This window comes from Mangrovimonas sp. sgz306409, from assembly GCF_059735265.1.
Genome location: NZ_JCAPEU010000002.1, coordinates 461,371 through 519,041 on the forward strand (window position 1 = coordinate 461,371; position 57,671 = coordinate 519,041).

General features: G+C 39.3%; 53 protein-coding genes and 1 tRNA gene (2 of these 54 only partly in view). 13 read left to right on the top strand and 41 right to left on the bottom strand.

Annotated features, from left to right (window positions below; genetic code table 11):
* Positions 1 to 396, bottom strand: the 5' portion of a protein-coding gene (locus tag AC6I5C_RS05420; protein WP_076662217.1) for a BT0820 family HAD-type phosphatase. Its footprint begins 18 nt before the window's first position; only the first 396 of its 414 coding nucleotides appear in the window; it begins with the start codon at positions 394 to 396; its stop codon lies off the left edge, out of view.
* A gap of 48 nt (positions 397 to 444) precedes the next feature.
* The gene (gpmI, locus tag AC6I5C_RS05425; protein ID WP_497904276.1) at positions 445 to 1,965 is read right to left on the bottom strand and encodes a 2,3-bisphosphoglycerate-independent phosphoglycerate mutase; all 1,521 of its coding nucleotides are present in this window, start codon (positions 1,963 to 1,965) and stop codon (positions 445 to 447) included.
* Positions 1,966 to 2,222: 257 nt separating this feature from the next.
* Here gpmI and AC6I5C_RS05430 point away from each other — a divergent pair, with 257 nt between their 5' ends.
* Positions 2,223 to 2,612, top strand: coding sequence for an ankyrin repeat domain-containing protein (locus tag AC6I5C_RS05430; RefSeq protein WP_497904277.1), 390 nt, complete (start codon positions 2,223 to 2,225; stop codon positions 2,610 to 2,612).
* A 77-nt stretch (positions 2,613 to 2,689) separates the two neighbouring features.
* On the opposite strand, the gene AC6I5C_RS05435 is transcribed toward AC6I5C_RS05430, so the two are convergent.
* Genes AC6I5C_RS05435 through AC6I5C_RS05445 form a run of 3 tightly spaced genes read right to left on the bottom strand, consistent with a single transcriptional unit; the run spans position 2,690 to position 4,689 of the window.
* Positions 2,690 to 3,463 carry a M48 family metalloprotease gene (locus AC6I5C_RS05435; RefSeq protein WP_497904278.1) on the bottom strand — a complete coding sequence of 258 codons (774 nt, stop codon included), beginning with the start codon at positions 3,461 to 3,463 and terminating at the stop codon, positions 2,690 to 2,692.
* Between the two features lie 36 nt (positions 3,464 to 3,499).
* Positions 3,500 to 4,234 carry a M15 family metallopeptidase gene (locus tag AC6I5C_RS05440; RefSeq protein ID WP_497904279.1) on the bottom strand — a complete coding sequence of 245 codons (735 nt, stop codon included), beginning with the start codon at positions 4,232 to 4,234 and terminating at the stop codon, positions 3,500 to 3,502.
* Entirely contained in the window at positions 4,231 to 4,689 is a 459-nt protein-coding gene (locus tag AC6I5C_RS05445) for a GNAT family N-acetyltransferase (protein WP_497904280.1), read from the bottom strand. Before AC6I5C_RS05445 ends, AC6I5C_RS05440 begins: the two co-directional genes overlap by 4 nt.
* 118 nt (positions 4,690 to 4,807) lie before the next feature.
* Here AC6I5C_RS05445 and AC6I5C_RS05450 point away from each other — a divergent pair.
* A tRNA-Gly gene (locus AC6I5C_RS05450) sits at positions 4,808 to 4,880 on the top strand.
* 103 nt (positions 4,881 to 4,983) lie between these two features.
* Here the strand turns inward: AC6I5C_RS05450 and pepE are convergent.
* Positions 4,984 to 5,691: a dipeptidase PepE gene (pepE, locus tag AC6I5C_RS05455; RefSeq protein ID WP_497904356.1), complete on the bottom strand. Its 708-nt coding sequence runs from the start codon at positions 5,689 to 5,691 to the stop codon at positions 4,984 to 4,986.
* A 115-nt stretch (positions 5,692 to 5,806) separates the two neighbouring features.
* Between pepE and AC6I5C_RS05460 the strand changes: the two genes are divergently transcribed.
* From AC6I5C_RS05460 to AC6I5C_RS05470, 3 genes are read left to right on the top strand one after another with little or no spacing between them, the layout of a single operon-like run.
* Positions 5,807 to 6,622, top strand: coding sequence for a carboxypeptidase-like regulatory domain-containing protein (locus AC6I5C_RS05460; protein ID WP_497904281.1), 816 nt, complete (start codon positions 5,807 to 5,809; stop codon positions 6,620 to 6,622).
* The gene (locus AC6I5C_RS05465; protein WP_497904282.1) at positions 6,609 to 7,382 is read left to right on the top strand and encodes a carboxypeptidase-like regulatory domain-containing protein; all 774 of its coding nucleotides are present in this window, start codon (positions 6,609 to 6,611) and stop codon (positions 7,380 to 7,382) included. Before AC6I5C_RS05460 ends, AC6I5C_RS05465 begins: the two co-directional genes overlap by 14 nt.
* A 58-nt stretch (positions 7,383 to 7,440) precedes the next feature.
* Positions 7,441 to 7,728: a Sec-independent protein translocase subunit TatA/TatB gene (locus tag AC6I5C_RS05470; RefSeq protein WP_497904283.1), complete on the top strand. Its 288-nt coding sequence runs from the start codon at positions 7,441 to 7,443 to the stop codon at positions 7,726 to 7,728.
* Positions 7,729 to 7,758: 30 nt separating this feature from the next.
* On the opposite strand, the gene AC6I5C_RS05475 is transcribed toward AC6I5C_RS05470, so the two are convergent.
* The 10 genes from AC6I5C_RS05475 to kynU all read right to left on the bottom strand — a co-directional run bounded on the left by AC6I5C_RS05475 (position 7,759) and on the right by kynU (position 17,927).
* Positions 7,759 to 8,214: a hypothetical protein gene (locus AC6I5C_RS05475; RefSeq protein WP_497904284.1), complete on the bottom strand. Its 456-nt coding sequence runs from the start codon at positions 8,212 to 8,214 to the stop codon at positions 7,759 to 7,761.
* An 86-nt stretch (positions 8,215 to 8,300) separates the two neighbouring features.
* Positions 8,301 to 8,942, bottom strand: a complete 642-nt coding sequence (locus AC6I5C_RS05480; protein ID WP_497904285.1) for an O-methyltransferase — start codon at positions 8,940 to 8,942, stop codon at positions 8,301 to 8,303.
* The gene (locus tag AC6I5C_RS05485; protein WP_076662206.1) at positions 8,942 to 10,027 is read right to left on the bottom strand and encodes an amidohydrolase family protein; all 1,086 of its coding nucleotides are present in this window, start codon (positions 10,025 to 10,027) and stop codon (positions 8,942 to 8,944) included. The genes AC6I5C_RS05480 and AC6I5C_RS05485 overlap by 1 nt, the downstream gene beginning before the upstream one ends.
* 33 nt (positions 10,028 to 10,060) lie before the next feature.
* Positions 10,061 to 10,597: a 3-hydroxyanthranilate 3,4-dioxygenase gene (locus tag AC6I5C_RS05490; RefSeq protein WP_497904286.1), complete on the bottom strand. Its 537-nt coding sequence runs from the start codon at positions 10,595 to 10,597 to the stop codon at positions 10,061 to 10,063.
* Positions 10,598 to 10,687: 90 nt separating this feature from the next.
* On the bottom strand, positions 10,688 to 11,470 hold the full coding sequence (locus tag AC6I5C_RS05495; RefSeq protein WP_497904287.1) for an SDR family oxidoreductase: 783 nt from the start codon (positions 11,468 to 11,470) through the stop codon (positions 10,688 to 10,690).
* Between the two features lie 31 nt (positions 11,471 to 11,501).
* Positions 11,502 to 13,265 (bottom strand): amidohydrolase, encoded by a 1,764-nt coding sequence (locus tag AC6I5C_RS05500; protein ID WP_497904288.1) that lies wholly within the window; start codon positions 13,263 to 13,265, stop codon positions 11,502 to 11,504.
* Positions 13,266 to 13,297: 32 nt separating this feature from the next.
* The gene (locus tag AC6I5C_RS05505; protein WP_497904357.1) at positions 13,298 to 14,737 is read right to left on the bottom strand and encodes an aldehyde dehydrogenase; all 1,440 of its coding nucleotides are present in this window, start codon (positions 14,735 to 14,737) and stop codon (positions 13,298 to 13,300) included.
* A 60-nt stretch (positions 14,738 to 14,797) separates the two neighbouring features.
* Positions 14,798 to 15,211 (bottom strand): RidA family protein, encoded by a 414-nt coding sequence (locus AC6I5C_RS05510; protein ID WP_497904289.1) that lies wholly within the window; start codon positions 15,209 to 15,211, stop codon positions 14,798 to 14,800.
* Between the two features lie 2 nt (positions 15,212 to 15,213).
* On the bottom strand, positions 15,214 to 16,629 hold the full coding sequence (locus AC6I5C_RS05515) for an FAD-dependent oxidoreductase (RefSeq protein ID WP_497904290.1): 1,416 nt from the start codon (positions 16,627 to 16,629) through the stop codon (positions 15,214 to 15,216).
* Between the two features lie 29 nt (positions 16,630 to 16,658).
* A complete protein-coding gene (gene kynU / locus AC6I5C_RS05520) occupies positions 16,659 to 17,927 on the bottom strand; it encodes a kynureninase (RefSeq protein WP_497904291.1) in 1,269 nt (422 codons plus the stop codon).
* 114 nt (positions 17,928 to 18,041) lie between these two features.
* Between kynU and AC6I5C_RS05525 the strand changes: the two genes are divergently transcribed.
* Together AC6I5C_RS05525 and AC6I5C_RS05530 are read left to right on the top strand one after the other, a co-directional pair.
* On the top strand, positions 18,042 to 18,461 hold the full coding sequence (locus AC6I5C_RS05525) for a (4Fe-4S)-binding protein (RefSeq protein WP_497904292.1): 420 nt from the start codon (positions 18,042 to 18,044) through the stop codon (positions 18,459 to 18,461).
* Between the two features lie 520 nt (positions 18,462 to 18,981).
* Positions 18,982 to 22,056: a T9SS type A sorting domain-containing protein gene (locus tag AC6I5C_RS05530; protein ID WP_497904293.1), complete on the top strand. Its 3,075-nt coding sequence runs from the start codon at positions 18,982 to 18,984 to the stop codon at positions 22,054 to 22,056.
* Positions 22,057 to 22,132: 76 nt separating this feature from the next.
* Here the strand turns inward: AC6I5C_RS05530 and msrA are convergent, their stop codons facing one another.
* From msrA to AC6I5C_RS05545, 3 genes are all read right to left on the bottom strand, one after another.
* Positions 22,133 to 22,792, bottom strand: a complete 660-nt coding sequence (gene msrA / locus AC6I5C_RS05535) for a peptide-methionine (S)-S-oxide reductase MsrA (RefSeq protein WP_497904294.1) — start codon at positions 22,790 to 22,792, stop codon at positions 22,133 to 22,135.
* Positions 22,793 to 22,914: 122 nt separating this feature from the next.
* Entirely contained in the window at positions 22,915 to 23,694 is a 780-nt protein-coding gene (locus AC6I5C_RS05540) for a zinc ribbon domain-containing protein (protein ID WP_497904295.1), read from the bottom strand.
* 2 nt (positions 23,695 to 23,696) lie between these two features.
* Entirely contained in the window at positions 23,697 to 24,791 is a 1,095-nt protein-coding gene (locus AC6I5C_RS05545) for a Nif3-like dinuclear metal center hexameric protein (protein ID WP_497904296.1), read from the bottom strand.
* 137 nt (positions 24,792 to 24,928) lie between these two features.
* Between AC6I5C_RS05545 and lpxK the strand changes: the two genes are divergently transcribed.
* Complete coding sequence (lpxK, locus tag AC6I5C_RS05550; protein ID WP_497904297.1) at positions 24,929 to 25,939, top strand: tetraacyldisaccharide 4'-kinase; 1,011 nt, start codon at positions 24,929 to 24,931, stop codon at positions 25,937 to 25,939.
* A 2-nt stretch (positions 25,940 to 25,941) separates the two neighbouring features.
* On the opposite strand, the gene AC6I5C_RS05555 is transcribed toward lpxK, so the two are convergent.
* From AC6I5C_RS05555 to AC6I5C_RS05585, 7 genes are read right to left on the bottom strand one after another with little or no spacing between them, the layout of a single operon-like run.
* Positions 25,942 to 28,167 carry an ATP-binding protein gene (locus AC6I5C_RS05555; protein WP_053975990.1) on the bottom strand — a complete coding sequence of 742 codons (2,226 nt, stop codon included), beginning with the start codon at positions 28,165 to 28,167 and terminating at the stop codon, positions 25,942 to 25,944.
* Positions 28,168 to 28,216: 49 nt separating this feature from the next.
* Positions 28,217 to 29,215, bottom strand: coding sequence for a type I glyceraldehyde-3-phosphate dehydrogenase (gene gap / locus AC6I5C_RS05560; protein WP_497904298.1), 999 nt, complete (start codon positions 29,213 to 29,215; stop codon positions 28,217 to 28,219).
* Between the two features lie 2 nt (positions 29,216 to 29,217).
* Entirely contained in the window at positions 29,218 to 30,096 is an 879-nt protein-coding gene (gene lipA / locus AC6I5C_RS05565; RefSeq protein WP_053975988.1) for a lipoyl synthase, read from the bottom strand.
* Positions 30,097 to 30,148: 52 nt separating this feature from the next.
* On the bottom strand, positions 30,149 to 31,363 hold the full coding sequence (locus tag AC6I5C_RS05570; RefSeq protein WP_497904299.1) for an Nramp family divalent metal transporter: 1,215 nt from the start codon (positions 31,361 to 31,363) through the stop codon (positions 30,149 to 30,151).
* Positions 31,363 to 31,911 carry an RNA polymerase sigma factor gene (locus tag AC6I5C_RS05575; RefSeq protein WP_083702057.1) on the bottom strand — a complete coding sequence of 183 codons (549 nt, stop codon included), beginning with the start codon at positions 31,909 to 31,911 and terminating at the stop codon, positions 31,363 to 31,365. Before AC6I5C_RS05575 ends, AC6I5C_RS05570 begins: the two co-directional genes overlap by 1 nt.
* Positions 31,902 to 33,014, bottom strand: a complete 1,113-nt coding sequence (locus tag AC6I5C_RS05580) for a glycosyltransferase (RefSeq protein ID WP_497904300.1) — start codon at positions 33,012 to 33,014, stop codon at positions 31,902 to 31,904. The genes AC6I5C_RS05575 and AC6I5C_RS05580 overlap by 10 nt, the downstream gene beginning before the upstream one ends.
* A 6-nt stretch (positions 33,015 to 33,020) precedes the next feature.
* Complete coding sequence (locus AC6I5C_RS05585) at positions 33,021 to 33,224, bottom strand: membrane or secreted protein (protein ID WP_053975984.1); 204 nt, start codon at positions 33,222 to 33,224, stop codon at positions 33,021 to 33,023.
* A gap of 165 nt (positions 33,225 to 33,389) precedes the next feature.
* Between AC6I5C_RS05585 and aqpZ the strand changes: the two genes are divergently transcribed.
* Positions 33,390 to 34,085 carry an aquaporin Z gene (gene aqpZ, locus AC6I5C_RS05590; protein WP_497904301.1) on the top strand — a complete coding sequence of 232 codons (696 nt, stop codon included), beginning with the start codon at positions 33,390 to 33,392 and terminating at the stop codon, positions 34,083 to 34,085.
* A 52-nt stretch (positions 34,086 to 34,137) separates the two neighbouring features.
* Here aqpZ and AC6I5C_RS05595 read toward each other — a convergent pair whose 3' ends face one another.
* The 4 genes from AC6I5C_RS05595 to AC6I5C_RS05610 all read right to left on the bottom strand — a co-directional run bounded on the left by AC6I5C_RS05595 (position 34,138) and on the right by AC6I5C_RS05610 (position 37,936).
* Positions 34,138 to 34,959, bottom strand: a complete 822-nt coding sequence (locus tag AC6I5C_RS05595; protein ID WP_497904302.1) for an anti-sigma factor — start codon at positions 34,957 to 34,959, stop codon at positions 34,138 to 34,140.
* Positions 34,960 to 34,969: 10 nt separating this feature from the next.
* Positions 34,970 to 35,500 carry an RNA polymerase sigma factor gene (locus tag AC6I5C_RS05600; RefSeq protein ID WP_053975982.1) on the bottom strand — a complete coding sequence of 177 codons (531 nt, stop codon included), beginning with the start codon at positions 35,498 to 35,500 and terminating at the stop codon, positions 34,970 to 34,972.
* Between the two features lie 231 nt (positions 35,501 to 35,731).
* On the bottom strand, positions 35,732 to 36,745 hold the full coding sequence (gene murB, locus AC6I5C_RS05605; RefSeq protein ID WP_497904303.1) for a UDP-N-acetylmuramate dehydrogenase: 1,014 nt from the start codon (positions 36,743 to 36,745) through the stop codon (positions 35,732 to 35,734).
* Positions 36,746 to 37,936, bottom strand: a complete 1,191-nt coding sequence (locus tag AC6I5C_RS05610) for a pyridoxal phosphate-dependent aminotransferase (RefSeq protein WP_497904304.1) — start codon at positions 37,934 to 37,936, stop codon at positions 36,746 to 36,748.
* A gap of 195 nt (positions 37,937 to 38,131) precedes the next feature.
* On the opposite strand from AC6I5C_RS05610, the gene AC6I5C_RS05615 reads away from it, so the two are divergent.
* Positions 38,132 to 39,388 carry an aspartyl protease family protein gene (locus AC6I5C_RS05615; protein ID WP_497904305.1) on the top strand — a complete coding sequence of 419 codons (1,257 nt, stop codon included), beginning with the start codon at positions 38,132 to 38,134 and terminating at the stop codon, positions 39,386 to 39,388.
* A gap of 49 nt (positions 39,389 to 39,437) precedes the next feature.
* Here AC6I5C_RS05615 and AC6I5C_RS05620 read toward each other — a convergent pair whose 3' ends face one another.
* Positions 39,438 to 39,863: a DUF1573 domain-containing protein gene (locus tag AC6I5C_RS05620; RefSeq protein WP_053975978.1), complete on the bottom strand. Its 426-nt coding sequence runs from the start codon at positions 39,861 to 39,863 to the stop codon at positions 39,438 to 39,440.
* Positions 39,864 to 40,135: 272 nt separating this feature from the next.
* Between AC6I5C_RS05620 and AC6I5C_RS05625 the strand changes: the two genes are divergently transcribed.
* The gene (locus tag AC6I5C_RS05625) at positions 40,136 to 42,772 is read left to right on the top strand and encodes a valine--tRNA ligase (RefSeq protein ID WP_497904306.1); all 2,637 of its coding nucleotides are present in this window, start codon (positions 40,136 to 40,138) and stop codon (positions 42,770 to 42,772) included.
* A 175-nt stretch (positions 42,773 to 42,947) separates the two neighbouring features.
* On the top strand, positions 42,948 to 43,538 hold the full coding sequence (locus tag AC6I5C_RS05630; protein WP_497904307.1) for a hypothetical protein: 591 nt from the start codon (positions 42,948 to 42,950) through the stop codon (positions 43,536 to 43,538).
* Between the two features lie 198 nt (positions 43,539 to 43,736).
* Here AC6I5C_RS05630 and AC6I5C_RS05635 read toward each other — a convergent pair whose 3' ends face one another.
* From AC6I5C_RS05635 to AC6I5C_RS05680, 10 genes are all read right to left on the bottom strand, one after another.
* A complete protein-coding gene (locus AC6I5C_RS05635; protein ID WP_497904308.1) occupies positions 43,737 to 44,996 on the bottom strand; it encodes an OprO/OprP family phosphate-selective porin in 1,260 nt (419 codons plus the stop codon).
* Positions 44,997 to 45,031: 35 nt separating this feature from the next.
* Entirely contained in the window at positions 45,032 to 45,919 is an 888-nt protein-coding gene (locus AC6I5C_RS05640) for a hypothetical protein (RefSeq protein ID WP_497904309.1), read from the bottom strand.
* Between the two features lie 13 nt (positions 45,920 to 45,932).
* Entirely contained in the window at positions 45,933 to 46,751 is an 819-nt protein-coding gene (locus tag AC6I5C_RS05645; protein WP_497904310.1) for a hypothetical protein, read from the bottom strand.
* A 61-nt stretch (positions 46,752 to 46,812) separates the two neighbouring features.
* Positions 46,813 to 48,363, bottom strand: a complete 1,551-nt coding sequence (locus AC6I5C_RS05650) for an arylsulfatase (protein ID WP_497904311.1) — start codon at positions 48,361 to 48,363, stop codon at positions 46,813 to 46,815.
* Positions 48,364 to 48,461: 98 nt separating this feature from the next.
* Entirely contained in the window at positions 48,462 to 50,042 is a 1,581-nt protein-coding gene (locus AC6I5C_RS05655) for an arylsulfatase (RefSeq protein ID WP_497904312.1), read from the bottom strand.
* 60 nt (positions 50,043 to 50,102) lie between these two features.
* The gene (locus AC6I5C_RS05660) at positions 50,103 to 51,128 is read right to left on the bottom strand and encodes an HAD family hydrolase (protein WP_497904313.1); all 1,026 of its coding nucleotides are present in this window, start codon (positions 51,126 to 51,128) and stop codon (positions 50,103 to 50,105) included.
* Positions 51,129 to 51,209: 81 nt separating this feature from the next.
* Positions 51,210 to 52,739 carry an arylsulfatase gene (locus AC6I5C_RS05665; protein WP_497904314.1) on the bottom strand — a complete coding sequence of 510 codons (1,530 nt, stop codon included), beginning with the start codon at positions 52,737 to 52,739 and terminating at the stop codon, positions 51,210 to 51,212.
* Between the two features lie 514 nt (positions 52,740 to 53,253).
* Positions 53,254 to 53,649, bottom strand: coding sequence for a DUF1801 domain-containing protein (locus tag AC6I5C_RS05670; RefSeq protein WP_497904315.1), 396 nt, complete (start codon positions 53,647 to 53,649; stop codon positions 53,254 to 53,256).
* Positions 53,650 to 54,488: 839 nt separating this feature from the next.
* Complete coding sequence (locus AC6I5C_RS05675) at positions 54,489 to 55,580, bottom strand: FUSC family protein (RefSeq protein WP_497904316.1); 1,092 nt, start codon at positions 55,578 to 55,580, stop codon at positions 54,489 to 54,491.
* Positions 55,581 to 55,682: 102 nt separating this feature from the next.
* Positions 55,683 to 56,192, bottom strand: coding sequence for a DUF3124 domain-containing protein (locus AC6I5C_RS05680; RefSeq protein ID WP_497904317.1), 510 nt, complete (start codon positions 56,190 to 56,192; stop codon positions 55,683 to 55,685).
* 485 nt (positions 56,193 to 56,677) lie between these two features.
* Here AC6I5C_RS05680 and AC6I5C_RS05685 point away from each other — a divergent pair, with 485 nt between their 5' ends.
* A protein-coding gene (locus tag AC6I5C_RS05685; RefSeq protein WP_076662175.1) for a zinc-dependent alcohol dehydrogenase crosses the window boundary here: on the top strand, positions 56,678 to 57,671 show its 5' portion. The gene runs 23 nt beyond the window's last position; 994 of the gene's 1,017 nt are visible here — the first part of the coding sequence; it begins with the start codon at positions 56,678 to 56,680; its stop codon lies off the right edge, out of view.

A 57,671-nucleotide genomic window follows, 5' to 3' on the forward strand; every position in this document is an offset into this window, starting at 1 on the left:
AAAAATACCCTTTTTTTGCTTTTCTTTTAACTGTTGGGGCATTTCGTTGGTGATGAGCTGATAGACTTCACCCCATCCTAAAACACCACCAATATTGCGGTCGTCTATAAAGATGTCCGCATAAATTTTTCGACTCTTGGTATAATCAAATTGTTCCTCGGGAAAACTTTTGTTTACGGCATAGAAATGAATGCCGTTTTCTTCACAAAACTCTACAGCTTCTTCCAACCTCACGCCACTGCGGTAGGTCCACAAGATTAAGCGGTGGCCATCGTTTTGGAGGCGCTTAAGAGTTTCAAAAGCGAAAATCCGAGGTTTCCCAATTTTTGGGTAGGCGTCCTCAACGATGGTACCGTCAAAATCAACTGCAATAATTAGCTTTTCCTGAAAATTCATCCGTCAATATTTAGGTCGCTAAAATATACAAAATATATTTCATCAGCCTTATTCAACAAGAGAATGGCGCGTCATAGCTTCAGGTTGTGGCACTCCCATCAGTTTTAAAATGGTAGGTGCAATATCTCCTAAAATACCATCGGTAATTTTGGTTTTATCTTTATCTATTAAAATAATAGGCACTGGGTTTGTAGTATGAGAGGTGTTTGGAGAACCATCTGGATTGATCATGGTTTCACAGTTTCCGTGATCGGCAATTAAAATGGTAGTATAGTCATTTTCCAAAGCCGCTTCAACTACTTGTTTTACGCATTTGTCCACAGCTTCACAAGCCTTAATGGCAGCTTCCATCACTCCTGTGTGTCCAACCATATCCCCATTGGCAAAGTTAAGACAAACAAAATCTGCTGATTTTTGTTGCAATTCGGGAACCAAAGCATCCGTAAGTTCGTAGGCGCTCATTTCTGGCTGAAGGTCGTAAGTGGCCACTTTTGGTGAATTTTTAAGAATTCTCTTTTCGCCTTCAAACGGTGTTTCCCTTCCTCCAGAAAAGAAAAAGGTTACGTGAGGATACTTTTCGGTTTCAGCAATTCTAATTTGTGTTTTGTGGTGTTTTTCCAAAACTTCACCCAAAGTTTCACTTAAATTATCCTTGTCGAATACTACGTGGATTCCTTCAAACGAATCATCATAGTTAGTCATCGTTACATAGTGTAACTTCAGTTTGTGCATATTTTGTTCGTGGAAGTCGGTTTGAGTCAAAGCTTCGGTAAGCTGTCTTCCACGGTCTGTTCTAAAATTGAAAAAGATGATGACATCCCCGTCTTGGATTTTAGCTATAGGCTCTCCAGCCTCGTCAACGGCAATGATAGGTTTGATAAACTCATCGGTTACGTCATTTTCGTAACTATGATCAATAGATTTCAAGATATTTTTGGAGTGTTCTCCTGTACCGTGTACCAAGGCGTCATAGGCCAATTTTACACGTTCCCAACGCTTGTCTCTGTCCATGGCATAGTAACGCCCTGTAACGGTGGCAAGTTTGGTGTTGGTGTTTTCAATATGCTCTTCAAGTTCGGTAACAAATCCAAAACCAGATTTAGGATCTACATCCCTTCCATCGGTGAAGGCATGTACATATGAATGTTCAACGCCATAATCGTTGGCTGCATCTACAAGTCCCAATAAATGATTGATGTGGGAGTGTACGCCACCGTCGCTCAACAATCCAAGGAAATGGATAGGCTTGTTGTTGGTTTTTGCATATTCAAAAGCTTCTACAAGCGCAGGTTCGTTACGAAGGGTCTTATTTTGGATGGCTAGGTTGATCTTTACCAAATCTTGGTATACAATTCTTCCAGCTCCTAAATTCATGTGCCCAACTTCGCTGTTTCCCATTTGGCCTTCAGGAAGTCCGACATGGAGACCATCGGTCCTCAAACTTGCATTAGAGTAGGTGTTGTAAAGTGAATCTATAAAAGGTGTGTTTGCGTTGTCTATGGCTGAAACTTTAGGGTCTGGAGATTTGCCCCAACCATCAAGAATCATAAGGATTACTTTTTTGTTCATGGTGCTTTTTATTTTATTCTCAAAGATAATTCTTTCTATTAGGACGTCGAAATTTCAAGAGCAGAAATTCCAGTAAAACTGAGGGTTATCATATGGTGAGGCGCAAGTGGGAAAATTAATATAACCTTAACAAATTTGTGTTTAAATAGTTAAAAATGTGTTATATATGATTTTTTTGTGTAACAAATCGAAAATTTATGCGTCTCTTTACTGTAATCAAAAAACAATCATTAATCAAATCATTAAAATCTTTCATCATGAAAAAATCGGTAATTATTATTGCAGCTGCATTGGGATTTATGGTAAGTACCACCTATGCTACAACTTCATTCAAAACCATCGACAATTTTAGAACTGTAAAAGTTAACACTTCTGTAAATCCATTTTGTGTTGCAATCGCCAAAGGGGATATCCAAACAGTTCAAAAACTCATTGAATTGGGTGCGGATGTTAACGAAAGATCCAACGGGATGACTCCATTGATGTATGCAGCAAAATACAACAGAGTGGCCATTATTAAACTTTTAGTGGCCAATGGCGCAGATTTAGACAAGAAAAGTGAAGACGGTTTAACAGCGGCACATTATGCTCAGCGTTCCAACGCTCAAGATGCCCTTTCCGTTATTAGCGATTTGGATAAAGCATAAAAATAACACTAGTAGGTGCTATTCAGCATTTATTATTAGTTAGTTGGTTAGTTAGTTTAGTTAGAGAAAAAAACTCCCTATATGGGAGTTTTTTTGTACTTGTCAATGGCTGCTTTTATCTTTTCAATCCGATTGTCAGGATCGGGGTGAGTGCTTTGATATTCAGGAACTCGGTTTGGACCTGCGGCGGCTTTTAAAATTTCCATAACCCCAATCATTTCCTCTGGATCGTAGCCTGCATCTATCATTAACATGATACCAAGATCGTCCGATTCCAACTCGTCGCCTCTACTATTGGTGAGTAATTTTTGTTGTCCAATACCTCCAATCAATTGTCCCATATCGGCACCAACGGAAGCTCCGGTAGTAACGGTTTTCCAAAATTCGGTTTCGGCAATACGTTCGGCAGAATGCCTGCCCAAAACGTGGCCAATCTCATGACCCAAGACGCCGGCCAGTTGGGCTTCATTTTCAAGCTGTGAAAATAGGGCGTAGGTGATAAACACTTGTCCTCCAGGAAGGGCAAAGGCATTGACAGTGTTGGAATCCCCCAAAAGGTGAAAATGGTAATCGTATGGGGTTTGGCTTGCAATACTGCTTTGCACCAATTTATTGCCCACTTGTGTTACAAAAGCTTGGTATTGGTTGTTGGGATGCAATCCGCCGAATTGCTGTTCCATTTCTGGGGCGCTTTGCAGTCCAATGGCAATTTCTTGATCGGCAGTCATGTTTATGACTTGGTCCTTTCCTGTATAAGGATTGGTTTCCATACTGCTACAGCGCTTGATAAATGCAAAGGCAACAATGCAGAGTCCTAGCAATAATCTGATTTTAAATCTATTAGTTCTCATGGTGACATAGTTGTGAAAACTAAAATTACGAAATTTTTAGCGTAATAATTCAGGATTGATATCTAAAAGATGTTCTCTTCTATAGGTTACTATAAGCTCAGGAGTAAGGAAGTCATTTCCGGCTAAATATTCATTTTTTAGAATTTCGAATATGTCCAAATTTTTGAAGGATTCCAAGTACTGTTTGGAAATCTGTTTATAACTATAATGCCAAGGTTCATATTTGAACCCTTTTCGTGATGGATTGTTGGTGTATACCAAGAAAAATCCAAAACGATTGGCATTGGCATCCATCCATTGTTTGAGTTTATGGAAAGCGCCTTGACCTTCAAAGTGTTCTGCCAATAGGACGTCTCCCTTAGGCTGAACCGCATTGGCGTCAATAATATCAAGGTCGGTTCCCCAATGGTGTCTGGATGTACCAGGAATGGTTGAATATTCTATGATGGCATTGATGGCCTCGGTTTCGGCCATGCCTTGAGAGGTAAACAAATTGTATTTTCGGTTCCAAATACGTTTTTGATGTTCAAAATCGCGATAACTGGATACTACTTTAATATTGATGCCTTCCTTTAAAGCTTCAGCTTTCATTTCTAAAAAAGCTTCGTGCGCTTCCAAAAGTAATTTGTAACCATTTCCGAAAAGGGCAGGAGCACCTTTGCCAATCAATAATTCACAAGAAATGGGATTGGAAGCCAATAAGTTGTTGGGGAAGGCAGAAAACGCCAGTCCCAATAAGGATGCAGATTTTATGAAATGTCGTCTTTTCAAAGCAATTTAAACATGGTGAAATGTAAGCCTATTTTAGGAATATCAAAAGGTTCTCCAATGATTTCAAAGCCATTTTTTTTATAGAATGGAACCGCTATTTCTCTGGCATTGCACCAAACCGTATCGGCTTTTAAGTTTGTAAGTATGGTTTTCCCATGTTTTATTAAGGCTGTACCCAAGTTGAGACCTTGTAAATGCTCAAGCACGGCCATGCCTCGGAGTTGATATTGGGAGGTATTTTGTAAAAGAGGCGTACTGTTTTTAAGATAGGTGACCACTCCGGATAGTTCATTTTTGTAAAAAAGCCCTAGATGGAAGGTTGAATCTAGGTCGTCATTATCAAAAATGCAGTCTTCAATAGGGCGTCCAGGCCTTAAAACTGGGTGCCGAACCACATGTGTTTCCTCAGGAGTGATAAATTTTATAAAAAAATCTTCTTTTGAAGTTTGAGTCAAAATAATTGAAAAATAATGGATTAGATAAAACTGAAAACAAACTTAAATAAAAAGTTGAATAAAAATGAATTTTTCTCTTTTGTACATTGAATAGTTTGTATATATTTGCGCCAGAATTGCGGGAGTAGCTCAGTTGGTAGAGCGTCAGCCTTCCAAGCTGAATGTCGCCGGTTCGAACCCGGTCTCCCGCTCAAGAAGCTTCACTGAAAGGTGAGGCTTTTTTATTAAATAGTAGTTAGGGTAAAAACGGAGCCAGTTTCTTTTTAGAAATTGTCTCCGTTTTTTATTTGATGTTTATTTTAAACTGGATAAATCTGCTCCTGTTGGGACTTCATAAGGTTCTTTTCCTTGTTCAAAAATCCTGGCATCCAAACTACCTTTTAAAGTAATAGTACTTCCGGATACGAACAACCAGCTACCTTCTCTAAGTCCAACCACGGGTTGTGGGTTGAATTTGTGGAATTCTTGAATTCTGGTCTCTCTGGTTTCTCCCATATGGGTACTGCTTGGATCTGGGTCCAAATAATGCGGGTTTAAATTGAAAGGAACAAAACCGAAAGTTTTAAAACTTGGCGGATATACTATAGGCATATCGTTGGTGGTGTTCATGGTCAGCCCACAAATATTACTTCCGGCACTGGTGCCTAGGTATGGCGTTCCGTTTGAAACCGCTTCCTTGATGACTTCAATAAGTCCATGTTTATAGAGTTGGCTCACCAATACAAAGGTGTTGCCACCTCCAACGAAAATAGCTTTAGCCTGCTTTACCGCTTCGGTAGGAGAGTCAAATTCGTGGATGCCTTTGACGGTTTTGTTTATTTTGGCAAAAGGTTCGCTTACTTTAGCGGTATATTCATCGTGTGAAATCCCCCCTGGTCTGGCATAAGGGATAAACAAAATTTCATCAGTGGCCTTAAAAAAGGTACTCAATTCTTCCAAAAGATATTCCAAAGAACCACTACCATGTAGAGTAGAGGTACTGGCGATAATTATAGTTTTCATCATTCATTAATTTGTCGTAAATTTAAGTAAACATCCCCTTTAACAAAAGTTTATATAACCATTGAAGTTTATTTAAGACAAGATGTCGTTACTTTATTACATAAAACCAAATTTTATGACTAAAGCTCTTTTGCTCATCGGTATTTTGTTGCTTAGTGTTCAAGGACAGTCGCAACAGCTTAATAGAATCATGGTAAACGGTAGAATAGTGGTGGATAGTGATGATATTGAAGGCGTGACCGTTTTTAATAGGAATTCCAGTAAAGGGACTATTACCAATGAAAAAGGAGAGTTTTCCATAAAGGTTGCAGTTAACGATGTCTTGGAGTTCCATGCCTTGCAGTTTCAGGAATTTGAGGTCGTTATAGACCAGGAGATCATCATCTCTAAACAGCTTACCGTGTTTTTGGTGGAAAAAGTGAACAAATTGGATGAGGTGGTGGTATTGCCATATGATCTTTCTGGGAATTTGATGATAGATGTGGAAAGTATCAAAATTTATAATGCCGATTTAAAGGGGCTTGATTTGGGATTGGGAAATATGGAAGAATTTGAGTTTCCAGATGATGCCCGATCCAGAACTGAAAATTTCACGATGCACTCTCAAGGACAAACCATGAAGAATGGCTTGAATATTAAGAACATTGTAAGTCTACTTCTGGTGCCTTTATTTGAATCGCCAACTAATAAAAGTGCAGACAAAGTTGATACGGTAGATATTCCTATGAGCAGTTTTAAAAGTCAATATAGCGAAGAGTTTCTAGAGCAAAACTTCGGAATCCCTAAAGATCAAGTAGATGATTTTATCATTTATGTGGAAGACAGTGGCTTGGATTACAGTTTACTCGACGAAGGCAAAGAATTGCAATTCCTTGAATATATCAATGACAAAAGCAAACTTTTTTTAAGCACGCAGAGTGGCAGAAATTAAGAAGCTTTTTTTTCTGTGCTACTTTGCTGGTATAGGAATGCTCTGTGCTCAGCAAAAGGTTTTGGAAGGCCTTGTTTCCGCAAGTGGCGATGTAGAGGGTATTCACGTTATCAATAAAACAGCAAGTAAATTTACTAAAACAGATGAAAACGGGAGTTTTGAAATTCCGGCAAGTCTTCAAGATACGTTGCAAATCACGGGAATAAAGTATAAAACGAAAGAGCTAATCATAACTGCTGAGATTTTCAATTCAAAAACAGTAAAAGTGACTTTGGAGGACCAAATCAATGAATTGGATGAGGTGATTGTCGGGAAGGTATTGACTGGCAATTTACTGCTGGATGTACAGAATTCTGAAGCCAAACGTGATATCAATTTTTACGATGTGGGCATCCCAGGTTATACAGGGAGGCGTAAAACCCAAAGTGAACGGAGGCTTTATGAAGCGACTACAGGTGGCGGGATTGTGCCGCTCAACCCAATCATGAATTGGATTTCTGGTCGTACCAAACGGCTTAAGCATTTAATTAAGTTGGAACGTCAGGATCAATATATGAATCAAACCATGTCTGAGTTTTCGGAGATGCTTTTGGAAATTGAGGAGTTGGAGGAATCCCGGAAAATGGAGTTTTTCTATTTTGCTTCGGAAGATGAGCGTTTCATGGAGCTCTATAAATTGAATAACGATATGTTGATGTTTGAATATCTCAATGAAAAATTGGAGGTCTACAGAAAGCGTCTTAACGAGAATAAGAATTGACCGTTAAATATTTTTGAAACACTGAGCATCTAAATAAACTACTTAGTATATTTGCATCGTGATACTATCAAGAACATTTTTATTTATAGGCACTACCGAAGTCATGTTCATACTATTTATAGTAGTCATGGTGTTTGGTGCCGATAAAATTCCTGAAATAGCAAGAGGATTGGGGAAAGGTATGCGCATGCTTCGCGATGCCTCTACCGATATCAAATCGGAAATTACCAAAAGCGCCGAAAAAAATGGCATTGATACAAGTATTACCCAAGATGTTCAAGAAGAACTTACCAAAGTTAAGGACGATTTAGAACAATTCACTGGGTCTGTAAGACGTAAGATGTAAAGTTTTATAGCTGTCAACTGGTTTTCTTTTCTAGAACTTAATCCCCAAATTCATTTTAAGACTATTTTGGTCGATCGTATTGTAGTGATAGGCACTACCTGGTAGCTCATTGAATCGATAGCTGTAGATCAGGTTTAGATATAGGTTGTCATTTGGCATATACTCAAAACCGGTAGAAGCATTGATGCCGAAACTTCTGTTGCCTGTCCCAATCGAATCATAAATGTCCAATTTGGTACCAATCAAAAAACTGAAAGTATTAGAAAGGGGAATACGTTTGAGAGCACTAAATTCCGTAAGGGTGTTTTCTGCAGAATATGAAACCTCAATTCTGTGATATACGCCAATATTATCAAGGAGCATCCCAGTTCTAGCCAAGCCCAAACTTGGGTCTTGTTGTGAGCCAAAAGGCAAATTTTGTCCTGCACAAAGACTTGCCTTAAAAAGGAATATTACAATGAAGTGAAAGCGAAACCTGTATAACATTTTGACGTGAAAAAGGTTATACATTAAAGATAGAAAAAAGAGATAACTTTTTGCGTAAAAGCAACAATCAGATTAATTGCTTGTTCCTACAGCTTTCGGCTTATAGTTAGGCCGTCTCTAATAGGGAGTAATACGGTTTCTATACGTTTGTCTTCTTTCAATAGTTTATTGTATTCCAGAAGAGCCAAGGTTGAAAGGTCATCCTCTTTTACCTGTTGGATCACTTTACCACTCCAAAGTACATTGTCGGACAATAAAATGCCGCCTTTATTGAGTCTCTCCACAATCAAATGGAAGTAGTTGACATAATTGGGCTTGTCCGCATCAATAAACACTAAATCATAAGTGAGGTCCAGTTCCGGGATAATTTCCGTGGCATCTCCTAAATGTTGGTGGATTTGGGATCCATATGGAGACATGTCAAAATATTTACGTTGGAAATCCACCAACTCTTCATTGATGTCAATCGTGTGTAACACCCCATGTTCCTGAAGCCCTTCTGCTAAACATAGGGCAGAATAGCCTGTATAAGTACCGATTTCCAAAATGCTCTTGGGATTGATAATTTTTGAAATCATACTCAATAAGCGGCCTTGGTAATGCCCACTCAACATTCTTGGCTGCAAAATCTTTTGAAAGGTTTCCCTTGTAAGCTGTTGTAGCAATTCCGGTTCGTTTTCTGTATGGGCAACTACATAGTCGTCTAAGGCTTCAGGTATAAAATGCATTATGATAAAATCTTGTTGATTAAAGCTTGCTTTTTGGATTCGTCGTCACCAAACAGCCATTGTAGGACGTTGTCTTCCCACATGGCGTCTTTTTCCTGTTCGTTGATAATCTTTCTTTCTATAGCCAAATCCAGGATTTTCCCTGGATAGGAAGATTGCGTAGCGCTTTCCATTTCTCCCAATGGGTAAGGATCGTCCAAGCCCATTAGCACTTGTTTGGACGTTTGGTTTTTGATCAAGAGTTCCAAAGAACCCGTGTCATGAACCAAAGTATCAAAGAAAATATTTTTATGACCAACGGCTTTTCTTGGATGTACTTTGCCTTCAAACAAATCGTGTCTACCATCAAACCCTTGAATACGTCTTCCTAGGTTAATTTGTGCCAATTGTCCACCGTGGGCAAAACAAACCCGCATGTTCGGATACTTTTCATAATAACCATTTAAGGTCAAGAAATGGTAGGCATCGGCACATTGGGCCAACATCCAAATTAAGTGGAATCGCCAAGACGTGTTTTGCAGCTTGATGAATTTTTCTCCATCATAAGGATGGATTTCTACTGCCAAGTTGTACTTATTTGCCAATTCAAAGATAGGCTCGTTTTCTTCGTCAAAAATACAGCGCCAGGTACCAATGGTGTCCATATAGTGTGTTGGCAAGCACAAAAGGTTCATGCCCAATTCCTCAACACAACGTTCAATTTCCCAACAAGCACCTCTTACAAATCCTGGGTGTACCACAAAACCACAGGTAAATTTACTTGGGTTTTCCGCTTGGATTCTTCCGTTGAAATCATTCTGGAATCGTAAGGCCTGCTTCATTTCTTCCAAGCGCAAACCATTACCGTACAGTTGCGATAAATTTAGGACTACGGCATGATCGATATTAAAACGATCCATCCATTCCAATTTCTCCTTCAAAAAGAAACTAGAGTCCGTAACCGGACGGCTCCAATCTTTCTGAAGCATATATTTTCGGTCCTTATCTACCCAAAAAATACCTTTGTCTTTCATAAACTGAGGAATCTCTTCTGGATAGGGAAGTAAATGGGAATGGCCGTTGATGCGAAGTTTGCGTTTTTCCATGGGTGGGTGATGAGCTAGTGTTTTGGTTTGGGGTTATTCTTCGGTTTTTACAGGTGTTGGTGGTTGCATAACGTGCCCGCAATTGTTGCAAGTGCGCTTGTCCAAATCACCATAATATTTATCAAAAATTACAGGCATATCGGTTTCAATGTTATCCAACGGAAACTCTTCACGATACAGTTGCTCGTTGCAATTTTCGCAATACCATTCCAAGGCATCATTCACACCTTCGGCTCTTGGGTATTCAATCACCAAACCAACCGTATTGGCTTTACGTTGTGGCGAATGTGGCACGCCCGGAGGTAACAAATAAATATCTCCTTCCTTGATTTCAATATCTTCAGGTTGGCCATCGTTCATGATGCGCAGCACCATATCGCCTTCCAATTGGTAGAAAAACTCAGGTGTTTCGTTATAGTGATAATCTTTTCTACTGTTGGGGCCGCCAACAACCATTACAATATAGTCGCCATTAGGCCATACACATTTGTTACCAACTGGCGGTTTTAATAAATGACGGTTTTCGTCAATCCACTTTTTAAAATTTAATGGGCTTACCAATTTACTCATTACAATATATTTTGGGCGTGCCCCTTACGGGTCGGGTTTTTCGCGCTACACGGTAGCTTGCTTCAACCCCTCACGCGGGTTTCTATAAAATTACAAACTTTTTGTGCGTCCACCATCAACCGGAAGGTTAATTCCGTTGATATAGCTGGCGCATTCGCTGGCCAAAAACGTTACGGCATAGGCCAATTCTTCTGGCTGTGCAAAACGTTTTGCAGGAACGGCTTGTTTCATGGCATCGGCAGCGGCTTCTTCACTAGAGCCAGTTTTAGCCGATTTGTTTTTGATGATTTCTGTCAAACGCTCGGTTCCTGTAGCACCTGGCAAAACGTTATTTACAGTAATACCAAATTGTCCCAATTCATTGGCCAAAGTTTTACTCCAGTTGGCAACAGCCCCGCGAATGGTATTGCTCACACCAAGGCCGTCCAAAGGTTGTTTTACCGAGGTAGAAATTACATTGATGATACGTCCATAACGTTCGGCTTTCATAAACGGAACCACCGCTTGTGCCAAGACGTGATTACATTTTAAATGATTGGTAAAGGCGCTCTCAAATTCTTCCAATTTGGCAGCGAAAACAGGGCCTCCGGCAGGACCGCCTGTATTGTTTACCAAAATATGAAAGCCGTGATGTGCTGAAATAAAATCAGTCATCTTTTGTTGCAGTGCTTCGGGATTGGAAAAATCGGCAACAATATAAGAGTGCTCTTCGCTGTTGGGTAATTCGGCAAGTACCGTTTTTAATTTATCTTCATTTCTGGCTACCAAAGTAACTTTGGCACCCTCCTTTGCTAATTCAATGGCTGTGGCTTTTCCAATACCTGCGGTACTTCCGCAAACCAAAGCGTATTTATTGTTTAAGTTTAAATTCATGTCTTAATATTTACATTTCATTAATCATGGGTCAGTATATTACTTTATTCCCATTTATAAAAGTTTCCACACATTTAATGTCATCTAAATTTTCAGTGGCTACCGAAAATGGATCCTTGTCAAGTATGATAAAATCGGCATATTTTCCTGTTTCCAAGGAACCTAATTTATCCTCCATCTCAATTTGCCATGCCGCATTAATGGTCAAAGTTTTTATGGCGTCCATCAAAGAGATGCGTTCTTCCTCATTAATAATGTGACCTGAGGTTGTTTTGCGTTCCACAGCTGTTTGAATAAGCCTGAACGGTTTACTTTCGAACATAGGCTGATCGGCATGAATGCTGCTCACAATACCATTATCTAGAGCCGATTTTAATGGAAGCATGGCATGGCTGCGATCTTCTCCCAAGATGTCTTTGCCTAAAGCATCTCCATAGTAATACAAATGGTTAATATGAAAACTAGGGGTGAGGTTTAAGGTTTTTAATTTGGGTAGGTCATTTTTGGAAAGTAACAAACAATGCTCCAAACGATGTCTCGAATTGCTGAAATCCAAAGTGCCTTTCAAGGAACGGAACGCCCTGATAATATCCGAATTGGCAGCATCGCCCTGTGCATGAAATGCCATCTGCCAACCTGCGGTATGATAGGTTTTGATGAATTGTTGTAAACTGTCTTTGGAGGTTAAAGCCTTACCTCTTGAGTTTTTGGATATGTGTAATTTGTTTTGGGTTAAATCAGATTCCAAATATGGTTCATTCATATACATGGAACCTGTGTAAGGCGAACCATCGTACCAATGTTTAATGCCAATAATATTGTAAAAATCATTGCTCAGTTTTTTCTCAGGGAGCAAATGGGCCATGTCATGGCGGATGTACAAAAAATGTCGTGGCGTTGGTTCTCTTTTGGGAAAAAAACTTAATTTTTCAAGGAAACTACCTAAGAGATTTGGTTCTTTGTTTGATAAATGTTCAAAGAGCAATAAAGGCTTTTTATCATTGATGGTGATACCGGTAGACACAATGCTTGTATTCCCATTTTGGGCATAGGCTCTCATTACTTTTTGCGCTGCTCGGCTCAGTAATGCAGAGGTCAGCACGTCTTCCTTTAACTTCTCTATAAAAGGCTTAAAAGCTTCTTGCTCTACAATGGCTCCAGTTAAATTTCCTTTAGCATCATGTTCGTAATAACTGTGTGACGATGGATTAGGAGTTTTTGAAGTAATTCCTACCATTTCAAAAGCTTTGGAATTGGCCCAGTAATTATGCAAACTTTGACTAAAAATAACCACAGGGTTCTCTGGTGCAATGTGATCCAAGTATTGAATACTTGGGGTTTGTAAATCTTCTGTCATCACGGGATCCAAACCTTTGCACACAATCCATTCGCCTTTTGGAGTTTGTTTTACAATGTCTTCAAAGGAGTTCCAAATAGCCTCGTTGTTGGGGTGTTTGAATCCAGATAGGTCATGCATTTCCGAAAGGAACATGCTTAAGGCAAAATGAGTATGGACATCAATAAATCCAGGAAGTGCCGTTGCGCCTTGTAAATCTCTTTTCAGAACATTTTCAAGGTCTTTATCAGAAAAATCTTTTAGGTCCCCAATGTGTTTAATGATGCCATGTTCCACCAACATGGCATTGGCTTTTGGCTGGGCATCATTAATGGTTATAAAGTTCCCGTTGAAATAAAGTGTGGGAGCCGTTTTTTGAAAATCCAATTTTAGATAATACAGGCCAAGAGCAACCAATAGGATGATAGCTAAGACTGCAAATTTCAGTTTCCTTTTCATGGTAAATTAAAAAACGAACCCTAGGTATTGGATTAGTAGGAAATACATACATTCTTGGCTTCGGTAAAGAAACGCAAGGCTTCAAAACCACCTTCTCTACCGACCCCTGAAGCTTTAACGCCTCCGAAAGGCGTGCGCAAATCTCTCATCAACCACGTGTTAACCCAAACAATTCCTGCTTGTAGTTGTTGGCTCATTCGCATGGTGCGTTTTAAATCGTTGGTCCAAAGGGTAGAGGATAGACCGTAAGTGACTTTGTTTGACATTTGCAGGACTTCATCTTCTGTGTCGAAAGGCATGATGGTCACTACTGGGCCAAAAATTTCTTCTTGGTTCACGCGACATTCGTCAGTAGGGACTTCTATAACCGTTGGCTCCAAATAATAACCGTTTTCATAGCCTTCAATAGTTACTTGCTTGCCTCCGCAAAGAATCGTTCCGCCTTCTTCTTTGGCAATGTCAATATAGCTAATGACTTTTTCCAAATGTGGCTTGGATACCAAAGCCCCAATATTGGTTGATGCTTCAGATGGATGACCAATTTTAAGGGCCTTTACTTTCTCAACAAAATCGGTTTTGAACTTTTCGTAAATAGGACGCTCCACAAAAATTCGGCTACCACATAAACAGATTTGTCCTTGGTTGGCAAACGAAGAACGAACCGTAGTTTTTAGCATATCCTCATAATCGCAATCCGCAAAAATGATATTTGGATTTTTGCCACCTAATTCCAGCGATAGTTTTTTGAACATTGGCGCTGCAACTTTGGCAATATGTGCTCCAGTAGCGGTGCCGCCTGTAAAGGAAATGGCTTTGATATCTGGATGCCCTATAATGGCTTGTCCAGTTGAGGTTCCTAATCCGTGGACAATATTCAAAACACCTTTAGGTAAGCCTGCTTGGTTACAAATAGCTCCCAAAAGATAAGCCGTCATAGGCGTGATCTCACTGGGTTTGGCAACTACGCAGTTTCCGGCAGCAATAGCAGGGGCGATTTTCCATGTGAATAAATATAATGGCAAATTCCAAGGGGAAATACAACCCACTACACCAATAGGTTGACGCAATGTATAGTTCACTGCTTGTTGCCCGACGCTTTCGTGACTTTCGCTAGCGAATTGCGTAATGGCATTTCCGAAGAAACGGAAATTGCTGGCCGCTCTTGGGATGTCAATGGATTTGGATAGACTTAGCGGTTTTCCATTGTCGATACTTTCAGCCTTGGCAAGGTCTTCCAAATTGGCTTCTATCAGTTCTGAAATTTTTAGGAGAATTCTGCTGCGTTCTTCCAAGGTAGTCTGTGACCAAGTAGGGAACGCCGATTTGGCTGCGATATATGCGTTTTCTACATCTTCTTTGGAAGAGTTGGGAATTTGGCCATAGACTTCACCATTGGCCGGGCAGTAATTGTCCAACCAACTTTCCGAGGAAGGTGAGAGGAATTCACCGTTGATATAATTTTGGATATTCATTTCATTAACAGATAGAAGAACCATGCTGAAAGATTCTTAATGATTCTTGATTGTATGTCTTTATTCTGAGGCCTTTTTATAAGCCGTTACTTTTATTTCAATTAGCAAGTCTGGATGTGGCAATTGGTGTACGGCTACAGTGGTTCTTGTAGGGCCTGTGGCTTTATCAAAAAACTCGCCATAGGCTTTGTTATAGCCAGCAAAGTCATTCATGTTTACCAAAAACGTGGTAACATCTACCACATCTTTTAAGCTGGCGCCAACGGTTTGTAAGGTCTTGTCGATATTCTTTAAAACCTCTTGGGTCTGTACTTCAATATTGAAAATTTTGGTATTCATTTCATCTACCAATTCTACACCGGCAATGGAGTTGTCTGGTCTTCTGGAACTGGTTCCAGAAACAAAAATAAAATCGCCAACTACCTTTACGTGTGGGTAGGCGCCTCTAGGGGTTACTTTCTTTTCTTCGCTCATGCTTATTGTTTCATTCCCGCTATTCTGTCGTCTTCCAAAATGTTCTCGGTAGCGGTTTTTATGTTTTCTAGGGTTTCTTTAAGTTCTGCTTCGGTCATGTCTTCAACATTGGAAATAATGCCATCGGCCAACATGTTTAAGATGGCTTTGTCTTGGGCTCTTCCACGTAACATGGCTTCTTGATAGCCAAGTTCTTCATTGAAGGTTACTAGGGAATATTTAGAGGAATATTCCGTTGGGAAGGTTTTTTCAAGGGCCATTTCCAATTGGCGTTTTTCCCTGAAATTGGCCTTGTTCACGTGGCCTTTCATTTCGAAGAAATTATCGATGGCCAAATCAGCTATGGCATCGGTGTCCTTTTTTCTGTTGGCTTCGTAGATTTTAAAGATGGTTTCCCAATCGGTGTGGCCTTCTTCCAAAACCTTATCCAATTCGGTGACATCTTCAAAAGAAGCATTCATGCCTTGTCCATAAAAAGGTACAATGGCGTGTGCCGCGTCACCCATCAATAATGTGTTGCCTTTGTAATGCCAAGGTGAACATTTTACGGTTCCAAGTGGTGCTGTTGGGTTTTCAAAAAACTCTTCGGCCAGATTTGGCATCAATTCCAAAGCATCCTTAAAGTAAGTAGAGAAGAACTCTTCAACACGCTCTTTAGTGGTTAAATTATTGAAATTGTATTCGCCTTCATCAAAACTTAAAAACAGGGTTACCGTAAAGCTGCCGTCTAAATTTGGTAGGGCGATGAGCATAAAGGCATCGCGACCCCAAATGTGAAGGGCATTTTTGTAGGTTCTAAAACCACCGTCTTCGGTTGGTGGAATGCTTAATTCCTTATAGCCATGTGTTAGATAATTCTGTGAAAAGCTAAATAGGAACTTTTTGCCCAAATAATAGCTTTTTCTCATGGCAGAACCGGCGCCATCCGTAGCGAAGATGACATCGGCATTTGCTTCAAATTCGGTATTGGTATCGTAGTCTTTAAAAAGTGCTGTGGTATTTTCAAAGTCAACCGATTTACATTTTTTGTTGAAATGAATGGTGACGTTTTCGTGCTTTTCGGCTTCGTCCAATAACAGCGCATTGAGGCCTCCTCTTGATATGGAATTGATGTACTCATGTCTTCCGCTATAGGGAGAAAAAGACGTGTTGCCTTCCAAGTCGTGGAGCATTCTCCCGTTCATTGGAATACACAAGGGCTCAATTTGGTCTTGAATACCTACCATATTCATGGCCTTGATGCCACGGTCTGAAAAGGCTAGGTTAATGGAGCGTCCAGCACTAATGTCTACTTTTCGCAAATCGGGGCGCATTTCATAAACGGTTACCTTATAACCTCTTTGTCCAAGACGAAGGGCCAAAAGACTTCCGCAAAGTCCAGCGCCAATAATCAATATATTTTGTTGTGTGTTATTCATTTTTAGTTGTCAAACGTCAGACGGTGTGTTTAATTTAAAATAGCTTTTAACTTGTCTACCATGTGGTACACATCTTGAAAAGAATTGTAAAGCGGCACGGGAGCGCAACGAATCACATCAGGCTCTCTCCAGTCACTAATCACACCTGCTTCGGTTAATTTTTTATGTAGATTTTTATCGGCATTTTTTACTTGAATGGACAATTGGCAACCACGCTCGTTTAGATTTTCAGGAGTGATGATTCTAATGGTGTCCTCGCCAAGTTCTTTCAGTAAGAATTCAAAATAGCCTGTTAGTTCTTTCGATTTTTTAGTGAGTTTTTCGATGCCTACTTCTCCAAAGATATCCAAGGAAGCCTTGATAGCCGCCAAGGAAAGAATAGGAGGGTTGGACAATTGCCAACCTTCTGCTCCCGGTAGGACGTCAAACTCATGACGCATGTTAAAACGGGTTTGTTTATTATGACTCCACCAGCCCGTAAAACGGTTGAGGGTTTTGTCATGGGCATGGCGTTCGTGCACAAAGGCACCTGCTAAACTTCCAGGGCCTGAGTTGAGGTACTTATAGGTACACCAAACGGCAAAATCGGCTCCCGAATCGTGAAGGTTGAGTTGCACATTTCCGGCTCCATGGGCACAGTCGAAACCAACCATACAACCATGTTCATGCCCCATTTGCGTAATACGCTTTAAATCGAAATATTGTCCTGTATAGTAGTTGACACCTCCAATCATGATCAGGGCAATCTCATCGCCATGGGCGTCTAAAATTGCTTGTAAATCTTCATAGCGCAGCAATTCTTCCCCTTCTCGTGGTGTCCATAAAATCAATCCTTCCTTATCGTCATAACCATGGTGGCGCAATTGTGATTCCACAGCATACTTGTCACTAGGAAACGCATCAGATTCGATGACAATTTTATAACGTTTTGCAGTAGGTTTGTAAAAGGACACCATCATAAAGTGCAAGTTGGCCGTAAGGGTGTTCATGGTCACCACCTCGATAGGTTTGGCACCAACTACCTTAGCCATGTTTTCCGTTAGGAATTCATGGTAGGGCATCCATGGGTTTTTGGCATCGGTATGGCCTTCAACACCTAGATTGGCCCAATCTTCCAATTCTTGATCAATGTAAGATTTGGTGGTTTTGGGTTGTAGTCCTAATGAATTTCCGCAAAGGTAAATTAGCTCGTTTCCTTGTGAATCTTTTGGGATGTGAAACTTGGTTCTGTATGGTGCGAGGTCGTCATTTTGGTCTAGTTCTTTGGCAAAATTCAAACCTGATTTATATGTAGACAATTGTAATTTTTTTTTTGGGTTGTTCACAAAAATAGGAATTATAAATCTAGGAATGAAGTGTAAATTAGGAGAGATTTCAACAGGGAATTTGTATCTTTAGTAAAAACCGCGGCCATGGATGTTACAAAAGAATATAGCAATGGAGAAGTCACCATTGTTTGGGAACCTGGAAAATGCATTCATTCGGGAATTTGTGTGAAAGGCTTGCCTGATGTTTTCCAACCTCAGGATAAACCGTGGATTAAGATTCAAGCTGCGAGTACATCGGCCTTGGTTAACCAAGTAAAACAATGCCCTTCTGGCGCATTGAGTTTTTATATGAACGGTGCAAAACAAGATAATATTAAAGCGATGGAAACTAAAGTGGAGATTATGGAAAATGGACCGTTATTGGTACACGGTACCTTAAGTGTGAACCATACGGATGGCCGAACTGAGACCAAAGATAAAACGACTGCTTTTTGCCGTTGTGGAGGTTCTGCTAACAAACCCTATTGTGACGGCACCCACAGGAAGATTGATTTTGAGGGATAATTCTTAAAGAAATATTTAAAGAAAAAGCGCTTCGACCATTGGTAGAAGCGCTTTCAATATATATAGACGCAAACTGCGGGATATTTATAATATATACGGGTGAAGCTTTGGGTTTGGATGATTTTAACCCAAATTTTCTTGAAAATGAGCACTTTAAATGGATGCTTTGTAGTTTTATTCTTCTGAAAATCAGTAAATTAAAGTTAATTTTAGTCGTCCAACGGTTTTATTTTGTGGACGTATTTTTTAAAATTAGTTTAGATGTATATGAAAGTCGAATTGAATTTAATTCGCAATTCTCTCCAAGATTAAATTTATTAATAGCAAACAGGCACCAACATCTTCTGTGATTGTGTAGAATTTTTGCTATCAATTACACACTATTTCGAGGTATTTATGTTAGAGGCAAAGCTCCCAATGGCTGTTGACTTATATTTTCTTGTGTTTGGTTTTAGAACCTCATTAATCTATCTGGGATTAACCTAAGCATTATTTAATAACCAATTTAATTCTAAGACCAATGAAAACACAAACAACAATTTTTGATGAAGAGTACTGTGCAATACTGTTACTCGAAAACATTTCTTTTTCTCAATTATTACATTATATCTTAAAAAGGACAATGTTGATCATCGTTCTTTTTTTTATGTGCAATGCTTTTTCTCAAGTAGCCCCTGTAAACCCTCCAACAGGTGGTTTTGATATTGATGGTAACCTTCTCACAAATGATAGTGCTGGAGATTGGATTTTTGGAAGCGGTACAGGAGGGTTTGTTCTTCAGCAGGTTGGAGGTATATGGGGGCCAGTAGATTCTAGTTCTACTGGATTTGTTCGGGACGATTATAACTCCCAGTCCGATTTAAGTTTTACGGGAGGTAGCTCTTTTGATGATAACCCAAATGATTGGAAGTGGTCATCTGGGAAACCAACCAGTAAATGTGATATTAATACGGTTGTTTTGCACCAAAGCACTAGTGGTACTGAAAAGTGGGTGATGCTAGCTGGGGATAGATTGACTACAAATGGAACAAGTTATATTGATTTTGAATTTTCCCAGGGAATTTTTACCAGAGAACCTGAAGGAACCTTTTCTTCAGTAGATGCAGACGGAACTAGTTCCTTGGCGGCTACAAATGGGAGAACACCGGGAGATTTTACACTCTCTATGGAGTATAGTAATGGGGGAACCAATGCTACAGTTCATTTTTATGTATGGGAACAAACGGGAAGTACATATCAATTTGTGGAAAAGGAAATTCCAGAAGAAGGAAGTGTTGCTTTTGGGGCAACTAATGGAAGTGGCGGAATTTCAGTCCCATATCAAGCTTTTGGGGCGAATACTTATATCTCATATGCCTTTGTGGAGGCGGCTGTAAATATTGACGCAATTTTAAATGCCAATTGTTTATCCGCCAACATTAGAACTGTGTTTGTAAAAACAAAGGCGTCAGATTCTTATACGGCTGCTCTTAAGGACTTTGTAGATCCTATTCCTGTTAACTTTGTTTTTGGCTCGGCTCAATTGGAATATAGTTCCCCTTTTTGTGCAGTAGCAGGGGGAACTGCGGCTCCAACGGTGCCGGTATCTCCTAGTGGAACTTTTGGATCTTCTCCATCCGGTTTGGTCTGGAGTAATCAAAGTAATGGCGTTATTGATTTGGAAAATAGTACCCCAGGGACATATACAATTACTTATACGCCAACAGGTGGTGTTTGTTTGACACCCGCAACGGATACGGTTACCATAAACCCTTTGCCAACACCAGTTAATTCTCCATTTACAATATGTACAGATGAGACATCTTCAGACCTAACCTTGAGTGATGCAACTGTGCTAGATGGAGAATCTGGGACTGTTGCCTGGTATGACGGTGAGCCTGGAAATGGAGGTTCTTTGGTAGTCTCTCCCACAACGGCTAATTTGAATACAATTAGTGACCTTTGGGCTGAGGTGACCTTAAACGGTACAGGGTGTAAAGCAAATGTTGATATAAGTGTAACTGTGAACTCATTGCCAACGCCAGTTGATTCTCCCTTTGTGATTTGTGCAGATGAGACATCTACAGACTTAACCTTGAGTGATGCAATCGTGTTGGATGGAGAGACAGGAACTGTGGCCTGGTACGATGGGGATCCTGAGAATAGTGGTTCTTTGATAGGTTCCCCCTCAACTGCCAACTTGAACACAATAAGTGACCTTTGGGCAGAGGTGGCCTTGACAGAAACTGGCTGTAAGGTAACTGTGGATATCGGTGTAACCATAAACCCAGTTCCAACACCTGCCGATGCGCCATTTACAATCTGTGCAGATGAGACGTCTACAGACCTAACCCTGAGTGATTCAACCGTGCTAGATGGAGAGACAGGAACTGTTGCCTGGTATGATGGAGATCCTGAGGATAGTGGTTCTTTGATCGGTACCCCCTCAACTGCCAACTTGAACACAATAAGTGACCTTTGGGCAGAGGTGACCTTGACAGGAACCGGCTGTAAATCAACAGTAGATATAAGTTTGACGGTAAACCCATTGCCAACACCAGTTGATTCTCCATTTGTGATTTGTGCAGATGAGTCATCTACGGATTTAACTTTGAGTGACGCCACTGTATTGGATGGTGAGGCAGGAACAGTTGCCTGGTATGATGGAGAACCTGGAAATGGAGGGGTGTCAGTAGCCTCTCCTACAACGGCCAATTTGAATACTGTTGGGGATCTTTGGGCAGAAGTGACCTTAAACGATACAAGTTGTAAAGCGAATGTAGACATTAGTGTTACCATAAATCCTTTGCCTTCTCCACCAACGCTAAGTGCTGTGGATGCTACATGTTCATCACCTACCGGCACAATAACTGTGACTTCGGCTACAGCAGGATTGGCTTTTAGTTTGGATAGTGTAGATCCAGCAGCGTTTACCAATATTACGGGGGTTTTTAATTCCGTTTCCCCTGGTTCTTATATTGTTCGGGCTATGAATACTATAACTGGCTGTATTTCTACTGCGGTGCCTGTGGATGTTGATCCAGCAGCGGATGCTCCTTCAACTCCAGTTGTTCAAGTGGTTCAAGCGGCATCTTGTTCCTCTGCAGAAATAATTTTAGAAGTTATGAGTCCACTTGATGGAGAAGGTGTCGATTATGAATATAATAACAATGACGGAGATTGGCAGGATGCCGTACAGTTTACTATTAATGCGGGAGATGGGTTTAGCATTAAAGCTAGAAGAAAGGATGATACCACATGTGTGTCTGATGCCACTACATGTGAAGAAGAGGAGGTAGCTCCAGCCGCCCGAATGTCATTGGAAGAAGACACTTCCATAAAGCAACTTCCTTCCAAAACCATTATCAAAGCATATCCAAATCCTTTTAACGATCAAGTTAACTTTAAGGTAGTGGCTCCCGAAGATTCTAAGGGAAGTTTGGAATTGATGAATTTACTGGGGCAACGTGTTAAAATGGTTTTTGAAGGAGATTTGAAGCAAGGTGAAAACTCATATAATGTCAATTTACCAGCCCTGCAAAACAATACGCTCATTTATGTATTGACGGTGAATGGAGAGCGTGTGACAGGTAAATTAGTTCAATCTAGGCGATAATTGTTTAATAGTATACTGTTATTGCAGCTTAAAGCCCACTTTCTTGGTGGGCTTTTTTTATGTTTGAGTTTGATGTTTATTCATCATCATTTTTGATGAGCATAGGGCAAGTACGCTTGAAATTTTCCAAACGTCGTTGGGAGACATTTTTGATGTAAGGGTGATTGGGGTTGCGTTTTTCAAAGTCCTGATGATAGGCTTCGGCTTCCCAAAATTTTTGGAATGGCATGATTTCAGCAGCGATTTCGGTATTTAATTTTTTTGCCCAAGCGGCTTTTTTTTCAATGGCTATTTGTTTCTGTTCTTCATTTTGGTAAAAAATAATGGAGCGGTATTGGCTACCTCTGTCAGGACCTTGTCCGTTAAATTGGGTTGGATCCTGGGAGTTGAAGTAGACATCGATCAAGGTTGCAAAATCCACTACTTTTGGATTGTAAATCACTTCAATGGCTTCCGCATGTCCTGTACGCCCTGTGTTGCTATCTTCATACGTAGGGTTTTCTGAGTGGCCTCCGGAGTACCCAGAAATGGCTTCTTCTACACCTTTTACACTTTCGTAAATGGCTTCGGCGCACCAAAAGCATCCGCTGGCAAAATAGGCGCGGGCCAAACCATTTTCCAAAGGAACTTCAATAGGTTCTACATTCATTAAGGCTTGTTGTTGCGTGTTTACTTGTGCGTGGTTGTTGCAACTGAAAAATAGAATGGCAATGATAAAGGTGCTGATAGGTTTCATAGCGTTTTTCTTTTAATAGTCGTTGGACTTTGGAAAACCTTATTGGAAACTATAAGAAAGAGGTCACAAAAAAAATCCCTAACCGATAGGTTAGGGATTTTTATATGAAGTTTTATGATGTTCTAAAGTTTGGAGAACAATTTTTCCATTTTCTCTCTTTGTTCATCGGCTAACTGCGCATCTACCAAAATACGTCCACTGTGCTCGTCTGTAATTACTTTTTTACGAGAAGCAATTTCAACCTGGATTTGTGGTGGAATTGTAAAGAAAGAACCTCCAGAAGCGCCTCTTTCAATTGGCACAACGGCTAAACCATTCTTTACATTACTACGGATTCTATGGTAAGCTTTTACCAATCTGCTGTCGATTTGCTCTTGGTATTCTTCCGATTTCTGAAGTAACGCTTGTTCTTCTTTTTCGGTCTCGGCTAAAATAGCATCCAACTCACTGCGCTTGTGCTTAAGGTGAGTCTGACGGTCTTTAAGACGATCTTTGGTTTCAGCAATGATTTCTTTTTTCTGCTCAATTTGCGCCTTGAACTCTTTAATGTGTTTTTCGGCCAATTGAATTTCCAATTCCTGAAACTCTATTTCTTTGGTCAATGAGTTGTATTCTCTGTTATTTCTAACATTTTTTTGTTGCTCACTGTATTTTTTAATCAAAGCTTTGGCTTCTTCAATTAAATTTTTCTTCCCTTTGATTTCCTCATCAATCATTTCAAGATTTGAACCTAATTTTTCAAGTCTTGTATTTAATCCCTCTACTTCATCTTCAAGGTCTCTTACCTCTAAAGGAAGCTCGCCTCTTAAGTTTCTGATCTCGTCTACTCTGGAATCGATTAATTGTAAATCGTATAACGCTCTTAATCGTTCTTCAACAGAAGCTTCAACTTTTTTTGCCATAATTATAAATACTTTACTGGATTGGTATTTGTCATCGATAAAACGACTGCAAAATTAGTAATTTTTTTTGATAGATAGTCTGCTAAAAATGTTTTTGTGTGCTGTTCGCTTTCGTAATGACCAATATCGGCTAAAATAATTTGGTTTTCGGCCGAAAAGAAGTCATGATATTTTAAGTCTGAAGTAATTAGAATGTCAGCTTTGGCTGCTTTTGCGGCACCAATGGCAAAGCTTCCGGAGCCTCCCAAAACTGCCACTTTTTTGATGGTTTTTTGTGGGAGTTCGGTGTGTCTAATTACCGATACGTTCATTTTTTCCTTTACATAATTTAGGAAGTGTACAGGTTCCATGGCTTCTTCCAGTTCCCCAATCATACCAATGCCTATCGTTTGGTTGATGTTGTCCAAAGTTTGTACTTCATAAGCTACTTCTTCATAGGGATGGGCAGAAAAAAGAGCCTTTAGAATATTGGATTCATGATGTTTTTGAAAGGTTACTGAAACTTGGGTTTCAGGTTCGTAATGTAATACTTCCTTTTCTCCTTTTGTAGGATTGGAGGAGGCATTTCCTTTAAAGGTTCCAGTACCTTCCGTATTAAAACTACATTGTTCGTAATTACCTATGCTACCAGCTCCTGCTGTAAATAAAGCCTCCCTTAACTGAACAGCGGATTCTGTAGGGACATAAGTGGTCAGTTTTTTTATGGTGCTTTTTTGTGGAATCAATATTTCTTTGGAATGTAATTCTAATTGGTTGCAGATAATATCGTTTACGCCTTGTAAGGCATTGTCCAAAGCTGTATGAATGGCATAAATGGCAATGTTATGTTGAATGGCTTTAATCACCACTCGCTCCACATAACTGTTACCGTTTAGTTTTTTTAATCCTTTAAAAATGATGGGGTGGAAGCTCACAATAAGATTGCAGTTGTGCTCAATGGCTTCGTCAACCACGGCTTCCAAAGTGTCTAAAGTTACCAAAACACCTTTTAGGGGAGTGTTTTTGTCTCCTACCAAAAGGCCTACATTGTCAAAATCTTCGGCATAGGCCGTTGGGGCCAAATCTTCCAAATGCGCAATGACATCTTTTATAAGCATAAAAGTATTGTTTGTTTCAAAGATAAAAATAAAGTGATACGCTCGACAGTTTTCATGAGGTTAGAAATTGTAAAGAAGCATGATTTAAATATTGACTATATTGCCAAACCAATTCAATGCTGTTTAAATAGTCATTTATGCACTTACTTCGGAAGCTTTTATTGCCTTTTGTTCCTGTTTATTATGTGATCACTTGGTTACGAAACAAATTATATGATGTTAGTGTTTTTAAGTCGACGGAATATAATTTCCCTGTAATCGCAGTTGGTAATTTGAGTGTAGGGGGAACGGGAAAAACTCCAATGATTGAATATTTGGTGAGGTTGTTAGGGGAAGATCGATCTTTGGCAACTTTGAGTAGGGGGTATAGAAGGCAAACCAAGGGTTTTCTTTTGGCTAATAACGAAACAACAGTGGAAGATATTGGTGATGAACCTTTCCAGTTTCATTCTAAGTTTGAAGATTTATTGGTTTGTGTAGATGAGGACAGACGTCATGGTATTGCCGAATTACGCAAATTGAAAAGTGCTCCTGAAATTATCCTTTTGGACGATGCTTTTCAGCACCGAAAAGTTAAGGCGGGATTTTATTTATTGTTGACTTCGTATTCCAAATTATACGCCAACGATATTTTGTTGCCAACAGGCGATTTAAGAGAGCCTAGATCTGGTGCAAAACGTGCCGATGTGATTGTAGTAACCAAATGCCCAAACAATTTGGGTAAAGTTGAAAAAACAGAAATTATAAAGCAATTGAATCCAAGGGAAGGCCAAGAGGTGTTTTTTAGTTCCATTGATTATTCGAGTGTACTTAAAGGTCGAACAGGAGAAATGTCTCTTGATTTGTTGAAGGGTAAAACGTTTAGCTTGGTGACAGGTATAGCGAATCCAAAACCTCTTTTGGAGTATTTGAAGTCTTTTCAACTAGAGTTTAAACACTTAAACTTTAAGGATCACCACGATTTTTCAGAAAGTGAGATTGATATGTTGAAAAACGAAGAACTGATCATTACTACCGAAAAGGACTATATGCGCCTATCTCCACATTTCAAAAATCAAGATAACCTGTTCTATTTGCCCATAGAAGTACAGTTGGATAAACCAGAATTGTTAAATTCAAAGGTGAATACCTTCGTTAGCCAATTTTAAAATTAAATGGTAGAAGCCTGATTCTGGTTACTTAAAGCGTTGAATAGCTTCTTCTCAAAATCTTCCTGTTTAAACGGTTTTGAGATAATATCGTTGAAGCCAGCTTCATCAAACTCATGCATTTTGTCCTCCAAGGTTACCGCAGTAAGGGCAAAAATGGTAAGTTCTTTGTCGAAAGTTCTAATGATTTTGGTGGCTTCCAATCCGCTAATTCCTGGCATGTGGATATCCATTAAAACAACACTGTAATTCACTTCTTTTACTCTCTCAACGGCATCTTCACCATTGTCCACGACATCGCACTGAAGGTTCATTTTGTTCAAAATCTTCTTCGTGATCATTTGGTTAATTTTGTTGTCCTCGACAACCAAAATTTTAACATTGCTTAAGTCCAATTGATTGATGTTATTTGAATAGTTTGGTTTCGCGATGGTCTCAAGCTTTTCAGCATAAGCCATTGGCACTTCAAAAATGAAGGTAGATCCTTTTCCGAGCTCACTTTTAAGGTAGATTTTTCCTTTCAGGATTTCTATAAGCCCTTTCACAATGGAAAGTCCAAGCCCAGTTCCTCCGTATTTACGGTTTATTTGAATGGAGCCTTGAGAGAAACTTTCAAACATGTGCTCCTGCTTTTCTTTGGTAATTCCTATACCGTTGTCCTCCACTTCAAACCTTACCCCATATACCCCATCTTTTTCATTCATTTTGGTAACTCTTACCCAAATATCACCGTCTTTGGTAAACTTAATAGCGTTACCGATAAGGTTGATCAAGATTTGGGAAATCTTAAGTTGATCGGCCTCAAAGGTGCGAGGAAGGTCTTTGTCGTACTCAAAATGCATGGTAATGTTATTGTCCATGGCAGAATTGTTGAGCGCGGAAATCACATTGCCTACTTTCTTCTTTAAATCAAAAATTTCAGGATCCAAGTCTACTTTGTTGGCTTCAATTTTATTGATCTGTAGAATGTCATTGATGAAGGTTAAAAGATAGTCTCCAGAAAATTTCAGTGATTTTAAGTGAGGTATCTGTTCTGGTTTTGGTTGTTCTTCCAAAAGCATATTGGTCAATCCGGTAACGGCATACAAAGGTGTTCTAAGCTCATGTGTTACCGTGGAAAGGAAATTGGCTTTTGTTTTGGACGCCAATTCAGCCTTCTCTTTGGCTAATACCAACTCGTCATTTTTCTTATGAAGCATGTTGTTGGTCTTGAGCCTAATATTGTTGTTTTTGTACAGTGAAAGCGTTAGCAGCGAAAGAATGGTGATAAGGGCAATACTCAAAATAGTGGTGATTTTGGTAAGGTTGCTATCGGCATTCTTTTGCTTCATTTCTGCCTTTAACTGTTGGTTCTCGGCATCTTTATATTCACTGATAAATTGTGTGCGTTTTTCCGGGCTCAAGTTCTCACGTTTGATATCCAATATAGAATCTGATAACTTAATGTGCTTGAGCAAAAATTCGTTGGCAAGCTTGTAGTTTTGTTCAGATTGGTAAATGTCGCTCAATGTAAGGTAACTTTCGTTGAGGCTTTCGATAAGCTTGTTCTGTTGGGCAATTTTTAATCCGTCGTTCGTAACAGAAAGGGCCAAATCACTATTGCCTAGTTGTTGGAGAACTTTTCCATTATTGATTAAGGCACTACTTAAAATATTGTTTTGATTGTATTTTTTGGCAAGTACAATGGCTTTTTCCAATTGGGCTTTGGCCTGTTTGTAGTCTTCCATTTGAATGTACACCTTTGCTTCATTAAGGCATACTTCCGGAATGTATTCCTCTAGGTCTTCCTCTTCAAATTTGGTTTTGGCAGAATTAAAGTAGTCTAAAGCCGTTTGGTAATCCTTGGAGCTGTAGTAAATAACTCCCCAAACATTATAGGTTATGGCTAAATTGGCGTAATCCTCAATCTCCCTTTGAATCTCTGCGGCTTTATTAAGGGAAACTATTGCTTCTTTGGACTCTTCAATGGTGTATTGCAGTTTGGCAATTTTGGTATAGATAATTCCTTGACTTTGTTTGTTGCCAATAGTTTTGGCTATATCCAAAGCATTTGTAAGATTTTCCTTTGCCTCGTAATAATCGCCACGGCTACTGTTTAAGGAAGCATACGTGATGTGATTTTCAATGCGCATTTGCAATAAATCACGATCATCAGCGTTGTTTTGCGCTCCTAGCTGAAGCCAACAACTGAAGCCTAAAATAAGGATGAAGTACTTAATTTGGGACATATTTAGACCGCTTTTATTGTAACAAATATAAATATTTATTCGATAAAAGTCATGATTTGTCCGATAAATTGCAAATTAAATCTAAAATTCTTGAAGAATATCCAGTTTCATTGTCGTACCACCCTACAATTTTAACCATATTTCCTATCACGGAAGTCATCTGTGAGTCGAAGATGCAACTGTGGGTATTTCCTACAATATCTATGGATACGATGGGGTCTTCGGTGTATTCCAAAATGCCTTTCAGCTTAGTTTCTGAAGCTTTTTTAAAGGCTTGGTTTATATCTTCTATAGATACCGTGTTTTCCACGTTAAAAGTGATATCCGTTAAGGAGCCGTTGGCTACGGGCACTCTTATTCCGCAGCCCCCAATAACATTGGAAAGGTCGGGGAATATTTTGGTCAAAGCCTTGGCGGCACCAGTAGTTGTAGGAACAATAGATTGCCCTGCGGCACGTGCTCTTCTTAAGTCCCTGTGAGGTTGATCGTGCAAGCTTTGGTCTGTTGTGTAGGAGTGAACCGTGGTAATATAAGCCTGCTTGACACCACAGAGTTCCTTAACAACAGCTAGCATTGGCGCCGCATTGTTGGTGGTACATGAGGCGTTGGAAATAATTTTTTCTGTACCATCCAAAAAATCGTCGTTGACCCCCATGACAATAGTTTTGATACTATCATCTAAAGGAGGTACCGATAAAATCACACGATTGGCACCATTTTTAATATGCCATTCTAAATCTTCTGTAGTCTTGAATTTTCCGCTAGCTTCGATGGTGAAATCAACATCATAAGGACGCCAGTCAATATCTTTAGGATGCTTATGATTTAGCAGAGGAATCTTTTGATTGTCTACAATAATATGATGGTCATCCCAAGATACTTCGTTTGGCAAAACACCATGAATACTATCGTATTTGAGTAAATGACTTAAGGTATGCGCATCTGCTAAATCATTTACGGCAACTACACTAAGGTTGGGATGGTTTTGTATGAGTCTAAATACGCGTCGGCCAATTCGGCCAAACCCATTTATGGCAACCCTAATCATGACTAGTGGATGTGTTTTTGCGCGTGGTAGGAAGATCTTACCAAAGCGCTACTTTCAACATGTCTAAAGCCTAATTCCAAACCAATGGTTTCATATTCTTTAAACTGTTCTGGAGTGATAAAACTTTGAACAGGTAGATGTTTTTTACTTGGTTGTAAATACTGGCCAATGGTTACAACATCTACATCATTTGCTTTTAGGTCGTGTAGGGTTTCGATAACTTCCTCCCTGGTTTCTCCAAGACCTAACATGATTCCAGATTTGGTACGGCGTTGTCCCTGAGCTTTTAAATATTTCAAAACACCCAAGCTACGGTCGTATTTCGCTTGGATACGTACTTCTCTGGTCAATCGTCTTACGGTTTCTATGTTGTGAGAAACAACTTCTGGAGCAACTTCTATAATGCGGTCAATGTGTTGTTCGATGCCTTGAAAGTCTGGAATCAAAGTCTCCAAAGTCGTTTCTGGGTTCATACGGCGAACAGCTTTTACCGTTTCGGCCCACATGATACTCCCCATGTCCTTGATATCGTCACGATCTACACTGGTCAATACAGCGTGTTTGATGTTCATTAACTTGATGGAGCGTGCCACTTTTTCTGGTTCGTCCCAATCCAAAGTTTCTGGACGACCTGTTTTTACTCCGCAAAATCCACAGGAACGGGTACAGATATTTCCTAAAATCATGAAGGTGGCGGTTCCTTCTCCCCAACATTCACCCATATTAGGACAGCTTCCCGAAGTACAAATGGTGTTCAACTTGTATTTGTCCACCAAGCCTCTAAGTTCTGTATACTTTTTACCGGTAGGTAATTTAACTCGTAACCATTTTGGTTTTGGCTGTCTTTCTGTTACCGTGTTTGAAGCAGTTTCTGTGTTCATGTAATCTGTAATTTGCAACCGCAAAGATACAAAGTATAATTGTAATACCTTGCTATATCGTACTAAGATACCAAGCGCTAAAACCTATAAGAAAAACTATTCCTAAGAGACTCCAAATATGCATTGCCATTGAAGGACGCCATTCTGTTGGCGTATGTTTGCTACAGATAAGCACATAATTGGCGATAGCGAAAAAGGGCGCCGTTAAAAAGGAAAGAATCGTAGCAATTTGGATGAGAAGTCCCATTTCCGAAGCTAGGAAAAAGAAAATCAAGATGGTTCCTAAGAGCAGAATGAACATCCATACAAGATATCCTTTAAACTGTTTTTTAGGAAACAGTAATTGCAGACTGTGGGCCATGGATCGAGGAGAGGCATCCATAGTGGTGAGGGTAGTGCTGAACATGGTGGTGAAAGCGGCAATACCAATGATGGGGTAGGTCCATGCTCCCATGTGTTTGGAATACATGGAGATTAATTGGTTTGAAAATTCACTCGCTTTAGCACTGAATGCCACACTGCTTTGGTGCATGACCAAAGCGCCCAATGTTAAAAATCCTAATCCAATGATGATTGTACCTATAAATCCAATATTGAAATCGAACAAGGAGGATTTGACTGTTAATTCTTGAACTTCTTTCTTTTTTTCAATAGTCCATAAGGAATGCCAGATAGAAATATCCAAAGGGGCGGGCATCCATCCCATAAAAGCAATTAAAAAGGCTATTTGTAAATGGTCTTTTGGAAGTGTCTGTAAAAACGAAATAGGCGTTGGTTGCTCTTTAAAAGCCAAAGCAACAGCTATAAGAGTGCTGATGGTAAGGGTGACAACAATTCCTTTCATGATTTTATCAAGAAATAGGTATTTTCCTTTTAATAGTATCAAGACACATATAATGAGAATAATTACTGTCCAAATTTCTAAAGAAATGCTATTTCCAAACAGGTTGTGGGCCAATCCAGCGGTAACTATCGTAACGGCTGTTTGAATGGTGAACATCGAAGCCAATGTTACTATAGTATATGTGAAAAGAACACCTTTGCCTAATTTTTTGTAACCTTCTAAAAGGCTTTCTCCCGTAGCCATGGCATAACGTGGTCCAAATTGAAAAAAGGGGTATTTAAACAAATTTACCAAAAGTAAAGCCCATACAAGTCCAAAGCCATAATCGGCGCCAGCTCTAGTGGATTGTACCAAATGTGATACGCCAATTGCTGCACCGGCAAAGAGTAATCCAGGACCTAGCTTTTTAAAATCAAAGGACATTATTTTTTGGTGATAATTTCTGCCAATAGTTTTTTTGCCCTAAGGAGTTTCACCTTTACATTGTTGATGGGCTCTTGAAGTTGTTCCGAAATTTCCTTATAACTCAGTTCCTGAAAATAGCGCAGATTGATGATTTCTTGATAATGGGGCTGCAACTTTTTGATGTCTCTTAAAAGTTTTGCCAGATTCTGTTCGGTGATGAGTTTGTCTTCTGGTGAAGGAGATTCGTCTATAATATTGTAAAACTCGTTGTCATCTTCTCGATTTGTAGTACTCGTAATTGAGGATTTTCGTTTTCGCAACAAATCGATATGGATGTTCTTTGAAATGGTAATCAACCATGTTTTAAAGACATAGCTCTCATCATAGGTGGCTATTTTGTCAAAGGCCTTTGAAAATGTTTGGATGCTTATATCTTCGGCATCATTTTCATTTTCGGTGCGTTTCAATTGAAAGCCGTATACGTCGTTCCAAAAAGTGTCCAACAAAAAATTGAATGCCATTTGGTCATTTTGTTTAGCTTTTGCAATGGCTTCTTTTACTTCCAATGATGAGGTTTTGCAATTAGATTTTTTATAAATATAAAGAATTGTACCACAATTAAAAATAGTTCCAAGAAGGGAAGTAATACTAAAAGGTCTTTTTCATTTAGCTTTTTAGCAGACAATCCCAATATGGTATAGGCCATTAAAAATCGGAATCCAACCAGGCCGGCCACAATCATCCATTGATATTGAATAGATAGCAATAAGATGGCCAATGCCCAAAAAAGAACTTGGGAAATATAGAACAGGCCCAATGCTATTTTGTGTTTGGTTTTATACCGTTGGGCTGTGCTTACATGGCGCCGCTTTTGCAAGATCCAACTGCTAAATGTGGTTTTGGGTTTTGAAAGTGTAAAGCTCTCGGGGCTTACGCACACAGCCGTATTTTTGGATGTGGCAATTTCATTAACAAACAAATCGTCGTCACCAGAGTTGAGATCAATATGGCTCATAAAACCTCTGGCTTCATAAAACGTATCGCTTTTATAGGCTAAGTTGCGCCCAACTGCCATATATGGAATTCCTATTTGTGCATAGGAAAGGTATTGGGTAGCCGTTAGGAGGGTTTCATACCGTATAAGTTTGTTTAGGATCGAGCCTTTAATTTTTTGGTAAGCACCATAACCAATGACAATACACTTGGTGTCGGAAAAATGGCTGCACATTTCAGAAATCCATTGGTTGGATATAGGTTTACAGTCGGCATCTGTAAATAGAAGGTGTTTGTTTTTGGCGGCCTTGATACCTAAGGTAAGGGCGTATTTTTTGTTGCCCCAAAAGGCCTCAACATTTTTAACGTCTACAATTTTAATGAAATCATAAGAGGATTTAAATTCTTCCATGACTTCCAAAGTGTCGTCGCTAGAGCTGTCATTGATAAGAACTATTTCAAAATTGGGATAATCCTGTTGTAGAATGGAAGGGAGAAATTCACGAAGGTTCTCGGCCTCGTTTTTGGCACAAATAATAATCGATACCGGAAAATTTTGGGGTACCGTTTTGAGGGCTTTAGAAAAAGCAAACTTTTGAAAAATGCCTAAATAATAAAACGCTTGAACAATTATAACTACAATAAAACTGTAGAACAGAACATCAAATATCAGCATTAAGGATTAGGAGTGTTGAGGTTCGTTGCAGTTATCAAATTGGTCTGGTGTCTTTCCACAAAATCCACAAGCTTCCCCACTTTTATTTAGCATAGGATTTTGACTTGCGCAAGTTCCAGCAAATTTACCATCCTTTTTAGCCCATATTTTAATGGCGATTCCAGCAATTCCCAATCCTAAAAGGATAAGTGTGATAAGTAACAATTTCATGCGTAAAAGGTTTCTGCAAAGGTAAAGCTTTTGATGCAAAATGACTAATTCTATTAGTAGATGTTAACAAGTGTTGACAGTTTGTTGTAGGATTTTGAGTTTGTGAATTACAGGGGAAGAAAAATAATGTTAAATTTAAAACGCTAACTGTTAATGTTATAACTTATGAAAAAAATATTTGCTGAGTTTTTTGGAACCTTTTGGTTGGTTTTTGGAGGTTGTGGCAGTGCTATTTTTGCTGCAGCTTTTCCTGAACTGGGTATTGGCTTTGCTGGGGTGGCACTTGCTTTTGGACTAACGGTGCTTACTATGGCTTTTGCCGTTGGGCACATTTCAGGAGGGCATTTTAATCCCGCAGTAACTTTTGGGTTATGGGCAGGAGGAAAATTTCCAGCTCAAGATTTGGTAGGGTACATAGCGGCCCAAATTATTGGAGGTATTGCCGCGGCTGGCGTGTTGTACCTAATTGTTTCTGGTCAACCTAATTTTACTGATGTGGGCGGTTTTGCAGCCAATGGCTACGGAGAGTTGTCCCCCGGAGGTTATTCTATGTTATCTGGATTGGTGGCCGAGTTTACACTTACTTTGTTTTTCCTGTTGATAATTTTGGGAAGTACCAATGACCGGGCTCCAAAGGGTTTTGCGCCTATAGCCATTGGTTTGGCATTAACCTTAATTCATTTAATTAGTATACCAATTACAAATACTTCTGTTAACCCTGCAAGATCTACAAGTCAGGCGTTGTTTGCTACAGGGCCTTATATTTCCCAATTATGGATGTTTTGGGTAGCGCCAATTTTAGGGGCTGTTGTGGCAGGGTTTATTCATAAAAACTTGTTCGATAAACCGGAGATGGAATAAATAAAAAAACCTCGGGAATTCCGAGGTTTTTTTATTTCAAATGTGCTTATTTTTAATTGTTTTTTAAGGAGATTTCCGCAACTTCATTTTCTGCAGAAGCTGCATTGTTTTGTCCTTCTTTAGGTTCTATGGTAATGCTAAGTCCCAATGCATCTTCCATATAAGGAATAGGTTTTAGCTTACGATCTGAAGCATCTAAAATTCCTAGGTTAACCATTTTACCTTGTAACTCTGCCCAAATTTGATAGGTTTGGTCTTCAGGTAACTGAGGTAAGGATACCACATCGATCATAGAAGTTTTGTCTACGGCATTGATATAGGCTACGGTTTTAAGGTCTTTAGCTCTGTCGTTGCCTCGCAATACATACTTTTCGGTTTCTGGATTGTTCAGTTTCATGAACTGTCTCATGAGATTGTCCAGTTTTTCGTTGTTGTTTTCAATGTCGTTTCTCAAATCAAAAAGCTCATCAACAACCACTTGGTTTTCCTGTTGTAAAAGGATGTTCTGTTGGTACAGCAAAAAGGCAGCGCTGGCAAAAATGAAGGCTACAATACTGGCCGCGATGCTATAACGGTACCAAGTTTTTTTGCGCTTTACACGAGTTTGCGTTAAGCTGATAACAGGTGTTTCCTTTTTGGTTTCCTCTTTTTCGATGGCTTTGTGAATGGAATCCAAAATGAACTGGGGAGCTTCTACCGCATTGGATTTGGCAAGGATTTCTAAATTGTCCTGCAATCTAATGTACTCATCATGGGCTTCTGGGTATTTGGAAATAAAATGTTCTACTTCTAAAATCTCCGAAGCATCTGCTGTCCCTAGGATATACTTGTCCAATAGGTCAGACTTCAAGAAAGATTGTAATGTTGTTTCCATTGCTTTTGAGTTAATGAACATAAAGTTTTTTCAATTCTCTAAGTCCAATTTTTAATCTAGACTTTATAGTACCTAACGGAATGTCCAGTTCTTCGCTGGCTTCCTGCTGCGTCATGCCTTCAAAAAATAAGGCTTTCAGTACTATTTGGTACTTCTCGTCCAATCTGCCAACGTGCTCTTTCAAATCAAGGACATCTTGGTTTAAACTTGCTGTTGGTAGTATATATACGTTGGATTGATCGATTTGGACTTCCTTTTCAAATCGATTATTGAAACTTCTTAATTTGTCAATGGCTGTGTTTCTGGCAATTCGGTATAACCAGGTGAACAATTTGGCCTTTTTGGGGTCGTACGATTTGGCATTTTTCCAGACCTTTACAAAGGTTTCCTGTAAAGCATCCTGGGCAAGTTCCTCATCGTTGGTAACCTTCAATATGACACCATAAAGACTATCGCTATAATATTTATAGAGTAAATTAATGGCGGTTTTGTCTTCTTTTTCTAAAAGTTCGACAATTTTCTGCTCAATAGATGTGCTCAAAAGGTTTGTGTATTAAGGTTTTAAGAGTACTTCTATTACATCTAAAAGTCTTCTTTAAAACGTATATAAATAAAGGTAGTAAAAATAGCAAAATATTACTATTACAAACATTGCTGAAAAACCTTTTAAAAAGATACTATAGTTAAAATGTTTTCTTTCCTAAACAGATAAAGGTTAATAGCGCAATTACATTTACTATAGAAGGGAAGCCCCGAGTGAACGGGGCTTCTTTTATATAATGTTGACTTCCATTTCAATAGAAATTCCAAAAAGACGTTTGACGGTGTCTTGTATCAGCTTTGCAAGCTCAAAGATATCTTCGCCTTTAGCCCCTCCGTAATTTACCAAAACCAAGGCTTGTTGTTTATGAACTCCATAAGTTCCGAAGGTTTTACCTTTGAAGCCTGCATTTTCAATGAGCCATCCAGCAGGGACTTTTACCTCTTCTTCCGAAACGACATAGCTTGGAATATTTGGAAAATTCTCCTTTAATTGATCAAACTGATGTTTTGAAATCACTGGGTTTTTGAAGAAACTGCCACTATTACCAATTTCTTTTGGGTTGGGAAGTTTGCTTTCCCTTATGGCAATTACGGCATTGGAAATGTCCTTAATATTTGGAGTTGTAATATTGTCCTGCTCCAATTGTCCTTTAATGGCACCATATTCGGTATGGAGAACGTGATTGTGTTTCGTCAATTTTAAGGTGACATTGCAAATGATGTATTTGCCTTTGGCTGTTTGCTTGAAGATAGACTCACGATACCCAAACTTACATTCTTCCTTAGAAAAAGTAACGAGTTCTTGAGTACTTATGTCAATGGCTTCACAACTTTCGAACACATCCTTTAATTCTACACCATAAGCACCAATGTTTTGAATAGGCGCTGTTCCTATATTCCCTGGAATCAAGGACAGGTTTTCCACGCCTCCAAAATCATGTTCCAAACACCATAATACAAACTCATGCCAATTTTCACCTGCTTGGGCCTTTACCAAAACATGGTCGTCCTGTTCTTCTACAACCTCTATGCCCTTAAGATTGACATGAATCACCAAAGCCTCTACATCTTTAGTTAGTAACATATTGCTGCCACCTCCCAAAATAAAAATAGGGGAATTTTGCTTGTCTGCCAAAGCACTTTTGAGTGCTTCCAAGGAAGAAACAGACACAAACTGTTTGGCAGACACATCAATACCAAAAGTATTGTAGGGCTTTAGAGATATATGTTGTTGTACAGGCATTTAGCTATTGTAAACTTTTAGGGCTTCTTTCAATATGTTTACCGCCTTTATAAGGCTACTTTCATTAAGAACGTAGGCAATGCGAATTTGGTTAAGACCAACACCTGGGGTAGAATAGAACCCTGCGGCAGGGGCCACCATTACGGTTTCGCCATCAACATCAAATTTTTCCAAAAGCCATTGTGCAAAATCATCAGCGTTTTCCACAGGTAGTTCTGCTATACAGTAGAACGCTCCCTTAGGTTTGGCAACTTTTACGCCTTCAATTTTTTCCAATTCGGAAATCAAGGTGTTACGTCTGTGTACGTATTCTTCATTGACATCGTCAAAATAGCTCTGTGGCGTATCTAATGCAGCTTCACTGGCAATTTGCGCTAAAGTTGGCGGACTCAAACGTGCTTGTGCAAACTTTAATGCCGTTTGAATAAAGGTTTTGTTTCTTGAAACCAGATACCCAATTCTAGCACCACACATGCTATAACGCTTAGAAACCGAATCAATCATAATGGCGTGGTCCTTAATGCTATCTTCTTGCATGATAGAATAAAAGCTGTTTCCGTCATAGACAAACTCACGGTAAACTTCATCAGCAATTAAGAATAGGTCATGCTTGATTACTATTTGCGCTAGTTTTTGGATTTCTTCTTTTGAATATAAATATCCCGTTGGGTTTCCTGGGTTACAAATTAAAATAGCCTTTGTTTTGGGAGTGATCAATTTTTCAAACTCCTCAATTGCTGGCAATGCAAAATTGTCTTCTATTTTAGAAATAACAGGAACTACCTTAATATCCGAAGCTTTTGAAAAACCATTGTAATTGGCATAGAATGGTTCAGGGATAATGATCTCATCGTCTGGATCCATAATACTTCCAAAGGCAAACATTAGCGCTTCACTACCTCCAGTAGTTACAATGATATCGTCGTGGTTTACGTGAATATCATTTTTCTCATAATAGGCAGCAATTTTTTTGCGGTACCCTTCTGAACCTTCAGAACGGGTGTAGGCCAAAATATCCAAGGAATGCACCTTTACAGCGTCCAAAGCAACTTCTGGAGTCTTGATATCTGGCTGGCCAATGTTTAAGTGGTATACAGTTTTTCCGTCTTTATAAGCTTGTTCTGCGTAAGGAACAAGTTTTCGTATCGGAGATGCAGGCATGTCAAGCCCTTTTTTCGAAATAGATGGCATTTTATTCTTGATTTTAAAGCGCAAAGGTCTGAAAATTATCTTAAAGTTTTTTTAAAAACAAACCCTAAAAAATGATAATATCTCAAAAGGTTGTAACTTGTATATAGTCAATTAGTTAATATGCGAATACAATGGGTTTTTATATGGTGTTTTTTAGCGCTGAGTATTAACCTACATGCTCAGGGTAATTTCAACATGCCTTCTCAGGATAATAGCAAGGTCAAATTCCAACTAATTAACAACTTAATTATAATTCCTGTGGAGGTTAATGGGGTAGAATTATCCTTTTTATTGGACTCTGGCGTGAGCAAGCCCATACTCTTCAATATTTTTAATCTTACCGATTCTTTGCACATCTATAATGGGGAGCGGATTTTCCTCAGAGGTCTTGGTGGTGATGGAGAAATTGAGGCCTTAAAGTCTAGCCATAATAAGTTTAAAATTGGAGATGCGGTTAACGTCAACCAAGATGTGTATGTGGTCTTCGATAATTCTATCAATTTTACCCCTAGGTTGGGAGTGAGTGTTCACGGTATTATAGGGTATGATGTATTTAAAGATTTTATTGTAGAAATTAATTATGGCGCTAAATATTTAAAATTGCACAAGCCAGAAACCTATTCCTATAAAAAATGTAATAATTGTGAAACCTTGGATTTGATTTTGTATAAAAACAAACCCTATGTAGATGCTTTGGTGTGCATTGATTCTGCTGAAATCCCAGTAAAATTACTGGTCGATACGGGCAGTAGTGACGCCCTTTGGCTTTTTGAGGATACCACTCAGCAACTGTTGCCCTCAAGTGATAATTTCTTTGAAGATTTTTTGGGAAAAGGACTCAGTGGCAACATTCATGGTAAGCGCTCTAAAGTAAAAAGTTTCTCGTTGAGTGGTTTTGACTTGAAAAGGGTAAATGTGGCATTTCCAGATTCTGTTGCCATTACGGAAGCTCGAAACTTTACAGAACGAAATGGCAGTATTTCAGGGGAATTGCTCAAGCGCTTTAACATTGTTTTGGATTACCACAATTTTAAAATGACCATTAAGAAAAACGGAAATTTTAAAAAGCCCTTCCATTACAATAAGAGTGGGATTGTACTGGAACAAAATGGGGTGCGAATCGTGAAGGAAGAGCAATCCTTATTTAATTATGCAAAAGAAGGGGATGATAAGAATGCCAGCAATAGAATCATGTTGAATACCATTTACAAATTTGCCTTGAAACCAGCGTATACTATTGTGGAACTGCGGGAGGATTCTCCAGCTTATAAAGCGGGACTATTGGTAGGGGATGTTATTTTGTCTATCAATAACAAAGGAACCCATACTATGACATTGCAGGAATTGACCCAAAGGTTTTGTGACGACGATGAAACCAATATCAAACTGGTGGTAGATCGCGGAGGGAACTCAATGGTGTTTAAATTTAGGTTGGAAAGTCTATTAAACTAAAAAAACTCCCTGAAGAGGGAGTTTTTTAGTTTGTGTAAGTAGCGTTTTCCTATTGTTCCATCACGCTTTTGTCCTTTTTCTCAAGAACACTGTTTTTGCTAGAGTCTACCACCAAACCTTTAATTTTTAAGGCTACTGTTGGGGTATCCGCATTAGAAGTTACGGTAATGGTTTTTCTAATTGGGTTTACTCTATTAGTGTCGTATTTTACAGAGATTTCTCCTGTTTCACCAGGCATGATAGGTCCGTCTGGTTTTTTAGGAACAGTACAACCACAGGTAGACTTTACATTAGAAATGATCAAAGGCGCATTTCCTGTATTTGTAAATTCAAATACGCGAACGCCGTCCGAACCTTTTTCAATAGTTCCGTAGTCTATAGTTGTGCTCTTAAATTCAATCTTAGCTACTTTTTCTTGTGCCATGGCACCAAGGCTTACAAGGCCTACAAATAAAATCAGTACTAAATTTTTCATCACTTAAAATTTAAATTGATAGTCAAAACTACTCACTTTTTACCATTCAGCAAAATTAATTAGACGTATTACCGTATTCTTAACGCTCAGCAAGCTTAAAACAAGGGGATTATTTCTCCTAATAATTTCACGAAAAAAGAAATATAAGTACTTTTGTCAGTTCATATACAAAAACAGTACCAAAGGCCCTGTTTTAGAAGGGAGTTCAGCAATGAAATCCCTGTAATGTTAGCCTTTGAAAGTTAAAAACTACAAAACAAGATAATTAGGATATGGCAATTCCAACACAATATGTAGCCACAGAGGTAGAGCAAAAGTGGTACGACTACTGGATGAAACACAACTATTTTCATTCAGAGCCAGATGAAAGAGAACCTTATACCATTGTAATTCCTCCACCAAACGTAACTGGAGTTTTACACATGGGGCACATGTTAAACAATACCATTCAAGATGTATTGATCCGTCGTGCACGTTTACAGGGTAAAAATGCGTGTTGGGTACCGGGTACCGACCATGCGTCTATTGCTACCGAAGCTAAAGTTGTGGCGAAACTAAAAGAGCAGGGGATTGATAAAAACGATTTATCTCGTGATGAATTTTTAAAGCATGCCTGGGATTGGACTCATGAATACGGTGGTGTGATCCTAGAACAACTTAAAAAATTAGGGTGTTCTTGCGATTGGGACAGAACCAAGTTTACGATGGATGACGACATGTCTGAAGCGGTAATAAAAGTGTTTGTTGACTTGTACAACAAAGGGATGATTTACCGTGGTTATCGCATGGTAAACTGGGATCCCGAAGCAAAGACAACATTGTCTGATGAAGAGGTAATCTATGAAGAAAAGCAAGGAAATCTTTATTACCTAAACTATAAAATTGAAGGTAGTGATGATACTTTAACCATTGCAACTACACGTCCTGAAACTATTTTTGGTGATACTGCCATTTGTATCAATCCAACCGATGAGCGTTTTACACATTTAAAAGGTAAAAAGGCCATTGTACCTATTTGTGGTCGTGTCATTCCAATTATTGTGGACGACTATGTAGATATTGAATTCGGTACGGGATGTTTAAAAGTGACGCCGGCACACGATGAAAACGATAAGGTTTTAGGTGATAAGCACAATCTTGAAGTGGTTGATATCTTCAATGAAGATGCTACTTTAAACAGTTACGGATTGCATTATGAAGGTCAAGATCGTTTTGCAGTGCGTAAAGCAATTACTAAAGAATTGGAAGAAATCGGAGCTTTGGTAAAAACTGAAGTTCACATTAATAAAGTAGGAACCTCAGAGCGTACTAAAGCGGTTATCGAGCCGCGTTTAAGTGACCAATGGTTCTTAAAAATGGAAGAATTGGTAAAACCAGCTATCGAAGCGGTTTTAGGTGAAGATAACGAGATTCAGTTATTCCCTAAGAAGTTTGAGAATACCTATCGCCACTGGATGGAAAATATCCGCGATTGGAATATTTCTCGCCAGTTATTGTGGGGGCAACAAATCCCTGCCTATTACTATGGCGACGGTAAAGAGGATTTTGTAGTGGCTGAAACTGCTGAAGAAGCTTTAACCTTGGCTCAGGAAAAAACAGGTAATGCTGATTTAAAAGCTGAAGATTTACGTCAGGAAACCGATGCCTTAGATACTTGGTTCTCATCTTGGTTATGGCCAATGAGCGTGTTCGATGGTATTCGCAATCCTGAAAACGAGGACATAAAATACTATTATCCAACAAACGATTTAGTAACTGGTCCGGATATTTTATTCTTCTGGGTTGCCAGAATGATTATTGCTGGATACGAGTATAAAGGAGAAAGACCATTCAACAATGTATACTTAACCGGACTTGTTCGCGATAAGCAACGTCGTAAAATGAGTAAATCGTTAGGAAACTCACCAGATGCTTTAAAATTAATTGAAGAGTATAGTGCCGATGGTGTTCGTGTGGGATTATTGTTAAGTAGTGCTGCAGGTAACGATTTATTATTCGACGAAGCGCTTTGTCAGCAAGGAAAAGGTTTCGGAAACAAAATATGGAATGCTTACCGTTTAATTGATGGTTGGCAAATCGATGAAACTATTCCACAACCAGAATCTAGCAAAATTGCTTTAGACTGGTACGCGTCTAAATTCCAAAAAGCCTTAACTGAAATTGAAGATCACTTTAGTAAATACCGTTTAAGTGATGCGTTAATGGCGATTTATAAATTGATTATGGATGATTTTTCAGGATGGTTACTGGAAATCGTGAAGCCTGCGTATCAAAAACCTGTAGATGCTGTAACATATAAATCATTAATCGCTGCATTTGAAGATAACTTGAAAATTCTTCATCCGTTTATGCCGTTCTTAACCGAAGATATCTGGCATTATATTGCAAAACGTACGCCGGAAGAAGCTTTAATCGTGGCTAAATGGCCGGAAGCGAAACCAGTAAACGAAACCTTGATTGCTGAGTTTGATTTTGCTTCAGAAGTAGTTTCAGGAATCAGAAATATCAGAAAAGAAAAGAACATAGCCTTTAAAGATGCTATTGGTTTTTCTGTAATTAATAATGGAAATACAGCTATAACTTTCGATTCTATTATTCAAAAGTTAGGAAACCTTGAAGCGATTGAATATGTAACTGAAGCTGTAGATGGTGCTTTAACCTTCCGAGTAAAATCCAATGAATACTTTGTGCCAATGGCAGGAAGTATTGATGTGGAAGCGGAAATCAAGAAGTTAACCGAAGAATTAAATTATACCGAAGGTTTCTTAAAATCGGTTCAGAAAAAGCTATCTAATGAGCGTTTCGTAAATGGTGCACCAGAACAGGTGATTGCTAATGAACGTAAAAAAGAAGCCGATGCTTTAGCTAAAATAGAAACGATTAAATCAAGTTTGGCGAGCTTGCAATAAAAGGAAAGCAGATTTCTTTATAATTTATAGAGAGTTAAAACCTGTCCAATACCATTGGGCAGGTTTTTTTATGGACCTATCCCAAGGGGGAATAAAAAAATGTTCGTGAATAAATTAAATTCTGTAACTTTAAGTGTTAATATTCAGTTGTTTAACTTTTAAAATAAAGGCGTTTATGGACACAGTATTACGATTTGGAATGATGAGAAATATATGGTTTTTAAGTATGTTGCTTTTATCCGTTCCCGTATTTGCTCAAGAAACAGAAGAGACCATTGAGGCTGAGGTGGAAATGGAGTTTGAAGAAGAAGAGGTTTTTCACCGAAACAAATTGGCATTTTATGCCGGGTATTCTTGGATTCCAGAAGGTAGAGACATTGATACAGGAGAAAAGGAGGTAATCATTGCGCCAACCTTTGGGTTCTCTTATGAATATTGGTTGTCCGAACGTTGGGCCATTGGTACCTATAATGATGTGGAAATTGTGAATTTACATGTTGAAAATGAAGAAGGCGATTTCCTTGAGCGTGAAAATGCTACCGTATTGTCTGTGGCTGGTACTTGGGAAGCCTTGCCAAGATGGACCGTATCCTTGGGAGGTGGTATTGAAACGGATGCTCATGAAACCTTGTGGATTGTCCGTTTGGGATCGGAGTTTATCCTTTTGGAAAAGAATAATTGGGAACTTTCCGTAGGGTTCAATTACATTTATAAAGACGTGTACGATATTTTCGGTCTTGGGTTTGTATATGGTTTGAAATTCTAGTAGAACTATCATTTAATTTATTGGCCCCAAGAGTAGATGAAATTATGTGTTTTAGTAAATCTCGCCTTAGATTCTGAAAATGTTAGGTGACTACAAATTCACGAATGTAATACTATTAAAAGATATAAATATTCGTGTATTCGTGGCGAAATTACACTAATGAATAGACTTTAAAATCGAAAACACTATGTGGTTTAGTTAAAAAGAAACTTCCCACTGTACTCTAAAGCGCCATTTTCTATCAACTTGCCTGTCAAATTGCTCATAGTCAAAATGACTGACCTCAGCTGTCAATTTGTTTTTATGGCCTCTAAAAAACCAATTTAGAGCACAAGAAAGTTCGTCTTGATGGTCTTGGTCTAAATACGAATCGGGGATATAGGACGAATAACGTGCAGCTATTTCCAAAGGTTTGGGCCACCACGGAATATCTCCCTGTGGATAGTAGCCAGCCTGCAAATAATACCCTTTTAGTAGCCTATCGGGGACATCGTTGTGCATATCGATAATTTTCTTGTGGTGCCATTCACTTTGCCAGGTAATCCCCTTATAAACAAAAGCGGTTTCCAAGTTGTACTGTTCAACGCGATATTGTCCATTTTCGGCATCTTCAAAACCTAATAATTCCCCTCCTCCGGAAGATGAAAATCGGGTGTAGGGACTTCTATTGGTGACCCCTGCAATGGCAATGATGGCGGCTGGTTTCCCGTGATGGTCCATATCGCTACTTTCAAAGCCCATGTCCTCTCCAAGTGGGTTCCACTGCAATCTTCCAAAGTACATAAAATGGCCATCATCATTACTATTGTTGCCTCTTCCTGTACCTGTTAGTACTGCTGCCCAATAGCTGAAATCCAAAAGTGATTTTCCATCCAAGCGTCCATACAATTCCACTCCCTGCTGACGATCTACCGTAAAGGGCCGGTTAATGATGGAGCGATCTACCAATTGCTGTTCCCCACTACTAATACGCCGTTCTCTGGAATACTCCAGTTTCCATTGGCCAAATTTCAAACTGAGCCATTTCCACTTTTCAACCATCACCCTAAAGTCTAAAAGGTTGGAGTTTACCATGTCGTATTCCCAATAATACTTTAACCAAGTTCTATAGGCATTACCACCTACTTTTAGGCGGGCACGATTAATTTTAAAAAGATGGGTGCCGTCTTCATCATAGTCATCAAAGGTAATGGGGTCTTGGTCGTCTGGAGTGGCGAAGCGAAATTGGAGCCTGCTTTGTATCTGTAATTTATAAAGGTTGTCGCTAGATTTTAATTCAAATCCTTTGCTGCTATAGCCAATGTTCCATTTAGGAAGGGAATCTTCAGCTTTTTCTTCTTGGGCAACGGTATTGGTATGGCTAAAGAGAAAGAATAGAATTATGAAGAAGTGGATAAAGCCATATTGTTTCCCCCGTTGGCTTAATTTTATGATTAGGTTCCTCCTCATTGTTCTCATAACTTTCATTTTTCAAATACGCATTCGATGAACTGCTAAAATGCAAAATTGACCGTGAGGGTAGGTCCGTTATATCCCCATTTAAAGTAGCCGTCTAAATGTTTTCGCGTGGTTTCTACTTTGATGTCTAAACTTGTAAAGCCTGCTTTTAAGCTCAAGCCTTTGTATAGTTGATATGCCAATGTCGCATTCGAACTAAAAATACGGCCCTTGATATTGTCTATGGTCAACCCTAAGTAATTAATGTTGGTATAAAGCGAGAAGCGCTTGGAAAGGAGTACGTCAAACCAAATCCCAATGTCTGGCACGGGCGCTATAAAATCAAAACTGTCATTGAGTTCAGCTTCCAGATTTCCGGAATTGGCCCTAATGCCCACATCGGTAAACAACACATGGGCACCAATCAAGGCGCCAATTTCATATTTGGGTTTGGCAAAGATGGTATAACTGTAATACAGTCTATATATGTTCATATTGAAATAGGCTTCCAAATTGGCATCTATGGGATATACATTGTCTCCAAATTCTATTTCTTCCTCTAAAGTATAGGTCGATTTTCTATTTAAATAGAAGAAATCCAAAGCTAGCCTAGAACGTCTGGAAATACGCCATTCGGCATTGGCATAGAAGGAAAAGGTAGTTTTATCAAAGCCTAGATCGTCTTCCAAATTAATGGTGGTTCCAAAGTCATCAAAATTGGTGCTGCCCACTCTAACTTCGGTATCGTTCAAAGGAAAAAACAAACCAGCAGAAATCTTAAAACGTTTCAATCTCCAATCTGGATACTTTACGGTATTGTCAGTATAGATAGTTTGACCAGTGGAATCAACCGTACTATCCAAGCCCATTAAATCGGGTTCTTCTTGGGCGTGTAAAGACCCAAACACGAAGAAAATGATAATGCATGTAAGGGTCTGTTTCATTGTTGTATGTTGTTTATTTAGGGAATAATAAAATGACGTTAGCCCGAAACCCAAAAGCTGGATTCAAAGGGTTATTGCCATAATAAACTTTAGGGCCGCCTCCCAATTGTACTGTTTGTTTAGATATCTGTACCACTTTGGCATAATACACACCTATAAACCCTCCAAAAATGTCATTGCGCCAACTTTGAGTGTTTTCTGAAGCAATGGTATAAGACGCTCCGTTGGGTGTGGCATAGGTGCAAAAGGGTTGAAAAAAAGTAGCGCTTATGTCTTCTCCCTTGCCAGCATAGGACCACATGTGGTTTACTAATCCTCCATAAGTATATTGGCCACTTAATTTCAAGAAAACGGCGTTTGGTCCTATAGCCCAAGTATTGGCGCCCAATTCATTTTCGGAGGCAGTATTCAATAGAAATACGGGGCCTACACCCCAAACAATCCCACTAGGGGTAGGCTCTTTTGGTGAAAAGAAAAAACTTTGTACAATGTCTCCCAAACCATTGGCGCAGTCACCGTCATACAGCACATCTTTTTGGGTGATAAACGGCACAATGGTTCTACTTATGAGGTTCCATTTGCTGTTGAAACTAAAAGGAAGTACGGGCTGCAAATTTAAATTGTACCGAAATCCTTCATTAGGGCCCACATTGAATTCAAAGTTGTTTTGGAAGGGCACGCTGATAAGGTTGGCAACAGGGTTGGCCAATTGTTTAGCTAAATCTTCTGCCGAAGGACCACCTGTGGAAGCGGGAGCTTCTGCTTCTTGGGCGTTGGCACTTATAGACAATAACAATAATAAAAGATATCCTATTCTATAAAACTGCTTCATAAGGTTTTGGTTTTTAACAAAATTGTATCATAATTGATTTTTAGATCTAAAATTAAAGGTTCTATTGTTTCCCTTCCTGAAGCTGCTTCATTAGTTCTGAAAAATCTAAAGTAGCGGCTTTTTGTACAGGAGGGTATTCCGTCAATGATTTAATATGTTCTCCTAATATTTCCTGCACAGGTTCATTTAAGAATTGCTTTTTTTGTACAATATCAGAGCGATCTGTCAGGTTATCAAAACTTTCATATGGGTCAAAATGTATATTGTACATTATTGGAAACTTCTGCTTAAGGTATGGTGCGTAATAGTTTTCACTGGTTTCAAAGTGTAATTTCCATTGATTAACTCGAATAGCCCTTATAGTGGATTCGTGATAGTATATAAAATTATTACGTTCACTTTTGTTGCTTTTACCTAACCAATAATCCAGGTTATTAACACCATCTATGTATTGTTTTTGCTCTTTCTTTATTTTCTCTGCTGCATCTGGAACACCCGCAGCTGCAGCTAGTGTGGTAAAGATGTCCATATGAGATTGGATGCCGTGCAGCACTTGTCCTTTAGGAATATGGTCTTTCCACATCACCATCATAGGCACCCGAACACCCCCTTCGTAAGTGGTCATTTTTTCACCTCTAAAAGGCGTTGTCCCTCCGTGAATACGTGCGCTGTGCTCAGGGCCATTATCGGTAGAATAAATAACTATGGTATTTTCTAAAGCACCCATTTTTTCCAGTTGGTCTAACATTTCACCAATCATCATATCATGTTCCATCAGACCACTACCATACATATCATGCTCCGTTGTATGAGGTAATGCCAAATACCGGTGTTCAGGCTTTAAATGAGTATACATATGCATTCTACTTGGGTTAAACCAAACAAAGTAAGGTTTGCCATCTTCTTGTGCCCTTTTAATAAAATCAATGGAAGCAGCCATAAACTCCTCGTCTACGGTTTCCATCCGTTCTTTTGAAAGTTGTCCGGTATCTTCAATACGTTGTTTGCCAACTTTTCCAAATCGTGGATCTTCAGTAGTATCGTCTTTATTTGTAGCCCAAGTATGTAATACCCCTCGGGTTCCATATTTTTTAAAGAATTCAGGATCTTGCGGGTAGTCTTTTTGCTGGTATTCCTCTTGTGTATTTAGGTGATACAAATTTCCGAAGAATTCATCAAAACCGTGAACAGTTGGTAAATGCGAATTAAGATCACCTAAATGGTTTTTTCCAAACTGTCCTGTGGCATATCCTTGTTCTTTAAGAACTTCCGCAAGGGTTGGAGATTCTTTCTTTAAACCTAATGGTCCGCCCGGTCTACCTACAGTAGTCATACCGCTGCGAATTGGATATTGTCCTGTAATAAGGGCAGCACGACCTGCCGTACATGATGGTTGCGCATAGTGTTCCGTAAACATGATACCGTTCTGTGCTATTCGGTCAATATTAGGAGTGTTATAACCCATTACTCCGTTGCCATATGCACTAACATTACTCCAGCCAACATCGTCAGGAAAAATGATTAAAATGTTTGGTTTTTGTTGACACCATCCCAATAACGGCAGTGCAAGCAGTATTGAAAGTATGGTCCTCTTTTTTGAAAAAATGATCATGATGTTTTGTTTTTTTAGGCCTTTAAGGCAACCTCTGTGTATTTTGGAGGTTGCCTTATGGCCATTTGTTTTAGCATAGTTTTTTTATAAACGAAGAACTAATCACGTCCTTTCTTGACGACATTATCCATTACAGAAGACATGTCAAAACTCTTACCGCCTTGAACAGGAGGATAGTCCATCAAGGTTTTAATATGAGCGTTCATCTGTTCTCCCATTGGGGCCATCAACCAAGAAACCTTTTGCATAAGGTGTCCATAGGCATCTTCGGTATCATAGCTTTCAAAAGGGTCCATCCTCAAGTTAAAAATTAATGGAGCTGTTCTTGCTTCAGCTGTACCATAGTAAGTTTCCTTATAGATAAAGTGGAATTTCCAAGGGCCCATCCTCACGGCGTTCAGATTACTTTCGTAGTAATAGTAGAACATGTCCCGCGCCGATTTTTCACTTTGTCCTTTCCAATACGGCAGGTTGTTAACCCCATCGATGTATTGTTTTTTCTCTTTCATCAAGCGCTCTGCGGCATTTGGTACTCCGGCAGCTGCAGCCAAAGAGGTAAACATGTCCATATGGGCTTGGATGCCATTTAAAACTTGTCCAGGTTTTAGTACTCCAGGCCACATAATCATGCTAGGTACTCTTACACCTCCTTCGGTGGTTCCCATTTTCTCTCCTCGGAACGGGGTGGTACCTCCATGTGGCCATGAATTGTGTTCTGGACCATTATCAGTGGAATACCAAATAATGGTGTTTTGATCCATGCCATTAGCTTTTAAAAAGTCTAAAACCAAACCTACGTCATGGTCGTGTTGTAACATTCCGCTACCATATAAATCGGCTTCTGAAGTGTATTTTTCAGCAGCATAGCGCCATTCATCATTTAAACGGGTATAGAGGTGCATTCTGGAAGTGTTCAACCACACAAAAAATGGTTTGCCATCGGCTTTGGCACGCTTCATAAAATCTTCCGCCTTAGGAATGACTTCGGCAGCATCAAAATTCTTCATGCGCTCTTGGGTCAATGGCCCTGTATCTGTAATACGTTGTTTGCCCACTTTACCAAAACGAGGATCATCGGTATTGTCCATTTTATCGGTAGCCCAAGAATGGATCACCCCTCGGGTTCCAAATTTCTTTTCATAGCCTTCCAAATCTCCGGAATAGGCTTTGGCGAAGTTTTGGTAATCGCGCTGTTCAGATTCTTCTTGAGTATTCAAGTGATACAGGTTGCCATAAAATTCATCAAAGCCATGGGCTGTTGGCAAGTGTTCGTTACGGTCGCCCAAGTGGTTTTTTCCAAAGTGTCCTGTGGCATAGCCTTCGGCTTTCAATACTTCGGCCAAGCAGGGAGAAGCTGCTTGTAGGCCCAAAACATCACCAGGTTGTCCAACTGTGGTCATCCCACTTCGTATAGGATATTGTCCTGTGATAAAGGACGCTCTGCCGGCCGTACAGCTAGGCTGTGCATAATGGTCGGTAAACTTAATCCCTTCATTTCCAATTTTGTCAATGTTGGGCGTTGTATAGCCCATTGTGCCCATACCATAGGCACTTACGTTTTGCCAACCTACATCATCTCCCCATATCACTAAAATATTAGGCTTTGTTTGGCTCCATCCCAATAGCGGCAGTAAGAGCAGTATTGGGAGAATGGTCTTCTTGCGAAAAAAATTGCTCATAATTTCTGGTTTATATATTACTAATTGATTTAATAGCCATTTTTGATTGATGATGTTTTATTATTGATACCTTGGATAAATCACTTTCCAATCCTTTTTCATGTCTACAACTGTCCAGCCGTGTTTAGCCGCTTCATCCAGGCCTTTGTCCAAGCCTCCAATATGCGACCCTCTGTCATAGGCCCATTCGCGGTCGGCATCGGTATGGTGTACATAAAGCATAAAACTGTTCAGTTTGTTGGAGGCTGTCCATTGCAGCATCTGTAAATCCCCATCAGAATTCCCTGCAGCAAACACCGGTTTTTTTCCTATTATTTTTTGAATGTTTAAAGGTTTTCCTTCCTTGTCGTCATTAAATTCCAACTCGGGCAAGATCTTAATCGTTGGTTTATTTCCGTCATTATTCCATTCGGTCTTAAATCGTGTGCCTATAATTTGTTCTTCTGGAATACCATAAATGTTGGGTAAGAAGGCTCTCATAAAGTTAACACCGCCACCCGAAACGATATAGGTTTTAAATTGGTTGGCTCTTAAATAGTGTAATAATTCAAGCATGGGTTGGAATACCATATCGGTGTAGGGTACATTTTTGGTAGGGTGTTTGGCCGTACTGGCCCATGATTTTACAACAGCTTCAAACTCATCATTGGTCATGCCGGTATGGGTAGTTGCAACTATTTGTAAAATGCCCTTCATGCCACTTTGTTTTAGGGCTTCCATATCATTTTCTAAAATGGCTTTGTAGGGTTGTTGGGTTTTCCATTCAGGATGGTCCTTCGCCATGGCTTTTACCCGGTCTATGGCAAAAAACAATTGAAAATAGGCAGGTTGCTCACTCCATAGGGTCCCGTCATTGTCAAAGGTGGCAATGCGGTCTTCAACAGGAATAAACTGAGAGCTTTTGCTATTGGTGGCATTGCTTACAAATGCTATGATGGCCTTTTTTGCAGTCCCGTCATTCCAAGAGGGTAGCGGGTCTTTTTGGGCAACGGTTTCAGCATTGGAAACAGATGTTGTAACATCTGCTTTAAATGCTGTAATTACAAAGAAACATAAGGCTAATGGAAGGGTTTTGAAAAGGCTCATAGCTTGATTGTTTTAAAGGTGAAAAGGAACTGGAATGTTTTTTGGCATGTCCAGTTCCTAATTGTTTTGCTGTTATGTTATCTAGTTTTTGCTAGTGGGAGTTAATTTTCTCAGTTCTTCATCAACATTGAATTCCATACTTTTCATTCGTGGCGGGTATTCTTTCAGAGATTCCATAAACTCACTTATTTTTCCAAAAGCAGGGGCATAGGTCCATGCTCGGTCTTCCAACCATTCATTATAACCACGGGAATCAATGAAGCGTTCAAAGGGGTCTAATTTTAGGTTCACAACAATAGGGGTAACCATATCTTGCTGCACCCCATTAAACCACTTGTCTTGTTTTTTGAATAAAAATTTGTAGTCTCCATAGCGGACTCCATGAAGCGTGGTTTCGGTGAAATAAAAGAACTCTTTCCGCTTGGATGGCCCTGTATTTGTAATGAGGGCTGTTTGGTCATAGCCGTCCAAATGAATTTTTTCGTAGCTTCTGTTTCCTGCTTTGTAGCTTTTAAGCATTTTGTCTTTAAGGTTGGGTTCTCCCAATTGCGACATGATTGTAGGCAACCAATCCTCCATAGTCATAAATTCACCGGTAGTGGTACCAGGGGGAATAACGCCTGGCCATTTTACCATCACAGGAACTTTAAAGCCCCCTTCGTAACCACCTACACCTTTTTCACCACGAAACGGATGGTTACCACCATCAGGCCAAACATAGCTATAGGCCCCGTTATCTGTAGAGAACATTACAATGGTGTTGTCATCAACATTCAATTCTTCCAATAAGCTGAGAAGTTCTCCAACAATGTCGTCCATTTCCTTTACGCCGTCAGCGTACAATCCATAGCCGGTAATACCATCGTATTTTTCAGAAAGGTGGGTATGCATGTGCATGCGGGTTAGGTTATGCCAAACAAAAAATGGTTTGTCGGCTTTTACTGCATCTGTGATGAAGCGTTTGGATTCTTTTAAAATTTCCCAATCCAACGTTTTTTGACGCTCTGCCCCAAAGCCGCCTTTGTCTTCTATTTTTTGGCTGCCGTCTGATTGCGCCCAGGAATGAATAACCCCGCGTTGCGCAAATTGTTTAGCCACTTCTGGGTCTTTTGGGAAGTCGTAAAGCTCGGTGTATTCACCTGCGTTAAGATGGTATAGAATACCAAAGAATTCATCAAAACCATGATTGGTAGGTAAATGCTCGTCACGGTCTCCTAAATGATTTTTACCAAATTGTCCCGTAGCATAGCCCATTGGTTTTAGTAAAGTGGCTAATGTTGGGTCTTTGGTACTCATACCTTGAGGAGCTCCTGGCAGACCTACTGTGGCTAATCCTACACGAATAGGATATTGTCCTGTAATAAAAGCCGCTCGCCCAGCGGTACAGGAAGGTTGTGCATAATGGTCCATAAACAGCATCCCTTCATTGGCAATTTTATCAATATTGGGTGTAGACCCTCCCATCATACCACGGTGGTAGGCACTAAGATTCCACATTCCAACATCATCTCCCCAAATAATCAAAATGTTGGGTTTGTCTTGTGCCGTGGTAAATAAGGGCAGTAGCAATAGTATGCTAAGCATTTTTAAAAAGTTTGCAGTGTGCTTCATAGTAAAATGTATTTAATGGTGTGATAATAGAGCTTTTGAAGTTTTATTAACGTTGGGACAGTAGGGTTTTGGTAGTGGATAAAACCACTTGTAGAGAATGACATTTGTAATATTTGAGAGGGCTGCTTAAAGTGGGAATACACCGCACGATGAGTTTCCAACCAAGTGTGGTTGGTGTGGGTACCCAAAGCAGAAAAGCCATTAGGGCATGATTGATAAGGATGTTCTCTCAACATTAATGCACTTATTTGTTGTTGGCACTACAGATAAGGCCTGGCCTTCATCTATAGGTAAAGTGTTAAAGTTAGGGGTATTTGATTCGCTATCAATCAGTTACTAATGTACGAATTCTTCGTTTAAAAAGGAATACTTCTGTAGTTATTTTTGAAATTGTAGGTTTTGAGTCAAGAGTGTGTTGGTTTTAAATCCAAATGTTTGTTAAGAGGTTTTAAATCCACTATAAATGCTGATCCAGATTACGTCTTGAGGGAAATGTCTTGCATTTAATAGACTTTTATTTCAGCCGTTCCAAACGCCCTTTACGCTTTACAATATTTTTGTAATCCCATTGAATGTGTTTAGAGGTTTCCAGCCACCGTTTTAAAGCTTCCATATCGATGTCATTTATGGAATTATAGAAAATGGAGGCGTCTTTAAATTTTCCACCTAGAATGTTTAAATCGGGTTCTTCAAAATCGGCACCACTCCAAAACATCAGACGCAATCCCTTCTTTTGTTTACTATAGCCCACGATGGGGTTGCCTTCCAAAAACCAAACAGGGTGTCCATGCCATAGTTTGCTTTCGGCTTCAGGCATTTGCGCATCAATGATGGTAGCCAGTACATGACAGATTTCTTGGTCTGTTTCGTTTTGCTGAGCATTGTAGTTTTGGATGTCTTTCTGTAGCATGGCTTCGCAAGTTGAGATTTTTTTAAAAGCATCGTCAGGTTGCCTGATTTTTCGAAAGCTATTGAGAAAAATTGTATCTAAACCAATTGTATTATTGGTGGCAAATTAATTCTCGATACAACATTTTTATAAAATGTCACTTGAATCGACGGTATGAGTTCAAGTTTGTTCGGTAGATTACCTTTCTTAAAGATACCAATTTTCTTTCTTAANTGGTGGCAAATTAATTCTCGATACAACATTTTTATAAAATGTCACTTGAATCGACGGTATGAGTTCAAGTTTGTTCGGTAGATTACCTTTCTTAAAGATACCAATTTTCTTTCTTAAGAAATATTCTGCTCTATTTGGTTGCCAAGTTTTTAAGCCATCGAATACTAGCTTAGCTAATTTTTTTTAGTGCGCTCGTCAGGTTGAGTGGTTTTTCGAAAGCTATTGAGAAAAATTGTATCGAAACCAATTGTATTATTGGTGGCAAATTAATTCTCGATACAACATTTTTTCAAAATGTCACTCGAATCGACGGTATGAGTTTAAGTTTGTTCGATGGATTACCTTTCTTAAAGATACCAATTTTCTTTCTTAAGAAATATTCTACTCTATTTGGTTGCCAAGTTTTTAAGCCCTCGAATACTAGCTTAACTAATTTTTTTTTAGGGCGCTCGTCAGGTTGAGTGGTTTTTCGAAAGCTATTGAGAAAAATTGTATCGAAACCAATTGTATTATTGGTGGCAAATTAATTCTCGATACAACATTTTTTCAAAATGTCACTCGAATCGACGGTATGAGTTTAAGTTTGTTCGATGGATTACCTTTCTTAAAGATACCAATTTTCTTTCTTAAGAAATATTCTGCTCTATTTGGTCGCCTAGTTTTTTAAGCCCTCGTATGCTGGCATAGCGTATTTTTTCCTTGTGCAACAACCAGCCACCAATGGCTCCCAAAATACTGCCAATAAGGATTTCCCAAAAGCGAAGTGCGATAAGCGCATTGGGATCGTTGATGATGGGGTTGGCTGCTTCCGAGAGAAAGATGGCCAAAGGCGTAATGAAAATCACGGCCATGGCATAATTTCTAATGATGAGCAATTCTACGATCAATTGTAAAACAATGATGAACAGGCAAAGCATTAAAGGGGTGGTTGCTATTTGTAATAATAGCCAACATAGGCAAAGTCCTAAAAAGGTGCCCAAAATACGTTGGAAAGTACGCTGCCAAATATGATAAAGGGAGGCGCCTTGCATCACTGCACCACAGGAAATAGGAATCCAGTACGGGTTTTCAAGTTTTAGCCAATAGCCTAAGGCCAAAGAAATGGCCATGATGGCTCCAGTAATGATGGCTTCCCAGAAATCGGCATAGGTATTTTTTTTAAGCAGGGGGACAGGGGCATTCTGTGGTATTATTTTTTGGGTGGCCGATAACCATAAAATATAGGCCAAACCCAAGGTACAGGAAAACATGGTGCCCAAACCAACCAAACCAACTTTGGTAGGAATGGTACTTAAGTTGAAAGGCTGGCAAATGGAAATGGAAAGGATCAGGATAAAAAAGAAACTCCGTGGGGGAGCCGTTTTATAGTAGAGAATGATCCAATGCACGATAAGCGAGTACAGCCCAAATACAATTACCGCAACCGTAGGGGAAAAACTAAAAAACTGCCCCAAAGCAAAGGATACCATAAACCCAAATGAGCTAACTAATAAGGTGGTAATTCTATTGGTAAACGACCCCGAACTGGGAAGGTAAAGAATGACCAAACCACTTAAACAGGAAATGAGGGCATAGCGAAGATTGTCAACATACAATCCTACCAGTAAAGGAAACCCAACACAAATGGCGGTTAGCATTGGAGTGTGCCAAGTTCTTGTGGAATCCTTTAGGGTTACCAATTGTTCTAGCTCTTTGAGTATAGTGTTTTTTAATGCCATTAAATTTCGAGTTTCCTAAAGGATGTGGAAAGTATAGCGCAAAGATAGCAAAAGTGGAAGCGATTCACTTTTAGCGTTCCTTAGGATAAAGGGAAAAATCGCCTATTCTATACGTTTCCCTTGTGTAGTAAAAGAAATACCTTGTTGTCCTGACGTGGAAATCATCACGCTTTCAAAAAGAGGTTCATGGGTATTGGGGTTTATGGTCCAATCAAAAAGAAAATTGGCCCCTGTGCCACCTTCTTGGTCTTTTTCGTCAATAACAATTTCCACCGTTTCCATGGGAGCAATGTAAATAGGCTGGTCAAAATACGTTCTGATGGAATGTCCCTTAGTGTTGAAATAGTCAGCTTTGTTGATGAAAATGGTATCAGTAGTATTGGTATTTCGCATGCTAACAGTTACCGTTAAGTCATGGGTGCGATGCTCCGATTCACTATAAATTTGAGAGTAAACAGAAAGGTAGGTACTGCCAGTTGAAAGCGAATCGCTTAAACTGTGCTGTAGTGTTCTGTTATCCCAATTTACGGGATGTATAGAGCTTACCTGGGAATTGTTTTGGCAGCCCTGTATTGAAAAATATAATAATAAAAGTATGGTGAGGTGTTTCATGAGCATTTTCAATCCTAGGAGTTTAACATTGAAGATATTAAATTTTCAGAAATTTGAACTACATAATGATCGCCTTTTACAATCATAATTTGGTTTTCCATGATTCAATGGTTATTAATAATGTACACAAAGGAGGCATCTATTTACTTCCCAATAGATGCTTCATTGCGTTTCACTTCATTCTGAATGACAAGACTATGAGGGCTTCCGAAGAGCGAACTAATTTTTTCCATGAATAGGCTAAATAGCTGCTCCATAGCAGCCCCATATCAACCCTATAGTAACCCTATGGAAACCTATGGGGTTTTTTTAAATGAATTTATGGCTCAGACCTCCTTAGAAAAATGCCGGATATGGTTATCATTTAAATAACAAAACCTATTTATTTAGAAATCTGCGTCAATTTGGTTAACTTTATGAAAATCAAAATAATAAGTGATTTTTGTGTAAAATTTTAAAGTTAAAACAATAAATAAACAGCCATTATGAAAGAAGCAAACCCTTCGGGGGTATTTCACGATGTTCATGACATACGTGTATTGGATAAGGAAGTTCCTGAAATAACGGATGACAGCGTAATTATTAAAGTAGAAATGACCGGTATTTGTGGTACCGACTTACACATTTACCATGAAGGACTCGTGCCTCAAGGATCGGTATTGGGACATGAGTTTTGTGGTGAATTGGTAGAAGTAGGAAAGGACGTCAAAGATCTAAAAGTAGGCGATCGGGTTGTGGTCAATCCTATGTACAATGGGGTAGGACTGGGACCTAGTCCAGGTGGTTTTGCCAAATTTGTGAAAATTGATAAGGCCAAGGCCAATCATAATATATATGTCATTCCCGATACTATTTCTAGTGAAAAGGGAGCATTGGTGGAACCTTTCTGCGTAGGCTTGGCGGCCATTAATAAAACACAGTTGACCGCCAAAGACAATGTATTGGTATCCGGTTGCGGAACCATAGGCTTGGTAACCATTGCAGGTCTCAAAAGTAAGGGCGTAGAAAATATTATAGCCTCGGATATTAGTGAGAAACGGTTGGAGTTGGCCAAAACATTGGGGGCCAAATACACGTTTAATCCAAAAACGGATGGCAGCCTTAAAGATAAAGTAACGGAACTTTTTGGAAGTGTAATGGCTCTGGATTATTCTGGGAAACTCCCCAATCTAACAGCAGCTTTTGAATGTTCTGGGGTAAGCGCCCTATTTGGACAATGTTTGGAACTCTTGGCGCCCGATGGTAAATTGACTGTTTTGGCTATTTATAGTAAAGATATGACCATCAGTCCAAATCATGTGGTGTACAAACGTTTGCAGATAAGAGGATCATTGTTTTATTCCAATGAGGATTTCTTGGAAGCTATCGATTTAATGGATAAGGGAATCGTGGATTTGACGCCTATAGTGAGCCATCATTTTCCTTTAACCGATTTACCTAAAGCTTTCGAGGTACAGTCGGATAGTAGCCAATCTGTAA

Bases quoted from the DNA above. Each gene is read 5' to 3' on its own strand.
- gpmI (WP_497904276.1), bottom strand. From the start codon at position 1,965: ATGAACAAAAAAGTAATCCTTATGATTCTTGATGGTTGGGGCAAATCT.
- AC6I5C_RS05430 (WP_497904277.1), top strand. From the start codon at position 2,223: ATGAAAAAATCGGTAATTATTATTGCAGCTGCATTGGGATTTATGGTA.
- AC6I5C_RS05435 (WP_497904278.1), bottom strand. From the start codon at position 3,463: ATGAGAACTAATAGATTTAAAATCAGATTATTGCTAGGACTCTGCATT.
- pepE (WP_497904356.1), bottom strand. From the start codon at position 5,691: ATGAAAACTATAATTATCGCCAGTACCTCTACTCTACATGGTAGTGGT.
- AC6I5C_RS05460 (WP_497904281.1), top strand. From the start codon at position 5,807: ATGACTAAAGCTCTTTTGCTCATCGGTATTTTGTTGCTTAGTGTTCAA.
- AC6I5C_RS05475 (WP_497904284.1), bottom strand. From the start codon at position 8,214: ATGTTATACAGGTTTCGCTTTCACTTCATTGTAATATTCCTTTTTAAG.
- AC6I5C_RS05480 (WP_497904285.1), bottom strand. From the start codon at position 8,942: ATGCATTTTATACCTGAAGCCTTAGACGACTATGTAGTTGCCCATACA.
- AC6I5C_RS05485 (WP_076662206.1), bottom strand. From the start codon at position 10,027: ATGGAAAAACGCAAACTTCGCATCAACGGCCATTCCCATTTACTTCCC.
- AC6I5C_RS05490 (WP_497904286.1), bottom strand. From the start codon at position 10,597: ATGAGTAAATTGGTAAGCCCATTAAATTTTAAAAAGTGGATTGACGAA.
- AC6I5C_RS05495 (WP_497904287.1), bottom strand. From the start codon at position 11,470: ATGAATTTAAACTTAAACAATAAATACGCTTTGGTTTGCGGAAGTACC.
- AC6I5C_RS05500 (WP_497904288.1), bottom strand. From the start codon at position 13,265: ATGAAAAGGAAACTGAAATTTGCAGTCTTAGCTATCATCCTATTGGTT.
- AC6I5C_RS05505 (WP_497904357.1), bottom strand. From the start codon at position 14,737: ATGAATATCCAAAATTATATCAACGGTGAATTCCTCTCACCTTCCTCG.
- AC6I5C_RS05510 (WP_497904289.1), bottom strand. From the start codon at position 15,211: ATGAGCGAAGAAAAGAAAGTAACCCCTAGAGGCGCCTACCCACACGTA.
- AC6I5C_RS05515 (WP_497904290.1), bottom strand. From the start codon at position 16,629: ATGAATAACACACAACAAAATATATTGATTATTGGCGCTGGACTTTGC.
- AC6I5C_RS05525 (WP_497904292.1), top strand. From the start codon at position 18,042: ATGGATGTTACAAAAGAATATAGCAATGGAGAAGTCACCATTGTTTGG.
- AC6I5C_RS05530 (WP_497904293.1), top strand. From the start codon at position 18,982: ATGAAAACACAAACAACAATTTTTGATGAAGAGTACTGTGCAATACTG.
- msrA (WP_497904294.1), bottom strand. From the start codon at position 22,792: ATGAAACCTATCAGCACCTTTATCATTGCCATTCTATTTTTCAGTTGC.
- AC6I5C_RS05540 (WP_497904295.1), bottom strand. From the start codon at position 23,694: ATGGCAAAAAAAGTTGAAGCTTCTGTTGAAGAACGATTAAGAGCGTTA.
- AC6I5C_RS05545 (WP_497904296.1), bottom strand. From the start codon at position 24,791: ATGCTTATAAAAGATGTCATTGCGCATTTGGAAGATTTGGCCCCAACG.
- lpxK (WP_497904297.1), top strand. From the start codon at position 24,929: ATGCACTTACTTCGGAAGCTTTTATTGCCTTTTGTTCCTGTTTATTAT.
- AC6I5C_RS05555 (WP_053975990.1), bottom strand. From the start codon at position 28,167: ATGTCCCAAATTAAGTACTTCATCCTTATTTTAGGCTTCAGTTGTTGG.
- gap (WP_497904298.1), bottom strand. From the start codon at position 29,215: ATGATTAGGGTTGCCATAAATGGGTTTGGCCGAATTGGCCGACGCGTA.
- lipA (WP_053975988.1), bottom strand. From the start codon at position 30,096: ATGAACACAGAAACTGCTTCAAACACGGTAACAGAAAGACAGCCAAAA.
- AC6I5C_RS05570 (WP_497904299.1), bottom strand. From the start codon at position 31,363: ATGTCCTTTGATTTTAAAAAGCTAGGTCCTGGATTACTCTTTGCCGGT.
- AC6I5C_RS05580 (WP_497904300.1), bottom strand. From the start codon at position 33,014: ATGCTGATATTTGATGTTCTGTTCTACAGTTTTATTGTAGTTATAATT.
- AC6I5C_RS05585 (WP_053975984.1), bottom strand. From the start codon at position 33,224: ATGAAATTGTTACTTATCACACTTATCCTTTTAGGATTGGGAATTGCT.
- aqpZ (WP_497904301.1), top strand. From the start codon at position 33,390: ATGAAAAAAATATTTGCTGAGTTTTTTGGAACCTTTTGGTTGGTTTTT.
- AC6I5C_RS05595 (WP_497904302.1), bottom strand. From the start codon at position 34,959: ATGGAAACAACATTACAATCTTTCTTGAAGTCTGACCTATTGGACAAG.
- murB (WP_497904303.1), bottom strand. From the start codon at position 36,745: ATGCCTGTACAACAACATATATCTCTAAAGCCCTACAATACTTTTGGT.
- AC6I5C_RS05610 (WP_497904304.1), bottom strand. From the start codon at position 37,936: ATGCCATCTATTTCGAAAAAAGGGCTTGACATGCCTGCATCTCCGATA.
- AC6I5C_RS05615 (WP_497904305.1), top strand. From the start codon at position 38,132: ATGCCTTCTCAGGATAATAGCAAGGTCAAATTCCAACTAATTAACAAC.
- AC6I5C_RS05620 (WP_053975978.1), bottom strand. From the start codon at position 39,863: ATGAAAAATTTAGTACTGATTTTATTTGTAGGCCTTGTAAGCCTTGGT.
- AC6I5C_RS05625 (WP_497904306.1), top strand. From the start codon at position 40,136: ATGGCAATTCCAACACAATATGTAGCCACAGAGGTAGAGCAAAAGTGG.
- AC6I5C_RS05630 (WP_497904307.1), top strand. From the start codon at position 42,948: ATGGACACAGTATTACGATTTGGAATGATGAGAAATATATGGTTTTTA.
- AC6I5C_RS05635 (WP_497904308.1), bottom strand. From the start codon at position 44,996: ATGAGAACAATGAGGAGGAACCTAATCATAAAATTAAGCCAACGGGGG.
- AC6I5C_RS05640 (WP_497904309.1), bottom strand. From the start codon at position 45,919: ATGAAACAGACCCTTACATGCATTATCATTTTCTTCGTGTTTGGGTCT.
- AC6I5C_RS05645 (WP_497904310.1), bottom strand. From the start codon at position 46,751: ATGAAGCAGTTTTATAGAATAGGATATCTTTTATTATTGTTATTGTCT.
- AC6I5C_RS05650 (WP_497904311.1), bottom strand. From the start codon at position 48,363: ATGATCATTTTTTCAAAAAAGAGGACCATACTTTCAATACTGCTTGCA.
- AC6I5C_RS05655 (WP_497904312.1), bottom strand. From the start codon at position 50,042: ATGAGCAATTTTTTTCGCAAGAAGACCATTCTCCCAATACTGCTCTTA.
- AC6I5C_RS05660 (WP_497904313.1), bottom strand. From the start codon at position 51,128: ATGAGCCTTTTCAAAACCCTTCCATTAGCCTTATGTTTCTTTGTAATT.
- AC6I5C_RS05665 (WP_497904314.1), bottom strand. From the start codon at position 52,739: ATGAAGCACACTGCAAACTTTTTAAAAATGCTTAGCATACTATTGCTA.
- AC6I5C_RS05670 (WP_497904315.1), bottom strand. From the start codon at position 53,649: ATGCTACAGAAAGACATCCAAAACTACAATGCTCAGCAAAACGAAACA.
- AC6I5C_RS05675 (WP_497904316.1), bottom strand. From the start codon at position 55,580: ATGGCATTAAAAAACACTATACTCAAAGAGCTAGAACAATTGGTAACC.
- AC6I5C_RS05680 (WP_497904317.1), bottom strand. From the start codon at position 56,192: ATGAAACACCTCACCATACTTTTATTATTATATTTTTCAATACAGGGC.